This window comes from Streptomyces sp. NPDC097617 (genome assembly GCF_044761485.1).
Classification (GTDB): Bacteria; Actinomycetota; Actinomycetes; order Streptomycetales; family Streptomycetaceae; genus Streptomyces.
The window spans coordinates 59,129-116,188 of the sequence record NZ_JBIWCL010000026.1 but is presented as its reverse complement, the minus strand read 5'-3'; the positions used below and the strand labels follow the sequence as shown (position 1 = coordinate 116,188).

The following is a 57,060-nucleotide window of genomic DNA, read 5'->3' as shown; positions in this document are numbered from 1 at the left end:
GTCGACCATCCCCGCCACCGTGGTCTCCGACTGACCCACTCCGACGGTCTCGACGAGGACCACGTCGTAGCCCGCCGCCTCCATCACGATCATCGACTCGCGGGTGGCCTTGGCGACCCCGCCCAGCGTGCCCGCCGAGGGGGACGGGCGCACGAACGCCGCCGGGTCCACCGACAGCCGCTCCATCCGGGTCTTGTCACCCAGGATGGAGCCGCCCGTGCGCGTCGACGACGGGTCCACCGCGAGCACCGCCACCCGGTGGCCGAGCCCCGTCAGCATCGTGCCGAAGGCGTCGATGAAGGTGGACTTGCCCACCCCCGGCACCCCGCTGATACCGATCCGGCGGGCCCGGCCCGCGTGCGGCAGCAGCTCCGTCAACAGGCCCTGTGCCAGCACCCGGTGAGCGGGCAGGGTGGACTCGACCAGGGTGATCGCGCGCGCGATGAGCGCGCGCTTCCCGTCGAGGACCCCTTTCGCGTAGGCCTCGATGTCGATCCTCGCCATCGCGGCCGGCCTACAGCTCGTGGCCCAGGTCCGCGGCCAGCCGCGTCACCAGGTCGTGGGCCGCGTCCGGAATCACCGTGCCGGGCGGGAAGACCGCCGTCGCGCCCATCTCCAGCAGCGTCGGGACATCGGCGGGCGGGATCACCCCACCCACGACGATCATGATGTCCTCGCGGCCCTCCTCCGCCAGCTGCTCGCGCAGCGCCGGTACGAGGGTCAGGTGGCCGGCGGCCAGCGAGGACACGCCCACCACGTGGACGTCCGCCTCGACGGCCTGGCGGGCCACCTCCGCCGGGGTCTGGAACAGCGGGCCGACGTCCACGTCGAAGCCCAGGTCGGCGAAGGCGGTCGCGATCACCTTCTGGCCGCGGTCGTGCCCGTCCTGGCCCATCTTGGCGACCAGGATGCGCGGACGACGGCCCTCCGCCTCCTCGAACCGGTCGACGAGCGCACGGGTGCGCTCCACGGACGGGGACTCGCCTGCTTCGTTGCGGTACACGCCCGCGATCGTACGGATCTGGCTCGAGTGCCGTCCGTACACCTTCTCCAGTGCGTCCGAGATCTCACCGACGGTGGCCTTGGCGCGCGCCGCGTCCACCGCCAGGGCCAGCAGGTTGCCGTCGCCGCGCTCGGCGGCGTTCGTCAGCGCCCGCAGGGTGTCCTGGGTGACCGCCTCGTCGCGCTCCTCGCGCAGCCGCCGCAGCTTGGCGATCTGCTGCGAGCGCACCGAGGAGTTGTCGACCTTGAGGACGTCGATCGCCTCGTCGTTCTCCACGCGGTACTTGTTGACGCCGATCACCGGCTGCCGGCCCGAGTCGATCCGCGCCTGCGTACGGGCCGCGGCCTCCTCCACGCGCAGCTTCGGGATGCCCGCGTCGATGGCCTGCGCCATGCCGCCGGCCGCCTCGACCTCCTCGATGTGCTGCCAGGCGCGGCGCGCCAGGTCGTACGTCAGCTTCTCGACGTACGCGCTGCCACCCCACGGGTCGATCGACCGGCAGGTGCCCGACTCCTGCTGGAGCAGCAGCTGGGTGTTGCGGGCGATGCGCGCCGAGAAGTCCGTCGGCAGCGCGAGGGCCTCGTCGAGGGCGTTGGTGTGCAGCGACTGGGTGTGCCCCTGGGTCGCCGCCATCGCCTCGATACAGGTGCGCGTCACGTTGTTGAAGACGTCCTGCGCGGTCAGCGACCAGCCGGAGGTCTGCGAATGCGTGCGCAGCGAAAGCGACTTGGCGTTCTTCGGGTCGAACTGCTTGACCAGGCGCGCCCACAGCAGGCGGGCCGCGCGCAGCTTCGCGACCTCCATGAAGAAGTTCATGCCGATCGCCCAGAAGAACGACAGGCGCGGCGCGAACGCGTCCACGTCCAGCCCGACGGCCTGCCCGGCCCGCAGGTACTCCACGCCGTCGGCGAGGGTGTACGCCAGCTCCAGGTCGGCCGTGGCCCCGGCCTCCTGGATGTGGTAGCCGGAGATGGAGATCGAGTTGTACCGCGGCATCTTCTGCGAGGTGAACGCGAAGATGTCCGAGATGATCCGCATCGAGGGCTTGGGCGGGTAGATGTAGGTGTTGCGGACCATGAACTCCTTGAGGATGTCGTTCTGGATGGTCCCGGCGAGCTTGTCGGGGGAGACGCCCTGCTCCTCCGCCGCCACGATGTAGAGGGCGAGGACGGGCAGCACCGCGCCGTTCATCGTCATCGACACCGACATCTTGTCCAGCGGGATCCCGTCGAACAGCTGCCGCATGTCGTAGATCGAGTCGATCGCCACGCCCGCCATGCCGACGTCGCCGGTCACGCGCGGGTGGTCGCTGTCGTAGCCGCGGTGCGTCGGCAGGTCGAAGGCCACCGACAGGCCCTTCTGGCCGGACGCCAGATTGCGCCGGTAGAAGGCGTTCGACTCCTCGGCCGTGGAGAAGCCGGCGTACTGCCGGATCGTCCAGGGCTGGTTGACGTACATCGTCGGGTACGGGCCGCGCAGGTACGGTGCCACGCCCGGGTAGGTCCGCAGGAAGTCCAGGCCCTCCAGGTCCCGCCCGGTGTACAGCGGCTTGACGCCGATGCCCTCGGGGGTCTCCCACAGCAGGTCGGCGGCCGCGGTGCCGGTGGACTCCTTCACCGCGGAACGCCACTGCTCCTCGGACACCCCCCGGGCGGCGGTGGGGTCGAGCGCCAGCTCGGAGAAATCGGGGATGCTCAAGACGGCACTCCCATCCGGTCGAGTACGGAGGACAGCACGGCGACGGCGTCACAGCCGGCGAAGACGTACTCGTCCACGGAAGCATCGGCGGTGCCCGGCCGGCCGGCGAGGAAGACGGTCGTGGCGCCCGCCGCGCGCAGCGCCTCGGACACCGCCGCGGCCTGCTCCTCGTACAGCACGTCGCTGGAGCAGAGAACGGCCGTGCCGTCCGCGCCGCTCGCGGCGTAGGCGGCGGCGGCCGTCGCCGGATCCACGGACACCGGAACGTGCACCGGTTCGATGCCGCCCGCCTGGAACAGGTTCGAGGCGAAGGTGGCGCGCGCGGTGTGCGCGGCCGCCGGGCCCAGTGCGGCGAGGAAGATCCGCGGCCGGGCCCCGGTCGCCGCCAGGTGCGCGTCGCTGCGGGCGCGCAGCGCCTCGTACGCCTCGTCGCGCCGTACGCGGGGCAGTCCGCCGGTGGGTCCGGCGGGCGCGGGCTCGCGGACGACCGGCTTCTCCGAGAGCAGCGGGAACTCGCTGACGCCCGTGATGGGCTCGCGGCGCTTCGCCAGCTTTTTGGAGCGCTCGGCCCAGGTGGCGGCGAGCCGCTCGGCGACCAGACCGGAGCGCAGGGCGGCGGCCTGGCCGCCGGCCTTCTCCAGGGTCTGGAAGAAATCCCAGGCGGCGTGGGCGAGTTCGTCGGTGAGGCGCTCGACGTAGTACGAGCCGCCGGCCGGGTCGATCACCCGGGCCAGGTGCGACTCCTCCAGCAGGATGGTGGAGGTGTTGCGGGAGATCCGGCGCGCGAAGGCGTCCGCCAGGCCCAGCTCGCTGTCGAAGGGGAGCACGGTCACCGAGTCCGCGCCGCCCACCCCCGCGGCCATGCAGGCCACGGTGGTGCGCAGCATGTTCACCCAGGGGTCGCGGCGGGTCATCATCACCGGCGAGGTCACCGCGTGCTGGAGCTGGGCACCCGCCTCCGGGGCCCCCGAGGCCTCGGCGATACGGGCCCACAGCCGGCGCGCGGCGCGCAGCTTGGCGATGGTGAGGAACTGGTCCGCGGTGGCGGCGTAGCGGAACTCCAGCTGTCCGAGCGCCGCCTCGACGCTCAGCCCGGCCGCCGTGAGCGCGCGCAGGTAGGCGACACCGGTCGCCAGGGACAGACCCAGCTCCTCGGCGGAGCTGCCCCCGGCCTCGTGGTACGGCAGCGCGTCCACGGTCAGGGCGCGCACCCCCGGCCAGCCGGCGGCGGCCTCCCGGGCCAGCAGGGCGGCGCCGGCCACGTCCAGGGCCTCACCCGTACGGGCCTCGTGGCCCAGCGGGTCGGCGCCCAGCGAGGCCCGAGCGGCCTCGGGGGCCACCGCGCGCTCGGTGAACAGGGCCAGCAACGCGCGGGCGGCCTCGGCGTATTGGGCTCCGGCGTCCAGGGCGACGGGGGCGAGGTCCAGGTAGACCCCTTCCAGCGCCCGGGCGAGGCCCTCGACCGGGAGAGCGTCCCGGCCCACCGTGAGCCAGAGGGAGGTGACCCCGTTCTCCAGATCGGCGAGGGCCGCCTCGTTCAGCCGTACCGGATCGGTGCCCGCGAGGCGCTGGCGCACGTCCCAGCCGTTCGCGGTGGTGCCCTCCGGCCTGCCCCCGCGGACGAACGGGGCGAAGCCGGGGAAACCGGTGTCGGGAGCCGTCCCGTCGGGCGGCGCGGTGTAGAGCGGGCGCGTGGTGAGCCCGTCCTCGATAGGGGTGGACAACGCATCTTCTGCGGCCTCGCCGGAGACTTCCTTGCCCGACTTGCGCAGTACGCCTTCTACAAGGCGCTGCCACTGCTCATGCGTCGCGTCAGGGAACTCGGCGGCCAGGGAGAGCCCGTCGTCAGGCAGGACCGTCATGGCTCGAATGTAGGGGAGGGCGCTCAGGTGGCACCATACCGGTGGGTGTGATCTCGCCCTCTCGGGCCAAGCCGAAGGGATCCTGGAAGACCTGGCTGAGCAGCACGGTTGCCGCCGCCTCCGGGAGTACGGCAGGACCCGCGTGCGGCACCACGATCTGCTCGGGATCGTCGCATCACGTGCGGGAGCTCCGTCGCGGCTTCCCGGATCTCCCGCAGATATCCCTCGTCCAGGACGCTCGCCGGCTCGGTCACGACCATGACCGCCGGATTGAAGACACCCAACAGAAGAGCCGCCGCCCGCCCCACCGCGCGGGCACGCTCGCGCAGCAGCCGGTCGGCGCGCGGGTCGCCGGTGGCGGCCGCGTCCACCAGCAGGTTGACGGACGGGTCCGCCACGATGCCCCGGCGCACGGCCCCGGCGCCGAGCGCGGTGTCGGACGCGGTGTCGGACGCGGTCGCCTCCCGGCAGCCGGTACGTACGCCCTGGTGCACGGTTGCCTCGATCCCGAAGGCGGCGCCGGCGCCGAGGAGGGGGTGCCCGGAGTCGTACGCGGCGAGGAACCGGCGGATCCCGGCGAACGCGTGGCGTCCGCATTGCGGGGCCATGAAATCCGGCCACGGTTTTCGGCCGCCGGGGTGGGGTGGCGCGGAGGCCGGCGTACGGGGGAAAGAGCAGGTCGTAGGGGGTGTACGGGGTGGACGCGGAGGCCGGCGCGATACGTTTTCGGTGGCCGCGGGCGGGGGTTGACCCCGGTCGGGGCCGCTGACACGCTCCGGGACATGTCCGCGAACGAAGTCCTCGCCCCGCGGCTCCACACCCCCGGCCGCTGTACCGAGCCGGGCGAGTGTCCGGGCCGCTGTCCGGCCCCCGGCCACCCCTGACCCGGCCCGACCGCTTCACTCCCGCCCCGGGGCACCGCAGGGGTGCTGCCCCGGCGGCCCCCTCCCGGAGGGCGCCCCACGAAGCGCCCTCCGGGGGACCCGCCGCTGGGAGATCCGCCCGGTTCACCCCCGCCGGCCCCGTCCCGGGACACCTCCGGGACAGCGCCCCACCGGGGCCCTCCCGGGGCTGACGATCCACGGGTGCCCTGCAGGACGACGCCCCACCGGGCGGTCCCGTTCCGGCGGGCTCCCGGAGGTTTCCTTCGGTTCCTTCTTCGGGTTCTCCGCCGTGACCGTCGTCCTGGGGGTGAGCTGCGGGGTGGCTCGCGCGGAGTGTTCCTGACCGGCGTTCGACGGTGCTCCGTGTGAGACCCCGTGCCACCCAGCACTACGGCGTGGACGACTCCGACGACCACGAGCGCACCCTGCGCCGCGTCACCGTCGACGGCGACGTCCCGGTCGGCCCCGACGGCGAGCCCTCCCGCCTGATCAGCCCGGCGGCCGTCCCGGACCCGGCCTTCGGCATCGCGTCCGGCGCCTCCGCCTCCGCCTGACCCACCCGCTCCCCGTACGACTCCCAAGGAGCCCCCGTGCCCCACCTCCTCGCCATCACCGGCAGCCCCTCCGCCCACTCCCGTACCGCCGTCGTGGCCGACCACGTGCTGCGCCGCCTGTCCCACTCCGGCTTCGAGACCGCGCACCTGTCCGTGCGCGAGCTCCCCGCCGCCGACCTCCTCGCCGCCCGCCGCGGTGAGCCCGAGATCCGCCGGGCGCTCGAGGCCGTCGCCGAGGCCGACGGCCTGGTCATCGCGACCCCGGTCTACAAGGCCTCGTACACCGGGCTGCTCAAGGCCTTCCTCGACCTGCTCCCGCAGGACGGACTCGACGGCAAGACCGTTCTGCCGCTGGCCACCGGCGGCAGCCTGGCCCACGTCCTGACCATCGACTACGCCCTGCGCCCCGTGCTCGCCGCCCTCGGCGCCCGGCACGTCACCGCCGGCCGGTTCGTCCTGGACTCCTCCGTGGAGCGCGGATCCGGCCCCGACCGGCTGCGGCCCGAGGCCGAACTGGACCTCTACCAGGCCGTCGACGAGTTCGCCGCGGCCCTGCGCTCCGCGCCGACGCCCGTGCCCGCGCCGACGCCCGTGTCCGTGCCCGGTCCCACCTCCGCGCCCGCCGCCGCCCTCACCGCCACCCCGTAACGCCGCTGCCACCACGCGACCCGTACCGACAAGGAAGAACCGCCATGCCCGCAGCCTTCACCTCGACCACCACCTCCCGACGCCAGTTCCTCGCCCTGCTCGGCATCTCGGCGGCCGCGGTGAGCTGCGGCACGGCCACCGCCAACGGCGGCGGTTCCGGCGGGCAGGTCAAGACCCTGAAGTACCAGGGCTCGGTCGGCGCCGTCACGCTCCCGGAACTCGCCGCCGACCTCGGCCACCTGGGCGACCTCGAGCTGGAGTGGGTGGGCAACACCATCAGCGGTCCGCAGGACATCCAGTCCGCCGCCACCGGCCAGACCCACTTCGGCGGTGCCTTCAACGGCGCGATCGTCAAGCTCGCCTCCAGCAAGGCCCCCATCAAGGCCGTCATCTCCTACTACGGCGTCGACGAGCAGTCGTACAGCGGCTACTACGTCCTGGAGGACAGCCCGCTCCGCTCCGCCCGGGACCTGCTCGGCAAGAAGGTCGGCATGAACACCCTGGGCGCGCACGCGCAGGCCGTCCTCGACATCTACCTGAGCCGCAACGGCCTCGCCAAGGCGGACTCGTCCAAGGTCGAGTCGCTCGTGGTGCCGCCCGTCAACACCGACCAGGTGCTGCGCCAGAAGCAGATCGACGTGGGCGTGCTGGGCGGGGTCCTGCGCGACAAGGCCGTGGCCGCCGGCGGGATCAGACCGCTGTTCAGCGACTTCGACCTGCTCGGCAAGTTCAGCGCCGGCTCCTACATCATGACCGACCGGTTCATCAAGGAGAACCCGGACACCGTACGGACCTTCGTGACCGGCGTGGCCAAGGCCATCGAGTGGGCCCGCACCACCCCGCGCGAGGAGGTCATCGCGCGGCAGACCGGGATCGTCAAGAAGCGCGGCCGCAACGAGGACACCGCGACCCTCCAGTACTGGCGCTCGTACGGAGTCGCCGAACAGGGCGGCCGGATCGAGGACAAGGAGTTCCAGCTCTGGCTGGACTGGCTCGGCGAGCGCGGCGACATCAAGCAGGGGCAGCTCAAGGCCGCCGACCTCTACACGAACGAGTTCAACGGCTTCGGGAAGGGCTGACCCGCATGGCGAAGATCGTGTTCGAGGAAGTGACCAAGACCTTCCCGACCAAGGACAAGAAGAACAAGGAGCAGTGCACCGCGCTCGACGGCATCGACCTGGAGATCGAGGCGGGGGAGTTCGTGGTGGTCGTCGGCCCCAGCGGCTGCGGCAAGTCCACCCTGCTGGACCTGCTCGGCGGGCTGTCCCGGCCGACGTCCGGGCGGATCCTGCTCGACGGGAAACCGATCACCGGTCCCGGCCTGGACCGGGGCATCGTCTTCCAGCAGTACGCCCTGCTGCCCTGGCGGACCGCGCTCGGCAACGTCGAGTTCGGCCTGGAGGCGACCGGCGTTCCGCGCCGCGCACGCAAGTCCAGGGCCCGGGAGTTCCTGGAGCTCGTCGGCCTCACCGGCTTCGAGGACCGGCATCCGCACGAACTCTCCGGCGGGATGCGCCAGCGCGTCGCCATCGCCGTCCCGCTCGGCCTGCTCATCGGCTGGTACCGGCCGGTCGCCGTGCTGCTCGGCCCGCTGCTGGAGGTGTTCCGCAACACCGCCGCGCTGGCCCTGCTGCCGGTCTTCGTGCTGCTGCTCGGCATCGGCGAGACCTCGAAGGTCTCGATCGTCGTCTACGCCTGCGTGTGGCCGGTCCTGCTGAACACCATCAGCGCGGTGGGCAACGCCGACCCCACCCTCGTCGGACTGGCCCGCTCGATGGACCTGTCCACGCCGAGGCTCTTCCAGAAGGTGATCCTGCCGTCCTCCGTGCCGGCCGTCTTCACCGGCATCCGGCTGGCCGGCGCGGTCTCCATCCTCGTCCTGGTGGCCGCCGAGATGATCGGCGCCAAGGCGGGCCTCGGCTACCTGATCAACGCCTCGCAGTACAACTTCGCGATCCCGCAGATGTACGCGGGCATCGTCACCATCTCCGCCATCGGCGTGGCCTTCAACCAGCTGCTGGTCACGGTCGAACGCCGCCTGAGCACCTGGCGCGTCCCCGCCTGACCTGCGCCCCGAGCCCGAACCCTTCCCGCACCGCCACCGAACACAAGGAACAGCCATGACCGCGAAGCGGACCCTCCACCTCAACGCCTTCCTGATGAACGCCGGTCACCACGACGCGGCCTGGCGCCACCCCGACAGCCGGCCCGACCTGATCACCGACCTGCGGTACTTCCAGGACCTGGCACGCACCGCCGAGCGCGGCCGGCTCGACTCCATCTTCTTCGCCGACGGGGTCGCCCTCTGGGGCAAGGCCCGCCACAACGCCCTCGGCGGTTTCGAGCCGCTGACCCTGCTCTCCGCCATCGCCGCCGTCACCGAGCACATCGGGCTCATCGCGACCGTCTCCACCACCTTCAACGAGCCCTACAACCTGGCCCGCAAGTTCGCCTCGCTCGACCACATCAGCGGCGGCCGCGCCGGCTGGAACATCGTCACCTCCGGCACCGTAGACGAGGCCCGCAACTTCAACCGGGACGAGCACCTGGAGCACCACGTCCGCTACGAGCGCGCCCGCGAGTTCCTCGACGTCGCCACCAAGCTCTGGGACAGCTGGGAGGACGTCGCGATCGTCCTCGACAGGGAGCGCGGCATCTACGCCGACACCGACAAGCTGCACCCCGCCGCCCACCGCGGCGAGCACTTCGGCGTCGCCGGACCGCTCAACGTCCCGCGCTCACCCCAGGGCTACCCGCTGCTCGTGCAGGCCGGTTCCTCCGAGGACGGCAAGGAGTTCGCCGCCCAGTACGCCGAGGCGGTTTTCACCGCCCAGCAGACCCTCGCCGACGGCCAGACCTTCTACAAGGACCTCAAGGCCCGGCTCGCCAAGTACGGCCGCGCCGAGAGCGACCTCCTCGTCCTGCCCGGAATCGCGCCCGTCATCGGCTCCACCGAGGCCGAGGCGAAGGCCCTGGAGCAGCAGCTGACCGACCTCCAGGTGCCGGAGTACGGGCTCGCCCAGCTCTCCGGGATGCTGAACGTGGACCTCACCGGCCTGCCCCTGGACGGCCCGCTCCCGGACCTGCCCGAGGAGCGCGACATCAACGGCAACAAGAGCCGCTTCACCCTCGTCGCCGAGCTCGCCCGCCGTGACGGCCTCACCCTGCGCGAGCTGATCGCCCGCCTCGGCGCCGGCCGCGGCCACCGCGTCTTCGCCGGTACCCCCGAGCAGATCGCCGACCAGCTCGAGGAGTGGTTCACCCAGGGAGCCGCCGACGGGTTCAACATCATGGCGCCGGTCCTGCCCACGGGCCTGACCGCCTTCGTCGACCACGTCGTGCCGATCCTCCAGCGCCGCGGGCTCTTGCGCACCGAGTACACCGGCGCCACCCTCCGTGAGAACTACGGCCTCGCCCGGCCGGTCAACCGGCACACCCGGGAGAGCGCATGACCGGATACGCCGCCGACGTCCCCGTGGTCGTCGGCGGACCGGCCGTCCCGTCACCGGTGCCGGGACGGGCTTGCGCCCCACGGGGAGAGGGGCCGCCGCACGCGAACACCGCGAGGCGGATCAGACGGTCAGGACGATCTTGCCGCGGGTGCGGCCCGCGGCGCTCAGCTCCCAGGCCCTGGCGGCCTCGGCGAGCGGCAGCGCGTGCTCCACGTTGACCGTGAGCCTTCCCGTCTCGGCCAGTTCCGCCAGGAAGGTGAGGTCGGCGGTGTCGGGGCGCACCCACAGCTGGTGGGCGCCCTTGGCGGCCGCCTCGTAGTCGGCGATGGAGACCACCCGGTGGCGCTCCTTGACCAGGGACTGGAGCGTCTCGATGACGCCGTCCCCGTAGAAGTCGAGCCCCGCGTCGACGCCCTCGGGCGCCAGCTCGCGGATCCGGTCCGCCAGGCCCTCCCCGTACAGCACGGGCTCGGCGCCGAGGGAGCGCAGGTAGTCGTGGTTGTGCGCGCCCGCCGTGCCGATGACCCGCAGGCCGAGAGCGACCGCGATCTGCACACCGAAGGATCCGGTGCCGCCGGCCGCGGAGTGGATGACGACGCTCTCCCCGGCCTTGAGGCCCGCGCGGGTGAGTGACTGGTAGGCGGTGAGGCCGGCCAGCGGGATACCCGCCGCCTGCTCGAAGCTCAGCCCTCGGGGTTTGCGGGCGAGGGTGCGGACGGGGGCGGACACCAGCTCGGCGTACGTGCCGAGTTCGACCCACTCCTTGCGGACATAGCCGTAGACCTCGTCGCCGACGGCGTAGTCGAAGGTGTCCTCGCCCACCGCTTCGACGACTCCGGCCACGTCCCAGCCGGGTATGACCGGGTGGCGGACCTCGAGGATCGGGTCGAGATATCCGGCGGCGAGCTTCCAGTCCACCGGGTTGACCCCGGCGGCCTTGACGCGGACGAGGACCTCGCCCGGGCCGACCTTCGGCTTCGGTACGTCAACGAGCGTGAGGGTGGCGGGAGTTCCATATGTGCTGTATGTGATGGCCTTCATGATCGTCCCCAACGCGGGGCCGCGGCCGGGTATTCCGGGCCGGTTCAGGCCGGCAGCGTGTTGCGGTGCGAGTTCCGGCGGGCCGTACTGAAGAGCGCCTGGATCTGCGTACCCGCCTGCTCGACGTCGTCGAGGGGGGAGGGGAAGGGCAGCCGTACGTCGCGGTGGCCGCGCCGCTCCTCCAGTCGCAGGGTGATCCCGTACCGGTCCATGGCGACCGGCAGCGCGCGGAGCACGGTGGAGGTGGGCAGCGGCTGGACCAGGCGCAGCAGCAGGGTGACGAGGTCGTGGTGGTCGTCGAGCAGGTGCGTGAGCATGCCCGCCTCGTACGGGGCCAGCGGGTCGGGGCAGGCCGAGTCCAGCTCCTCGAGGCCGACGTGCCAGCGGCCTTCGGAGGTCTCCAGGATCGCCCGGTCGAATTCCATGCAGGTGGAGTTGACGCCGGAGTCGTCCGCGAGGTCGGTGTAGGGGGTGAGCAGGCGGCCCAGCACGGTGACCCGGGCGCGCACCCGGTCCCGTACGGGCGTGGGGGCGACGTCGGTGAACTCCAGCCGGATCGCCGGGCGGTGCTCGGACTCGCCGCCGGGCTCGGCCGGGTGCAGGTGCAGCCGCCCCATCGGGTCGCTGCCGTCGAGGTGGCGGACCTCGGAGCGCAGCCCGTCGGTGACCACGTTCATGGAGTGGGCGGCGGTCAGGATCGACCGGATCCGCTCGGCATCGGTGGGCCGGGCGGCCGGGGTGGCGGGGGCACCGAACAGGCGCATGCGGATCTCTCCATCGTCCGGGTGACTTAGGTATGCCTAACCTAACTCATTTGGCTCTCCAGGAGTACCCGGCACGCTCGTGTCGTTGTTGGGCTGAACGGGTGAAACGCGAGAGGATGGGGGGATGCACATGAAGCGCACGGCCGAGGCGGCCCGGTGAGCAGGTACGACGTCACCGACGAACAGTGGGAGGGGCTCGCGCAGGTGGTCCCCCTGCGCAGTCGCAACGAATGGCCCTCCCGGGTGGACCACCGCACGATCCCGACGGCGCCCGGGGCGTCGGCGGCGGAGCAGCGGCGCTTCGTGGTGATCAGAGTCCAGATCTTCGCGGACGCGCGGGAGGTGGCGGAGTACCTGATCGCGCAGATCCCGGTGCTGCTCGACCTCACCGGCGCGGACAGCGAAGTGGCCAAGCGGATCCTCGACTTCAGCAGCGGTGTGGTCTTCGGCCTGGGCAGCGGGATGCACCGGGTCGACCGGAACGTCTTCCTGCTCGCGCCGGTGGGGACCGAGGTCGAGGGGATCGCGGCCGCGGCCGTCCCCCGATCGTAGGAAGGTCCGTGCGAGGGAACGGTTCGCCGGGGCCGCGGGGGGTCCGGCGGGCCGTACCGTCCCGCGCATGGACGCCACTTCGGACGCGACGGCGGGGCGCACCGCCGCCGCCGTCGCGTTAGCCGACACCCGCACCGATTCCCCCGAGGCCGGACCGGCCGGCGGTCAGCCCGCCGCGGTGCCCCCGACCCCGCCCGCCACTTCCGCGCCGCCCGCCCCTCATGCCCCGCCCGCCCCTCACGGCGTACCGCCCGCCCCCGCGGCCGCAGCGGCCGGCTTACGGCCCGCTCCCGCCGTGGCCCTGGTTCCGCCCGCGGCCCTGGTTCCGCCCGCGGCTCCGGTTCCGCCCGGCCCCGCGGTCCCGGCCGGGACCGTCGGTGATCCGGTCGTGCCGGCGCAGGCCCGCCCCGGCGGCTCCGGCCCTGCTGACGAGCCCGCGCGGCAGCACCCGCGGCCCGTGGTCACCGAGCTGAGGCTCTCCGCCTTCGGGCCGCACCGCTCGGCCGTCTTCCCGCTCGGCCCGCTCACCCTCTTCGCCGGGCCGAGCGGCAGCGGCAAGTCCCATGCCCTGGAGGCCTACGAGGCCCTGGCCGGGCTGGGTTCCGGAGCCGCGCTGGAGGAGGCCTTCGCGGACCCGTGTGCCCGGATCCCCGACCGGGCCGTGCCCGACGCGCAGCGGCGCCGCGGATTCCGCCTCGGGGTCACCGTCGACGGTCCCGCCGGCCCGGTCCGGCTCGACCTCGCCGTCCAGGCCGAGCCCACCCTGCGGATCGTCGGCGAACGGCTCTCGCAGGACGGGCAGATCCTGCTCGCCACCGCCCTGCGCGACCCCGGCCGGCGCTCGGTCCAGGCCGCCTGGCTGACCGGCGGTGCCAGCGGCTTCACCCGGGCCCCGCTGCCCGACGACCGGCTCGGCACGGCGCTGCTCCCGCTCCGCGTCGCCGGATCCACCGCGGGCCAGCGCCAGGTTCTGGCCGCCGCCGAACAGGTGGTCGTGGCCCTGCGCTCGGCGTTCCCCTGCGACCCCCGCCCGGACCGCATGCGCGCGGCCGTCCCGCCCGGTGAGGGCCGGCTGCTGGGCGACTGCGCGAACCTGGCCGACGTGCTGCGCCGGACCCGCAGCGAATGCGGAACCCGGCACGCGCTGCTGGCGCAGGCCGCCCGTACCGGCTGCGCGGGCCTCGTCGTGGGGCTGGACGTACGGGCTCCCGCGGGCGGCGGCCCCGTCGCGGCCGTACTGGACCGCGGCCCCGACCGGCCCGCCACGGAACTGGCCCGGCTGGGCGCGGGCGAACTCCGCTTCCTCGCGCTGGCGCTGGTCCTGCTCACCGGGCCGGGGGTGCTGGCCATGGACCCGGCCGCCGAACTGCTCTCCGCGCGGCAGGCCCTGACGGTGCTGGCCGACGACTTCGACCGGGGCCTGGACCGGCGGCAGAGCGCCGAACTGCTGCGGCTGGCCCTGCTGTCCTGCGGCCGCGGTCACATCAGGCTGGTGGCGGCGGTGGGGGAGGGGACCGCGGCCGCCGCCCGGGACCTGCCGGGCGTCGCGGTGGTAGACCTGGGGGCATGAACGAGACGCAGGAGCCGCCCGAGCCGCACCAGCCGCCCGAGCCGCACCAGTCGCACGAGCCGGCGCGGGCGTTGACGTCCTCGGACCGGCGGCCCGACGAGCGGCTGGACCGACTGCAGCGCCGGCTTGCGCAGTTCGCGGCGGCGCGCGGCTGGGAGCCGTACCACACCCCCAAGAACCTGGCGGTGGCGCTGAGCGTGGAGGCGGCCGAACTGGTCGAGATCTTCCAGTGGCTGACCCCCGAGCAGTCGGCGAAGGTCATGGAGAAACCGGAATCCGCCCATCGCGTGGCCGACGAGGTGGCCGACGTACTCGCGTATCTGCTGCAGTTCTGTGAGGTCCTCGGGGTGGATGTGCTGGATGCGCTCGCCGCGAAGATCGAGAGGAACGAACTCCGCTTCCCTGTGCAGGGCCCATCGACACCGAATCGTCACTCTTCGGAGTGATGGACTCATCCACAATCACGTTTGTGTCCACATTTTCCGAATACCCCTGGCTTTACTGGCCCGTTGCCCTCACTCTGGGTAGTGGTGAGGATGGCGGGATGTCGTGCGGACGGGGGACGGCATATGGATGCGGTACGGCTCATCGCGGCCGGCCGGCACGCGCTGGCACAGAGTGGGGCTGCGTGGGACATCGTGGGCGAGGCCTGGCAGGCCCAGGCGCTCGCCCAGGGCGTAGGGAGCTATCTGGCGGTCACCGGGCCGCCGGAGCTGAGATCGGAGGCACGGGGACTGGGGGAAGCGGGAAGCAGAGGCTGCGGGGTGCTCGACCGGGCCGCCCTGCGCGGAGAGGGCAGCGCGCCCGAGTATCCGCCGCGGGCGGCGCAGCTGAGCGAGGTGTCGGACGTCCGGCAGGCACTGCTCGGACTCCAGGCACTGCTGGGTGAAGTGGGGATAGCCCTGGTCGGGGTGGCCTGCGGGACGGACGACGAGGGCCTGTACTGGCAGTGCATAGAGTCGATCGACGCGGCCGACGAGTCGAGCGACCGGGTGCGGGCGATCCTGCGCCGCATGACGGTCCGCGAGCGGGGATCGGCCTCGGGCGTGGCCTGAGGCGCGGCACGGGTGGGTCCCGTCGTGCGCGGCGGGACCCGCACGGTCAGGACGACCGGAAGGGCGGGCGCTCGCCCTCGGGGGCGCGGTCCGTGGAGGCCTGGAGTTCGGCGTCGAGCTGTGACAGGTCGGCGTTCAGCGCCGCCATCAGTTCTTCCATCTGCTGGAGCAGACCCTTCGGCGCGCCGCCGCCCTGGGCGGGTACCGCGGGCTCCTGACCTGCCGGGTCGTGTGCTGCCTGTGCTGCCTGTGCTGCCTGTCCGGTCGGTCCGTTGTGTCGGTGGATATCCGGCACGGCCTCGTGGGACATGGCGGCCTCCTCGGCCCTGGCCCTTCCGGCGCGGAAGGGGGCGGTGGACGCACCGGCGGGACGCCGCCGGCACGCGGGCCGGGCGGTCCGGCTCCGTCCGAGCCAACGATCACCGTCCGGGCCGGTCACTGGCGCGCCCGGGCGTGGACCGTCCGGTTGACGAAGATTCACCCTGCCGGGGCGGGAAGTGCAGGATGGGGGGTATGGATCTTCGCATTTTCACCGAGCCCCAGCAGGGTGCGAGCTACGACACCCTCCTGAGCGTCGCCAAGGCCACCGAGGATCTCAGCTTCGACGCGTTCTTCAGAACCGGTAGGGTATCTACCCATAAAGCTAATCTCCCTGGGGGTCAGGGGTCACGACATGGTCCGCGCCGTCTCGTACGAGCGTCAGAGCCACAAGAGCGAGACCGACAGTCAGGCGTCCCCGCGTATGCAGTGGGACAAGAGCGCTGCGTTCGTCGCATCACAGGACAACTGGACGTACATCGACACCGATTACTCAGACGTAGGTCTCTCGGGCTACGACCCTAACGTCTATCGCCCCGGCTTCGAGCGGCTTATGGAGGACGCAAGGGCAGGGAAGTTCGACGTCGTCGTGATCTACATGCTCTCGCGCCTGACCCGCCAGGGCGCCGCTGAAGCACTGAAGATCCAGCAGGAATTGGCGAAGTGCGGCGTCGCGCTCGTGTCGACGCAAGAGCCCTTCATCAACACCAGCGACGACAACCCGTTCGGTGTCGCGTTCTTCGCCCTGATCGCCGGCCTGGCGCATCAGGAGAGCAAGAACAAGTCCAAGTTCATCAAGGACGCGTTCGCCATTCTCCGTGCCAAGGGGAGCCACTCCTCCGGTCCCGTGCCTCACGGATTCGTGGCGAATGAGATCAACGTCGACGGGATCACTATTCGCCAGCTGAGCCCTGGCGTGCGGGCCGCGCAATCCGATACCCCGGACACACCGACAGCGGCCGACGCGGTAGACGTCATGATCGAATGGGTGGAGTCGGGAGCGACGGCCAATTCGATTGCAACGAGGCTGAGCACGGAGGGGCATCCCACGCCGCTCGACAGTCTCGGCGAGCAGGCCGGGAAAGCCCGCAAGGAAGCTGCAAAGAAGCGGCGCGGCAACGGCGCCGGGGATAAGGCGGAGAGTGTGTGGTCCGCCACCGTCGTGCTCCGCACCCTCCGCGATCCGCGCCTTGCAGGATTCGCCATCGGCCCCGTGGATCAGAAGACAAAGCGCCGAACGATCCTGCGCGACGACGAGGGACAGCCCGTGCAGGCCCATACCGGCTTCATCACTCCCAAGCGCTGGTACGACCTTCAGCAGATCCTCGACGGCCGGAAGCGGGAACGGCGCAACGACCGCACGGGCGAGATGACGTTCCTCGGATCGTGGGGAGTCCTACGGTGTGGCATGTGCGAATCCGGACTCACTATCTCGCGATCCGGCATCGCCACCTACGTCTGCAATCTTCGGCGAGCCGTGGGAAATCAGCCCAAGCACACGGTGCGCGTCCAGATGGCGCACGCGGATCAGATCGTGGCGGAGCGCGTGTGGGCTCGGCTCGGGGCAATGGACCCGAGCGACCCGGATGACGTCGAATGGCTCTCAGTGGCCGCTGAGCGGTTCGCGGTGCAAGGAAGCGACCCGGAGGCTGCCGCGGAACTGGCGGAGCAAGAGGCGCAGCTTCAGCACGTGCAGCAGAGCATCACGGAACTGTCGGAGGACCGGGAGTCCTACGTCGGCCCTACGGCCCGTAAGGCGTTCGGGGAGACGATGACCAAGTATGCGGCGCACGAGGAGCGATGCATGGTCCGAATCGACGAGCTGCGCGCGTCCGCCACCACGTCGGCACGCCTGCCTGTGGACGAGTGGACGGAGTCCGGGGACGGCAACCCCTTCGCTCCTGACGGCATCTGGAGCCGGTGGGACGTGGCGGACAAGAGGGCGTTTCTGTCCCTGCTCGTCGACCGGGTGACGGTCGCGCCGGCAGAGTCGAAGCACGGAAGCGCGTTCGTGCGGTCCGGCGAGCGGATCGAGGCCGCCGCCATCGGCCGGGACGTGGACGGGCTCAGGGCCAACGGCCTGGCCGGCTCCCCGGCCGAGGTCGTGGAGAAGATCGGTGCCTACGGCGCCGCCGGTTCCTCCCGCATCTACCTCCAACTCCTCGACCTCGACGACCTGGACCACCTGGAGCTGATCTCCGCCCAGGTGCTCTCCCAGCTCCGCTAGGAAGGGGGAAAGCCGTGCCCCGCGCGTCCGGCCCGCTCGCCGAAGCCCTGGCCCAACGGGTCGTGCTCCTGGACGGCGGGCTCAGCAACCAGCTCGCCGACCAGGGCTGCGACCTGTCCGGCGGCCTCTGGTCGGGCCGGGTGCTCGCCGAGCGCCCGGACCAGGTGGAGGCCGCCCACACGGCGTACGCGCGGGCCGGCGCCGAGGTACTGATCACCGCGAGCTACCAGGTCGGCTACGAGGCCTTCGCCGCCCGCGGCCACGACCGCGCCGGGACCACCGCCCTGCTGCACCGCAGCGTGCGCCTGGCCGCCCGGGCCGCCGAGGCCGCCGACCACGAGGTGTGGGTGGCCGCCTCCGTCGGCCCGTACGGTGCGGTGCTCGCGGACGGCTCCGAGTACCGCGGCCGCTACGGCCTGAGCGTGCGCGAACTCGCCGCCTTCCACCGGCCCCGCATCGAGGCCCTGCTCGCCGCCGGCCCCGACGTCCTGGCCGTGGAGACGATCCCGGACACCGACGAGGCCGAGGCGCTGCTCACCGTCCTCGCGGAGACCGGCGCGCCCGCCTGGCTCTCCTACACGGTGGCCGCCGGACGTACCCGCGCCGGCGGGCACCTCCCGGAGGCCTTCGCCCTCGCCGCCGCGTCCCCGCAGGTCATCGCGGTCGGCGTCAACTGCTGCGACCCCGCCGAAGTCCTGCCCGCGCTCAAAGCGGCGGCCGCCGTCACCGCCAAACCGCTGCTGGCCTACCCCAACGACGGCTCGGTCTGGGACGCCCCCACCGGCACCTGGCACACCCCCGAAGCCCCCGTCCCCTGGCCCCTGCACGCCTGGCACACCGCCGGCGCCCGCCTCGTCGGCGGCTGCTGCCGCATCGGACCGGACCGCATCACCGCTCTCGCGGCGCTCCTGCCGGGCCGGCCGGAGTGACCCCGGGGGGCCGAAAAACCAGAGGCAGGCAGGGCGGATGACCAGCGACAATCGGTCGTGTGTTCCTGACGATCTCCACCTCCGGCTCCCCTGAACGACCCGCTACCGATCTGGGCTACCTGCTGCACAAGCATCCCGGGAAGACGCAGGCGTTCTCCACCTCCCACGGCACCGCCCACGTGTTCTACCCCGAGGCCTCGGCCGAACGGTGCACGGCGGCCATGCTGCTCGAGGTCGACCCCGTCGCGCTCGTGCGGCGCGGCCGGGGCAAGGGCCGCGGCGGGGCGCCGGACGCCGCGCTCGCCCAGTACGTGAACGACCGTCCGTACGCCGCTTCCTCGCTGCTCGCCGTCGCGCTCAGCGGGGTGTTCCGCACCGCCCTCAAGGGGCAGTGCGCCCTCCGCCCGGAGTTGCCGGAGCAGACCCGGCCGCTGCGCGTCGAGATCCCCGTGCTGCCCGCCCGCGGCGGCGCCGGGCTGGTGCACCGGCTGTTCGAGCCGCTCGGCTGGAACCTCGTACAGGCCGAGCCCGTACCGCTCGACGAGCAGTTCCCCGAGTGGGGGGACTCCCGCTACGTACGGCTCGTCCTGGAGGGCGAGCTGCGCCTGGCCGACGCCCTGCGCCAGCTGTACGTACTGCTGCCGGTGCTCGACGACGCCAAGCACTACTGGATCTCCCCGGACGAGGTCGACAAGCTGCTGCGCGCCGGGGACGGCTGGCTCGCCGCCCACCCCGAGAACGGGCTGATCACCTCCCGCTACCTGGCCCGTCACAAGCGGCTGACCCAGGACGCCATCGAGCGCCTGGAACTGGTCCGCCTCGCCGAGGCCGATGGCGCCGAGGTCGAGGAGCTCGACAACGCCGTGGACGAGAACCGCGACACGGAGGAGCGGCCCGTGCCGCTCGCCGTGCAGCGGCGCGAGGCGATCCTCGCCGCCCTGCGCGGAGCCGGCGCCCAGCGGGTGCTGGACCTCGGCTGCGGCCAGGGACAGCTGCTCCAGGCGCTGCTGAAGGACCCGGCACACAGCGAGATCGTCGGCATGGACGTGTCCGTGCGGGCCCTGCAGATCGCGTCCCGGCGACTGCGGCTGGAGCGGATGGGCGAGCGGCAGAGCTCGCGCGTCACCCTGCTGCAGGGCTCGCTCGCGTACACCGACAAGCGGCTGGCCGGCTACGACGCGGCCGTGCTCAGCGAGGTCATCGAGCACCTGGACCCGGAGCGGCTGCCCGCGCTGGAGTACGCGGTGTTCGGCTCGGCCCGCCCGCGCACCGTCCTCGTCACCACCCCGAACGTCGAGTACAACGTGCGCTGGGAGACCCTGCCCGCCGGGCACGTCCGCCACGGCGACCACCGCTTCGAGTGGACCCGCGAGGAGTTCCGCGCGTGGGCCGGCGAGGTCGCGCGGCGCCACGGCTACGGGGTGCGGTACGTGCCCATCGGCGACGACGACCCCGAGGTGGGGCCGCCGACCCAGATGGCCGTCTTCACCCAGAACGACGCCACCGACATCACCGACATCACCGACATCACCGACATCACCGAAACCACCGATGCCGCCGCCGGCACCGACACCCCGAAGGAGGGCGAGGCAGCATGACCGGCACCGAGACCCCCCGTACGCGCACCCTTCCCGTCACCGACCTGTCCCTCGTCGTCCTGATCGGGGCCACCGGATCGGGCAAGTCCACCTTCGCCCGCAAGCACTTCAAGCCCACCGAGGTCATCTCCTCCGACTACTGCCGGGGCCTGGTCTCGGACGACGAGAACGACCAGAGCGCCAGCCGGGACGCCTTCGACGTCCTGCACTACATCGCGGGCAAGCGCCTCGCCGCCGGCCGCCTCACCGTCGTCGACGCCACCAGCGTCCAGGCCGACGCCCGCCGCGGGCTGGTCCAGCTCGCCCGCGAGCACGATGTCCTGCCGATCGCCATCGTCCTGGACATGCCCGAGCAGGTCTGCGCCGAGCGCAACGCGGGCCGTCCCGACCGGGCCGGCCTGCCCCGCGCGGTGATCCAGCGGCACCGCCGCGACCTGCGCCGCTCGCTGCGCGGCCTGGAGCGCGAGGGCTTCCGCAAGGTCCACGTGCTGCGTTCCGTCGAGGAGGCCGAGACCGCCGAGGTGGTCCTGGAGAAGCGGTTCAACGACCTCACCCACCTCACCGGTCCCTTCGACATCGTCGGTGACATCCATGGCTGCTCCTCCGAGCTGGAGACCCTGCTCGCCGAGCTCGGCTACGAGGACGGGGCCCACCCCGCGGGCCGCACCGCCGTCTTCGTCGGCGACCTCGTCGACCGGGGCCCCGACAGCCCCGGCGTCCTGCGCCGCGTCATGGGCATGGTCAAGTCCGGCAACGCCCTGTGCGTGCCGGGGAACCACGAGAACAAGCTCGGCCGTTATCTGAAGGGCTCCAAGGTCCAGCGGACCCACGGCCTCGCCGAGACCATCGAGCAGCTGGAGGGGGAGCCGCAGGAGTTCGTCCAGGAGGTACAGGAGTTCATCCGCGGCCTCGTCAGCCACTACGTCCTCGACGGCGGCAGGCTGGTGGTCTGCCACGCCGGTCTGCCCGAGAAGTACCACGGCCGCACCTCCGGCCGGGTCCGCTCGCACGCCCTGTACGGGGAGACCACCGGCGAGACCGACGAGTTCGGCCTGCCCGTGCGCTACCCGTGGGCCGAGGACTACCGCGGCAAGGCCGTCGTGGTCTACGGCCACACCCCGGTCCCCGACACGACCTGGATCAACAACACCATCTGCCTCGACACCGGCGCGGTCTTCGGCGGCCGGATGACCGCCCTGCGCTGGCCCGAGCGCGAACTGGTCGACGTACCGGCCGAGAAGGTCTGGTACGAGCCGGTCAAGCCGCTCGTCGCCGAGGCGCCCGGGGGACACGACGGCCGCCCCCTCGACCTGGCGGACGTGCACGGCCGCCGGGTCGTGGAGACCCGGCACCTGGGCAACGTCAACGTGCGCGAGGAGAACGCCGCGGCGGCCCTGGAAGTCATGAGCCGCTTCGCCGTGGACCCCCGCCTCGTGCCGTACCTGCCGCCGACCATGGCGCCCACGGCCACCTCCCGCGAGGAGGGCTACCTGGAGCACCCGGCCGAGGCCTTCGCCCAGTACCGCACGGACGGCATCGCCCAAGTGGTGTGCGAGGAGAAGCACATGGGCTCCCGCGCCACCGTCCTGGTCTGCAAGGACGCCGACGCGGCCCGGACGCGCTTCGGAGTCGACGGCCCGACGGGCTCCGTCTACACCCGTACCGGGCGGCCGTTCTTCAAGGAGCCCGAGGTCACGGAGGAGGTCGTCGCCCGGCTGCGTACGGCGATCACCGACGCCGGCCTGTGGGAGGAGCTGGGCACCGACTGGCTGCTGCTCGACGGGGAGCTCCTGCCCTGGTCGCTGAAGTCCATCGGCCTGCTGCGCAACCAGTACGCCGCCGTGGGCGCGGCCTCCGCGGCCGTCTTCCCGGGTGCTGTCGCCGCCCTGGAGGCGGCCGGCGCCCGGGGCGTCGACACCGGCGAACTGCTGGAGCGCCAGCGCGGACGGGCCACCGACGCGGCCGCCTTCACCGAGGCCTACCGCCGCTACTGCTGGACCACCGACGGGCTGGACGGCGTACGCTTCGCGCCGTTCCAGCTGCTGGCGGCGGCCGGGCGGTCGCTGGCCGCGGTGCCCCACGACGAGCAGCTGTTCTGGGTGGACCGCCTGGTCGCCGCCGACGAGGCCGCAGGCACCGGACTGCTGCGCCGCACCGGCCGGATCCTGGTGGACACCGCGGACGAGGACTCCGTGCGCGCCGGCACCGACTGGTGGCTGGAGCTGACGGCCGCCGGCGGTGAGGGGATGGTCGTCAAGCCGCTCCAGGCGTACGCCCGGGACGGCAGGGGCCGGCTGGTCCAGCCCGGGGTGAAGGTCCGCGGGCGCGAGTACCTGCGGATCATCTACGGTCCGGAGTACACGCGCCCGGACCACCTGGAGCGGCTGCGCGACCGGTTCCTCGGGCACAAGCGCTCGCTCGCCCTGCGCGAGTACGCGCTCGGGCTGGAGGCGCTGGACCGGCTGGCGGCCGAGGAGCCGCTGTGGCGGGTCCACGAGGCGGTCTTCGCGGTGCTCGCGCTGGAGTCGGAGCCGGTCGACCCGCGGCTGTGAGCCGGCGCCGTCGCGGGAGCGTCCCGCGTCAGCACGGCCCGTAAAGGAGTGGCCCCCGTACAGCCGCTAATTAGGTCGTATGGGGGAACTTTCACGGAGAACTCCGGGAAAACCACCGGCGGGATCGTTCATCCAGGGCAGCGGAATGTCCGCGACCCTGGAAGGACGGAACGTCACTTATGAAGATGACCGCGCGCGGAAGCATTGCGGCACTCATGACCTGTATGGCCGCGGCCGGCGCGGCCACCCCGGCCGTGGCCCAGTCGGTGCCGGTCGGTGTCCCGCTCGACGCCGTGAAGACCACGCTGGGCGTGGACACCCCGCGCGTGGGCACCGGTGTGCCGGTGCCGGTCGTGGGAGCGCCCGAGTCGCCCCGCTTCCACAAGGGCAACATGCTCCCGACCCCACTGCTCCCGTCGGTCCCGGTCGGCACCGAGCTCGGCAGCACCCTCGTCACCTCCCCGGTGCCGAACCTGCTGGGCAAGCCGGAAACGGACGGAGAGGGTTCCGTGGAGGCACCGGCCACCGACCTGCTCGCCCGGACCCCCGGCCTCGTGGCCGGCGGTCTGCTGACGATGCCGGACGCCTCCAACTCCGGTGTGCCGAACCTGGCCGCGCCCGAACTGGGCCTGACCACCCCGGAACTCACCGGCGCGCCCTCGGCGCTTCTCGGCCTCGCCGCCCCCCGCTGAGCGGACGCCGGGTCAAAAAGCCGTTCGGTCTGGGAATGTGTACGTCATGGGATTCCATGTCGACTCCGAGACCGGGCGGCTTCGCCGCGTCATCCTCCACCGGCCCGACCTGGAGCTGAAGCGGCTCACACCGAGCAACAAGGACGCGCTCCTCTTCGACGACGTGCTGTGGGTGCGCCGGGCCCGCCAGGAACACGACGGATTCGCGGACGTGCTGCGGGACCGGGGCGTGGAGGTGCACCTCTTCGGGGACCTCCTGTGCGAGGCCCTCGACATCCCGGAGGCGAGACACCTCGTACTGGACCGGGTCTTCGACGAGAAGGAGTACGGGCCCCTCGCCACCGATCACCTGCGGTCGGTCTTCGACGGGCTGTCCTCGGCGGACCTGGCGGAGGCGCTGGTCGGCGGGATGACCAAGCGGGAGTTCCTGGAGCGGCACGCCGAGCCGGTGTCCGTGCGCTTCCACGCGCTGGACCTGGACGGCTTCCTGCTGGGCCCGCTGCCCAACCACCTCTTCACCCGCGACACCTCCGCCTGGATCTACGACGGGGTGTCCATCAACGCGATGCGCTGGCCCGCCCGGCAGCGCGAGACGGTCCACTTCGAGGCGATCTACAAGCACCACCCGCTCTTCACCACCTCCGGTGCCTTCCACTACTGGTCGCAGGGGCAGGCGGACTACCCGTCGACCATCGAGGGCGGGGACGTCCTGGTCATCGGCAACGGGGCGGTGCTGATCGGGATGAGCGAGCGGACCACCCCGCAGGCGGTGGAGATGCTGGCGCGGGGCCTGTTCGCGGCCGGTTCGGCGAAGACCATCGTGGCGCTCGACATGCCGAAGTCCCGGGCCTTCATGCACCTGGACACGGTGATGACGATGGTCGACGGAGATACGTTTACTCAGTACGCGGGGCTCGGCATGCTCCCCTCCTACACGATCGAGCCGGGCGGCGGCCCGCACGAGCTGAAGGTGACCGACCACCCGGAGGACCACATGCACCGGGCCATCGCGGGGGCGCTCGGGCTGGACTCGATCCGGGTGCTGACCGCGACCCAGGATGTGCACTCGGCGGAGCGCGAGCAGTGGGACGACGGGTGCAACGTGCTGGCCGTGGAGCCGGGGGTGGTGGTCGCGTACGAGCGGAACGTGACGACCAACACGCACCTGCGCAAGATGGGTATCGAGGTGATCGAGATCCCGGGCAGCGAGCTGGGGCGGGGCCGGGGCGGGCCGCGCTGCATGAGCTGTCCCGTCGAGCGGGACGCCGTCTGACGCCGGCCGGGTCCGGGGGAGGGTCCCGGACCCGGGCACGGATCCCGGTCTGTATATCAATACAGAGGATCGTATAGACTTCCAGCATCCCCTGTCACCGTGACGCTGGAGCGACCCCATGGCCACCGACCTCGCAGGCCGCAGTTTTCTCAAGGAGCTGGACTTCACGGCCGCCGAGTTCCGCGCTCTGGTCGAGCTCGCCGCCGACCTGAAGGCGGCCAAGAAGGCCGGGGTCGAGCAGCGTCTGCTCCAGGGCAGGAACATCGCGCTGATCTTCGAGAAGACCTCGACGCGGACCCGCTGCGCCTTCGAGGTCGCCGCCGCGGACCAGGGTGCGCACACCACCTACCTCGACCCGGCCGGCTCGCAGATGGGCCACAAGGAGTCGGTCAAGGACACCGCGCGGGTGCTGGGCCGGATGTTCGACGGGATCGAATACCGGGGCGACAGCCAGCAGGCCGTCGAGGAGCTCGCCGCCCACTCGGGGGTCCCCGTCTTCAACGGGCTCACCGACGACTGGCACCCGACCCAGATGCTGGCCGACCTGCTCACCATGACCGAGCACACCGCCAAGCCGCTGGACCGGGTCGCCTTCGCCTACCTCGGCGACGCCCGTTTCAACATGGGCAACTCCTACCTCGTGACCGGTGCGCTGCTGGGCATGGACGTACGGATCGTCGCGCCCCGCTCCTACTGGCCCGCCGAGCCGGTGGTGGCCGAGGCGCGCAGGCTCGCGGCGGAGAGCGGCGCGCGGATCACCCTGACCGAGGAGGTCGCCGAGGGGGTCGCCGGGGCGGACTTCGTCGTGACCGACATCTGGGTGTCCATGGGGGAGCCCAAGGAGGCCTGGGACGAGCGGATCGCGGCCCTGTCCCCGTACGCGGTGACCATGGACGTGCTGCGCGCCACCGGCAACCCGGACGTGAAGTTCATGCATTGCCTGCCGGCCTTCCACGACCTCGGCACCAAGGTGGCCCGGGAGATCCACGAGCGGCACGGGCTCGCATCGCTGGAGGTCACGGACGAGGTGTTCGAGTCGGAGCACTCCGTCGTCTTCGACGAGGCCGAGAACCGGCTGCACACGATCAAGGCCGTACTCGTCGCCACGCTCGGCCGGCCCATCCGGGGTGACGCATAGTCCACGACCAGCTCGATCGGGGCGCCGGAGCGGGTGTGCTCCACGGCGTTGGCGACCAGTTCCGCCGTCAGGAGCTCCGCCGTGTCCCGGTCGGCGGGCGCGTCGGTGTCGGCCGGCGCGGTGCGGACGAGGGCGCGGGCGAGGGGTACGGCGGCCACCGTGTGGGGCAGGGCGATCCGCCAGGCGGAGGCGTCGGGCAAGGAAGGGCCATCCGTTCCGGGGCCGAGGGCGTGGTGGGCTGCGGTGAACTCCCGCTTTCAACGATGCGAACCCGAATTCTCATTCCGTGCGGCACCCGGGTGGACGGCCGGACGAATATGTCGCGCTTCTGTGACGGCAGTCACGATCTGGTGATACCTTCGGTGGTGTGAGCCCCTTCACCGGTTCCACACCAGCGACCGAACGGTGGCACCACCTCCGGGTCACCCGGCAGGACGGCGTCGCCACCGTCACCTTCGACCGCCCCCAGAAGCTGAACGCGCTCACCTTCGGCGCCTACGCCGACCTGCGCGATCTGCTCGGCGAACTGTCCCGTGAGCGCTCCGTGCGCGCCCTCGTGCTCGGCGGCGAGGGGCGCGGCTTCTGCTCCGGCGGGGACGTCGACGAGATCATCGGCGCCACCCTCGCCATGGACACCGCCCAGCTCCTCGACTTCAACCGGATGACCGGCCAGGTGGTCCGGGCCATCCGCGAATGCCCGTTCCCGGTGATCGCCGCCGTGCACGGGGTGGCCGCCGGCGCAGGCGCCGTCCTCGCGCTCGCCGCGGACTTCCGGATCGCCGACCCCACCGCCCGCTTCGCCTTCCTCTTCACCCGCGTCGGCCTCTCCGGCGGGGACATGGGCGCCGCCTACCTGCTGCCCCGGGTCGTCGGCCTCGGCCACGCCACCCGGCTGCTGATGCTCGGAGAGCCCGTGCACGCCGCCGAGGCCGAGCGGATCGGCCTGCTCAGCGAGCTCACCGAGGAGGGCAAGGCCCACGTACGGGCCGCCGAACTCGCCGCGCGTCTGGCCGCGGGCCCCGCCCTCGCCCACGCGCAGACCAAGGCACTGCTCACCGCCGAGCTCGACATGCCGCTCGCCGCGTCCGTGGAACTGGACGCCAATACCCAGGCCCTGCTGATGCACGGCCAGGACTACGCGGAGTTCCACGCGGCCTTCACCGGGAAGCGGCCGCCGGAGTGGAAGGGCAGGTAGCCACATGACTCCGGGTGCCATGCGGGTCGCCGTCGTCGGCGGGGGACCGGGAGGGCTGTACACCGCCGCGCTGCTGGCCCGCCAGGGCCACCGGGTCGAGGTCTGGGAGCGCAACGCCCCGGACGACACCTTCGGCTTCGGCGTGGTCCTCTCCGACGAGACCCTCGGCGGCATCGAGCGGGCCGACACCGTCGTCCACACGGCCCTGAGCCAGGAGTTCGTGCGCTGGGACGACGTGGACATCGTCCACCGGGGCCGGCTGCTGACCTCCGGCGGCCACGGCTTCGCGGCCATCGGGCGACGCCGGCTGCTGGAGATCCTGCACGAGCGCTGCGCCGGGCTCGGCGTCCGGCTCTGCTTCCGCTCCCCGGCCCCGGCCGCCGCCGCGCTCGCCGCCTCGTACGACCTGGTCGTCGCGGCCGACGGGGTGCACAGCGCCATCCGGGAGGCGGCCGCCGCGCACTACGGCCCGACGCTCACCGCCGGACGCTGTCGCTACATCTGGCTCGCCGCCGACTTCGCCTTCGACGCCTTCCGCTTCGAGATCGCGGAGACCGAGCACGGGGTCATGCAGCTGCACGCCTACCCCTACGCCGCCGATGCCTCCACGGTGATTGTGGAGATGCGCGACGAGGTGTGGCGGGCGGCCGGCTTCGACCTGTGCGACGAGGAGGAGTCGGCGGCCCGCTGCGCCAAGATCTTCAGCGAGGCCCTGCGCGGCCGCCCGCTGCACGGCAACCGCTCCACCTGGACGCAGTTCCGCACCGTCGTCAACGAGCGCTGGTCGCACGGGAACGTGGCGCTGCTCGGCGACGCGGCGCACACCGCCCACTTCTCCATCGGGTCCGGTACCAAACTGGCCGTGGAGGACGCGCTCGCGCTCGCCGAAGCCGTGGCCGCCGCGCCCGGCGACGTACCGGCCGCCCTCGCCGCGTACGAGGCCGCGCGCCGGCCGACGGTCGCCAGTACGCAGCGGGCGGCGGCCGCGAGCCGGCACTGGTTCGAGGAGATCACCGGATACGTCGACCAGCCCGCCCGGCAGTTCGCCTTCAACCTGCTCACCCGCAGCCGCCGGGTCACGCACGACAACCTGAGGCTGCGCGACGAGCGGTTCACCCGGGCCGTGGAACGGGACTTCGGCTGCCCCCAGGACGGGCCGGAGGGGGCGCGGACCCCTCCGATGTTCACCCCCTTCACCCTGCGGGGGCTCACCCTGCGCAACCGGGTCGTCGTCTCGCCGATGGACATGTACTCGGCCGAGGGCGGCGTGCCGGGGGACTTCCACCTCGTGCACCTGGGCGGACGGGCCCTCGGCGGGGCCGGCCTGGTGATGACCGAGATGGTCTGCGTGTCCGCCGAGGGCCGGATCACCCCCGGCTGCACCGGCCTCTACACCCAGGAGCAGGCGGCCGCCTGGAAGCGGATCGCCGACTTCGTCCACACCTCCGCGCCCGGCACCGCCCTCGGCGTCCAGCTCGGGCACGCCGGCCGCAAGGGCTCGACGCGGGTGATGTGGGAGGGCATGGACGACCCCCTGCCCGAGGGGAACTGGCCGCTGGTGGCCGCCTCGGCACTGCCCTACCGGCCGGGCGTCTCGGCGCTGCCGCGCGCCCTCGCGCGCGAGGACCTGACCGCGCTGGCTTCCGAGTTCGCGGCCGCCGCCGTCCGTGCCGCCGACTGCGGATTCGACCTGCTCGAACTGCACTGCGCCCACGGCTACCTGCTCTCCGGCTTCCTGTCCCCGCTGACCAACCACCGCACGGACGCGTACGGCGGCTCCCTGGAGAACCGGCTGCGCTTCCCGCTGGAGGTCTTCGACGCGGTCCGCGCGGTGTGGCCCGAGGACCGCCCGATGACGGTCCGCCTCTCGGCCACCGACTGGGCCCCCGGCGGCACTTCGCCCGAGGAGGCGGTGCTGATCGCGGCCGCCTTCGCGGCCCGCGGCGCGGACGCCATCGACGTCTCGACGGGCCAGGTGGTCGCGGACGAGGCCCCCGAGTACGGGCGCTCGTACCAGACCCCGTACGCCGACCGGATCCGCAACGCGCTCGGCGTCCCCGTCATCGCCGTGGGAGCCATCTCCTCCTGGGACGACGTGAACTCCCTGCTGCTGGCCGGCCGCGCCGACCTCTGCGCGCTGGGCCGCCCGCACCTCTACGACCCCCACTGGACCCTGCACGTGGCCGCCGAGCAGTCCTACGCGGGCCCGGGGGCCGCGTGGCCGGCCCCCTACCGCGCGGGCAGCCGCACCCCGCCCACGGGGCGCGGCTAGCCCGTCTCCTCCGGATCTTGCCGGGCCAGGACGGGCCGGGGTCGGGCCGGTTCGCCGCTCCGGAGCTGTCCGCGTTGGGCACGGAGGCGACCAGCGCGACCAGGTCGGCGCCGTACAGCTGCCGCTGGGCGGCGGCCGCCGAGCCGAGGACCGTGTTGGCGGGGTTGCTGACCATGCCCAGCAGGGTGTTGGCCGGGTCGTTCGGGGTCGCGGCCCGCAGGCCCTGCCTGGACGGGTGGTGCGGATGACGCGGGTGGTGCGGCTTCTTCGCGGGGACGCTGACCGTGTCGACACCGCGCCCGCTGGGCGGCAGCGCGAGGGAGCCGATCCCCTGGACCTCGTACCAGCCCGGGCGTTTGGCCAGCGGCTCGTACGCGTACGGGCGGAAGCCGATCGTGATGACGCCGGAGAGGGTGACCGGCCCTTCGGTGCAGGCGCCGAAGGGCCGGTCACGGAGATGGTGTGATCCGGGTTCTTCGGGTCGTGGCCGCCCCCACCCGTCCCGGCGGAGGCGGCGAGAAGGAAACGTCGGCGCATGAGGGACGTGGGCCTCTGTGTGGGGGTTTGCGCCTGGTATTCCGCGGCGGGCCCCACGCCACGCCGGTACGTCCCGCCCGCACGTCCGACCGGCCGGAGGTCCACCCGAACAACGGGCCCGCCCGGTGGGTCAGGCGTTGGGGACCTGGGTGTTCTGGCAGACGGTCAGGAGCCAGCGGCCGTCGTCCTGTTTGGTCATCACGTACGTCGGGACGCCCTCGTCCCCGGGACCGTCGGCCGAGTGGTAGACCTGACTGACCTTGACCGCGGCCACGTCCGGGCGCAGGAACTGGAGGTGGGTGACGGTGTAGCTGACCCGGCCGTCCCAGCTCGCACCGGGCAGCACCTCGCGGGTGAACCCGGAGATGGCGTCGAGGCCGATGAGGACCTTCCCGCCGCCGGTGGTCCACAGGGCGTCGGGGTGGAACAGGGAGAGGAAGGCGTCGGGGTCCCTGGCCTGCTGGGAGGCCTCGACGGCGGCCACCACCCGGTGGATGGCCTCGATGTCAGCGGTCCGGGCTGCGTTCTCTGTCGTCATGTGGACCATGGTTCAACCTCAAGGGTCCTTGAGGTCAAGACCCCGCTCGCATACCGGTACGGGCCCTGCCGCGGGCGGTCCGTCATGCCGGGACGACCTCGGCGCGGTCCTCGACCGGGGTGTAGCCCAGGCGCAGGTAGATGCCGTTGCTGGTGGGGTTGGCCAGGTCCGTGAAGAGGAGGACCTCGGTGGCTCCGGCAGCGTACGCCGCTTCGCTCGCCGCGTGCGTGATCCCGGCGGCGTAGCCGCGCCCGCGGTGCTCGGGCGGGGTGTAGACCGGGCCGACGCGGGCGGCCGAGCCGATCGGGCGGGAGCGGGACGCCAGCGAGACGGGGGCCCCGGCGTGCTCCCAGAGCAGGATCCCGCCGTAGGAGAGCCGGTCGCGCAGGAAGGTCTCGGAAGCCTTGCCCGGCACACCCGCCTCCGCGTTGAAGGCCGTGAGCCACTCCAGCAGCAGCGGCAGGTCCTCCTCGGCGGCGGGCCGGGCCTGCCCGGCCGGGGCGGGGTCCGGGGCGGCCAGGCCGGCCAGCCGGTACAGGCGCAGCTCCTCGGCGATCCGGGTGGGCCGCCCCCAGGCGCCGGCCAGCGCCTCCGCGTCCGGACGGCGGGCGTTGAACCCGTGCGCCCCGGCGAGCAGCGGCTCGGTGGCGAGCGCCGCCCCCAGCGCCCGGACCGCCTCCTCGGGCAGCACGGAGAGGAGTATCGGGAACGGCGGTGTGCACAGCAGGCCGCCGGCGACGGCGCCGTCGGGTCCGCTCCACCAACCGAAGAAGGGCGTGTCGTCGCCGTAGGCGCCGGTACCGCGCCGCACGAGGGCGTCGGTGACGGACAGCACCATGGTGTTGGAGACGGGCCGCGCCGCCACGGCCGGGTGCGCGGCGCTCACGAAGGCCGCCAGGTCAGTGGTGAAGGTCCAGGTCATGGCCCATCCTGGCGCGGAGCCCGGCTCTCCCGCACCCGGTTTTCGCGGACGGACGCCGGCCACGGTCCGCGGACTCGGTTACGGTTCCACGAACGCCGCCCCGAGGCCCCGCAGCCGCTCGTGCAGCTCGGCGAAGACGTCCGCCGCCCGGTCGCCCGGCCAGCCCGCCGGAAGCAGTTCGCGCGGCAGGCCGGGGTCGGCGTACGGCAGTCGGCGCCAGGTGTCCAGTGCGAGCAGGTAGCCGCGGTAGGCCTCCTGCGGGCTCGGTTCCGCCGGGTCCGACCGGAGACCGCGCAGGACCGGTTCGTGCAGGTCGAGGAACTCCTCGTGCTGCTTGGCCAGGGCCGCCAGGTCCCACCAGCGGGCCACCGCCTCGGGGGTCGGGGCGAAACCGAGGTGGGCGCCGCGGAACAGTTCCACGTACGGGGTCAGGTGCAGCCGCTCCAGCGTGTGCGCGGTCTCCTCGTACAGCCGGGCCGGGGCGATCCACACGCCCGGCGCCACCGCGCCGAAGCCGAGCCGGGCCAGCCGCGAGCGCAGCAGGTGCCGCTTGTGCCGCTCCTGCTCCGGGACGGAGAACACCGCCACCAGCCATTCGTCCGACAGCTGCGGACTGCCGTAGATCCGCCGGTCGCCGTCGTCCAGCAGCTGCCGCGCCTCCTCGGAGAGTCCGTACGCCGCGGAGCCGTCCGCCGCGCGCCCGGGCAGCAGGAAGCCGCGCCGCTTCAGCCGGGACACCGACGAGCGGACCGACGGGGCGTCCACGCCGGCCGCGCCCAGCAGGCGGATCAGCGCGGACACCGGGACCGGGCCCTCGAAGGCCCGCCCGTAGGCTCCGTAGAACGTGACGATCAGGGATCGCGGAGTGTGCTGCTCGACCACGGGTTCACTCTAGATCCTGGCGGGAGGGTCGGGCCGGGCGCCGGGGTCGCGCAGCCGGAAGCGCTGCAGTTTGCCCGTGGCGGTGCGGGGGAGCGCGGGAAGGAAGACGAAGGAGCGCGGGCACTTGTGCGGGGCGAGCTCCGCCCGCATGAAGGTGCGCAGGACCTCCTCGGTCAGCACGGCGCCGTCGCGTGCCACGGTGTACGCCACCACGATCTGCCCGCGCCGCTCGTCCGGGAGGCCGACCACGGCCGCCTCCACCACGTCCGGGTGGCGCAGCAGGGCTTCCTCCACCTCGGGGCCCGCGATGTTGTATCCCGCCGAGACGATCATGTCGTCGGCCCGGGCGACGTAGCGGAAGTAGCCCTCCGGATCGCGTACGTAGGTGTCGCCCGTCAGGTTCCACCCACCCTGTACGTACTCCCCCTGCCGGGGATCGGCCAGGTAGCGGCAGCCCACCGGGCCGCGCACGGCCAGCAGCCCCGGCTCGTTGTCCGGGACCGGCAGGCCGGCCCGGTCCACCACCCGCGCCTCCCAGCCCGGTACCACCCGGCCCGTCGTGCCGGGACGGATGTCCTCGTCGGCGGCGGAGATGAAGATGTGCAGCAGCTCGGTGGCCCCGATGCCGTTGATGATGCGCAGCCCGGTGCGCTCGTACCAGGCCTGCCAGGTGGCGGCGGGCAGGTTCTCCCCGGCCGAGACGCAGCGGCGCAGTGCCGACAGGTCGTACATCCCCACGTCGTACGGGCCCAGGGCGTCCAGCATCGTCCGGTACGCGGTGGGCGCGGTGAACAGCACCGTCACCCGGTGCTCGGCGAGCGCGGGCAGCAGCCGGCGCGGCACCGCCTCCTCCAGCAGCAGCGCCGAGGCCCCGGCCCGGAGCGGGAAGACGACCAGCCCGCCCAGGCCGAAGGTGAACCCGAGGGGCGGGCTGCCCGCGAAGACGTCGTCCGGGCGGGGCCGCAGCACGCCGCGGGAGAAGGTGTCGGCGACGGCCAGCAGGTCGCGGTGGAAGTGCATGCAGCCCTTGGGCCGGCCGGTGGTCCCGGAGGTGAAGGCGATAAGGGCGACGTCGTCCGCGGAGGTCGGGGCGGCCGGGAACGGATCTCGATGTCTCTCGGCCAGCCGGAGCAGATCCCCCGGGGACCCGCCCCCGTACACGGTGATCCGCAGTCCCGGCACCTCCGCCTTGACCAGGTCGTCCAGCACGTCCGCATGGCACAGGGCGTGCCCCACCCGGGCCATCGCGCACACCGTGGCCAGCTCCTGGGCGCGTTGCTGGGGCAGTACGGTGACCGCCACCGCGCCCGCCTTCATCACCGCGAGCCAGCAGGCCGCGAGCCAGGGGCCGGTGGGTCCGCGCAGGAGCACCCGGTTGCCGGGGACCACGCCGAGGTCGGCGGTCAGCGTGTGGGCGAGGCGGTCCACGCGCTCGCGCAGCCCGCCGTACGTCCACACCTCGCCCGTCGCGCTGCGGAAGGCGGGGCGGTCGGCGCCCGCGGGCCCGAACCGGGCGATCGTGGCGTCCAGCAGCTCGGCCCCGCAGTTCAGGCGGTCCGGATAGGCCAGTTCGGGCAGATCGAAGACCAGCTCCGGCCAGGTGTCCGCGGGTGGCAGATGGTCGCGGGCGAAGGTGTCGGTGTGAGCGGAAGGCTTGAGGTCCAAGGCGGGTCGCCCCCCTTGCAGCGGTCCGGGGTGGGGTGGAGCCGGCCGTGCGGCAGTTCCTCCGGCCACAGCCGGAGGTCCTTCCAGGAGCGTATCGTGATGGTGACGGCAGTCAACAGGACGCGATAGATGCGGGGATATTCGGATGACCGGATTCGCGCTCGGGGTGGACCAGGAGGAGTGGTGCGGGCAGCTGCGCCAACTGGCGGCGGAGCGGCTGCGGCCACTGGCCGAGAAGGGGGAACCGGGGCGGGTCAACCGGCCGCTGCTGGCGGCGCTGGGGGAGCTGGGCCTGCTGGAGCGGGTGTTCGCCTCGGGCGCGCTGGAACTGTGCCTGCTGCGGGAATCCCTCGCCTACGGTTGCACGGAGGCGGAGACGGCGCTCGCCCTGCAGGGGCTGGGCGCGTACCCGGTGCTGCGGGCGGGCAGTGCGGCGCAGCGCGACCGCTGGCTGCCGCAGGTGCGGGCCGGCCGGGCGGTGGCGGCCTTCGCGCTGAGCGAGCCGGGGGCCGGCTCGGACGCGGCGGCGCTCGCGCTGGCGGCGGAACCGGACGCGGGCGGGAGCGGGAGTGGGAGCACGGGCGGGGGAGGCTGGCGGCTCAGCGGTGAGAAGTGCTGGATCTCCAACGCCCCCGAGGCGGATTTCTACACGGTGTTCGCCCGAACGGGCGAGGGTCCGGGCGCGAAAGGGGTCTCGGCCTTCCTGGTCCCGGCCGACCGCCCGGGGCTGTCCGGCACGCCCCTGGACATGCTCTCCCCGCACCCCATCGGCTCCCTCGCCTTCGACGGGGTGCCGGTCGGTCCGCAGGACCTGCTCGGCGAGCCGGGACGGGGTTTCCGGGTCGCGATGGACACGCTCAACCTCTTCCGTCCGAGCGTCGGTGCCTTCGCGGTGGGCATGGCCCGGGCCGCGCTGGACGCGACGCTCACCTACACGGCGGACCGGACCGCGTTCGGCGGAACGTTGAGCGACCTCCAGGCGGTGGCGCACCGGGTGGCCGAGATGGCCACCCGCACGGAGGCGGCCCGGCTGCTGGTGTTCGCGGCGGCCGGAGCCTACGACCGCGGGGCGGGGGACGTCCCGCGCCGGGCGGCGATGGCGAAGCTGCTGGCCACGGAGACGGCCCAGTACGTGGTGGACCACGCGGTCCAACTGCACGGCGCGGTCGCCCTTCAGCGAGGCCACCTGCTCGAACACCTCTACCGGGAGGTACGGGCGCCACGGATCTACGAGGGAGCCAGCGAGGTGCAGCGCACCATCATCGCGAAGGAGCTCTACGGGGCGGTGGCGGCGCGATGAGCCTGGACCGGATCAACCCCGAGGAGCTGTCGCCCGCGACGGGCTTCTCGCACGCGGTCGCGGCGACCGGCACCCGACTGGTGTTCCTGGCGGGCCAGACGGCGCTGGACGGCGCGGGCAAGGTGGTCGGGGAGAGCCTGCCGGAGCAGTTCGAGATCGCCCTCGCCAACCTCCTGACGGCCCTCGCCGCGGCCGGCGGCACCCCGGCGGACCTGGCCCGGGTGACGGTGTACGCGGTGGACGTGGCGGCGTACCGGACCCACGCGGCCGAACTGGGCCGTATCTGGCGGCGATCGGCGGGCCGCGACTACCCGGCGATGGCCGTCATCGGCGTGGTCCGCCTCTGGGACGACCGGGCCCAGATCGAACTGGACGGCGTCGCGGTCCTCCCGTAGCGCCCGCAGCACCACCCCACGGCCGGGACGCGGTCGGCGGCGCCCCGGCCCCGGTCGGCGGGGGGTGCGGCGAACGGCGCTGCGGGCGGGCATCGTTGCCGGTCGGCCCCGCGGCCGCCGCGGCCCGGGGATGATCTCCGTGTATCGCGGGCGTATCGAAAACCGCATACGCCACCGCAACGGCCCTCCGTCTCCCATGGGGGCATGAACCACCATGCGTACCCGACCCCAACGCCCCGCCGCGCGCTCAGGATCGTGCTCCTCGGCCTGGCGGTCCTCGGCGTGGCGAGCGCCCTGTTCGCCCTGCGGCGGCCGCTCATGATGTCTGCTCCGATGTGCCTGGCCGGGCGGTGGCACGGCTGCTTCGACACGTTCAACGGTGTGGTGCTCACGACGCTGGTCACGATGCCGTTGGCCGTGCTGGTGGCGTGGGGCCTGGCCCGCCGTCGGCGTGCCGCCGGAGTCACGTCGGCATGGCGGATGTCGCTGGCCGAGGTGGGCATGGTGCACGGGACGGTGCCGTTCGTGTGGATGACCATGATGCCGGGCGGCGGGGCCGGCATCGTCCCCGCCCGGGTGAGCCTGGTACCGCTGCGGGACCTGGTCACGATGGGGTCGCTCGGGATCGTCGGCAACCTGCTGGTCTTCGCGGCGCTGGGGTTCTTCGCCCCGATGCGGTTCGCGGCCCTCGCGTCCTTGCCGCGGGTCCTGGCGCTCGGGGCCGGCTGCTCGATCCTGGTCGAGACCGCCCAGTACGTCCTGCAGCTGGACCGGGTGTCGTCGGTGGACGACGTACTGGTCAACGCCGCGGGCGCCTTGCTGGCTGCGCCGGCGTCGCGCCGCTGGTGGCGCGGCACGGCGCAGGCGCCGTCGGACCGGCCCCGCACCACGCCGGAACCGGATCCGGCATCGGCATCGGCGGGCTGAGCCGTGTGCCCGGTGTGTCCCTCTCCCCGCCTACGTCGGCGACAGGCCGTGCTGCTCAGGCTGCGGACATGCGCGTACTGATCGTGGAGGACGAGCCCTACCTGGCCCCGCGCAAACGGCTCGGCGAACCCTGGATCATCGCCACGGTGCCCGGCGTCGGCTACCGGATCGACACCGGTACCGGCGCCGCCGACCCCACCGGCCGCGGCCCGGCGCATGCGTAGACGCGCGGGGCTCAGCGTCCGCCTGAAACTCACCCTCAGCTACGCCGGGTTCCTCGCCGTCGCAGGCGCTCTCCTGCTGGCCGTGGTGTGGGCGTTCCTATTGCGCTACGTCCCCGACAACCCCAAGGGCCTGCTCGGGATCTCGCCCGACCGCTACCTGCTGGTGCGCACCCTCGCCCCCGCCGCGGCCGTGGCGATGGCCTTCCTGCTCGTCTTCGGCCTCGTCGGGGGATGGATCCTCGCCGGCCGGATGCTCGCACCGGCTCACTGTCCCAACGGATCCACATACCAAGCCGCCAGGACGAATTCCGGGAGCTCTCCGACGCCTTCGACTCGATGCTGCAACAACTGGAGTCCCACGTCGCCGAGCAGCAGAGGTTCGCCGCGAACGCCTCCCACGAACTGCGCACCCCGCTGGCCATCTCGCGGACGCTCCTCGACGTCGCCCGCACGGACCCCACGCGGGACCCGGACGAACTCATCGAGCGGCTGTACGCGGTCAACACGCGGGCGATCGACCTCACCGAGGCCCTCCTGCTGCTCAGCCGCGGCGACCGCGGGAACTTCCGCCGCGAGAACGTCGACCTCTCCCTCGTCGCCGAGGAAGCCGCCGAAACGCTGCTTCCCCTCGCCGAACAGCGCCGGATCACGCTCGAGGTCACCGGCGGGGCGGCCCGGACCAGTGGCTCGCCGGAGCTCCTGCTGCGGATGGTGACGAACCTCGTCCAGAACGCCGTCGTCCACAACCTCCTCCCCTCCGGAGGCGCGGTGACGGTCCACACCGAGGCGCACGGCGCCGTGAGCGTGCTGCGGGTCGAGAACACGGGCCGACGGCTCCCACCGGAACTGGTGGCGATCCTCACCGAGCCCTTCCGGCGCGGAACGGACCGCGTACGCACCGACGAGCACGCCGGTGTCGGCCTCGGCCTGGCCATCGTGGACAGCATCGTCCGCGCCCACGACGGCACCCTCGACCTCGCCGCCCGCCCCGCGGGCGGCCTCCTCGTCACGGTCCGGCTCCCCGGCCCGCCGTAGGCACCACCGGCCGCCGACGCCGTCGGACCAGCCGCCTGTCGGCTCGGCGGGCCCGCCGCACGCGCGTTTGCGCTGTTCAGCGTGTGGTGGTGGCGCCGTTGCGGAGTGCCGCGGCGAACGCGCGGGCGGCGCTCAGGTCGTCCTCGACCGGACGCAGCCTGTTGACGCCGCCGATCAGCTTGAACGGCGCCCACGTGTCGAACGCACGGCAGGTGAAGGTGCCTTCGACGTCGAAGCCCCTGGCCTGGAGGAGGCGTACCGGCGGACGGGTGAACGGCGCGAGCGCCAACTCCGGCAGGCCGCTCGTGGCGAAGACGAAAGCCCGCCCCGAGGACGTCGGCAGAGCGCGGACGAAGGCGAGCAGGTCCGGGTGCATCCGCTGGGAGAAGACGCCTTCCGCAGCGGAGACCGAACAGCGCCGCCGGATGTGACAACCCGGGCTGTGAAGGGGCTCGGTGCGACGGCTCGCGGCAGCGCCGCGCCGCCGGGCGGCGGCGCGGCGCCCGGGTTCGGTCAGCTCTCCAGCAGTCGGCCCATCCACTCCTCGATGCCGGCGACCGTGCGCGGCAGGGCGCCCGACATCAGGCGGGCGCCGTCCGCGGTGATGACCAGGTCGTCCTCGATGCGGACGCCGATGCCCCGCAGTTCCGCCGGGAGGGTCTCGTCGTCGGGCTGGAGGTACAGGCCCGGTTCCACCGTCAGGACCTGGCCCTCCTCCAGGACGCCGTCCAGATAGGTCTGCGCCCGCGCCTTGGCGCAGTCGTGCACGTCCAGGCCCAGCATGTGGCCGCTGCTGCACAGCGTGTACCGCCGGTGCAGGTCGCCCTGCGCGTCCTTCAGGACGCCCCACTCGGCCAGGCCCTCCGCGATCACCCGCATTCCGGCCCGGTGGAAGTCCCCGAAGCTCGCCCCCGGGCGGAGCGCCGCGATCCCCGCCTCCTGGGCGGCCAGGACCAGCTCGTACACCTGTCGCTGGACGGGGGAGAAGCGGCCCGACAGCGGCAGGGTGCGGGTGATGTCCGCCGTGTAGAGGGTGTCCGTCTCCACGCCCGCGTCCAGGAGCAGCAGTTCCGTCCCGTTCAGCCGGCCGTCGTTGCGGATCCAGTGCAGGGTGCAGGCGTGTGCGCCGGACGCGGCGATCGTCTCGTACCCGGTGCCGTTGCCCTCCGCCCGGGCGCGCAGGCCGAAGACCCCCTCGATCCACCGCTCCCCGCGCGGATGCGCCAGCGCGCGCGGCAGGGCCCGTACGACGTCCTCGAAGCCCGCCGTCGTGTGGTCGACGGCCAGCTGGAGCTGCTCGACCTCCCACGCGTCCTTCACCAGGCGCAGCTCCGAGAGCGCGGAGGCGAGTTCGGCGTCGGTGGCCGCGTTGCGGCCGGCCGGTGAGCCGAGTCCGTCCAGGTGGGCGCAGCGGATGCCGGTGAGGCGTTCGGCCTCGGCCAGGTCCGGCCGGCGGCCCACCCAGAACTCCCCGTACCGGCGGTCCCGGTAGAACTCCCCGTCCCCGTCCGCCCGCGGCGAGCGCGGACGCAGGTACAGCACGGCCTCGTGGGCGTGCGGGCCCGACGGCTCCATGACCAGGACGTGGCCCGCCTGGTCCTCGCCGGTGAGGCCGGTCAGCCATGCGTACGCGCTGTGCGGGCGGAACCGGTGGTCGCAGTCGTTGGAGCGGACCGCGAGCTCGCCGGCCGGGACGATCAGCCGCTCGCCCGGGAAGCGGGCCGAGAGCCGCGTCCGGCGGGCCGGGGTGACGGCGTGGCCGGGCACGCGGGCGGAACCGGGCAGCGGGCTCGGGGCCCAGTTGCCCGCCATGTACCGGGACAACTCCGTGGACACCGGCCGGTCGTGACTGCCCGTGTTGAGCCGGGCGGAAGTGGCGGCGGAGGCGTCGGCGGGGGCGTCGGTCATGAGGACTCCCTCAAGAAAGATGCGAACTGGTGGGCGCACAGGGGTTGTCAGTGCAATTTCACATTACTATGTTACAGCTCACACCGCGGCGCATTAACCCCCGTCAAACGCCGTGTGACACAGGGCAGTTCACGCACCACCCCCCACCTCACCTCTCTCCCCATCAGGAGTTCTCGGTGCTCAAGCACAGAGCTGTGCGCTCTTCCCTTCTTGCCTCCGCCGTTGTCGTGACCCTCCTCGCCACCGCGGGACAGGCCGTCACGCAGGCCGCCGAGTCCGCGGCCCCGGCCACCTTCACCGGCGCACAGGCCGCCCCGGCCGCCCCCGCCCCCGGCCCCACGGGGAACCCCTTCGACGAGGTCGACCGCCTGGCCAACCCGAAGGACAGCACCCCGGCGCCCGCCCCGGCCCCGGGCGGGCAGAACATCACCGGGCAGGTCCCCGGCGCGGCGACGGCCGCCGCACCCGCCGACGACCTGCAGAAGCGCGGCAAGGCGCCCAAGGCGGCCCCCACCGCGAAGAGCGTCGCCGCGGGGGTCCCCTGCACCCTCGACGGGATCACCGGCCTCACCCCCGAACAGTTCGCCGACTTCCTCGCGGACCAGGCCGTCCTCGCCGACGGCTGTCTGCGCGGCCTCATCTGGACCTGGGACGCCCGGCTGACCCCGGTCATGTCGGACGCGCACGTCCAGGCCGTCTCCCGGCGAATATCCAGCCTGGCCGCCGCCCACGACGGCCGTGACTCCTCCCACCTGGAGGAGATGTTCACGTACCTGCACGCGGTCGCCTACCACGACTACTCGCGCACCGAGATCGACGTCACCGACGCCCCCACCGTCGACGCCATGCGCCGGGCCATCGCCGACTTCGCCGGCGCCGCCCGCACCTTCGACGCGACGCCCAGCAACGCCCGTACCCTGCGCGAGGCCCTCTACGCCGGCAGCGCGCCCGGCCTGCGCCAGCACCAGCTCGGCCTCATCAAGAAGGTCCTGGCCACCATGGACCCCGCCCACCCGGCCACCCACCTCGACGCCGGCTGGGCGGGCGCCGCGCTGGCCGCCCTGTCCGTCTCCTACCTGGGCGTCTACCCGGGCAACCAGGACACGGCCTTCCACGCCGCCGTGGCCGCCGACCCCGCCTACCGCGACACCTTCAAGGCCTTCTCCACCTACACGCACCTCAAGGGCACCGGCAACGCCTGGGTCGTGCGCGACGCGCTGAGCGAGTACGCCCGCTTCGGCCAGGTCGAGGGCCTGCGGGACCGGGTCGTCGCCGACCTCGGCGCGATGCTCGGCCCCGTCCGGGCCGCCTTCGGCGACGGCAGCGAGCCGTGGGCCAAGGTCGTCTCCTGGCTCAACGTCTACGAGGCCTGCAAGCAGTACGGGGTGTGCAAGGAGGACATCGAGAAGCAGCTCTTCCCCTACACCTACTCCTACGACAACGGGGCCATCAAGGTCCGCACCGCCCTGGACCGGGCCACCGTCGACCAGTTGTACTACGCGAGCAAGCAGGTCAAGGCCCAGTACCACCGCGTGCTCGGCACGGACCAGCCCCTCGCGGGCGACCCCAACACCACGCTGAACATCGTGCTCTACGCCTCCCGCGCCGACTACGTGAACTACCACCCGATCCTGACCGGCTACGACACCAACAACGGTGGCATCTACATCGAGAACGGCGCCACCTTCTACACCTACCAGCGCCGCGTCCCGCAGGACTCCTCCCTCACCCTCGAGGAGCTCTTCCGCCACGAGTACACGCACTACCTCAACGGCCGCTTCGCGGTGCCCGGCTTTTTCGGCGAGGGCGAGTGGTACGAGGGCGACCGGACGACCGCCATGGACGAGGGCACGGCCGAGTTCTTCGACGGCGCCACCCGCGACAACGGCATCGCCGTCCGCAAGTCCCTGGTCAAGAGCGTCATCAGCGACACGGCCGGCGGCGGCCCGCGCATGAGCGTCGAGCAGCTGCTGAACGCCACCTACGACGGCGACGGCTTCCGCTTCTACAGCTACGCGGGCACCTTCTTCGAGTTCCTGTGGACCGAGAAGCCCACGCTGCTGCGCGAGATGTACACGCACCTGCGCGCCAACGACGTGGTGGCCTACGACGCCTGGCGCCACCGGATGGGCGCGGACACCTACCTCCAGCGCGACTACGACCGCTTCCTGGACGCGCAGATCGCCAAGGTCGACCAGCTGTTCGTGCCGAACACCTCTTTCACCCCGAACGGGCAGCTGCGCGACGCGGCGCTGGCCTCGGTGAAGTCGTCCTTCGCCACGGCCACGCAGAACACCCCGGACTGCGTGGAGAACGGCGACGCCGCCAAGCGCCGCTTCACCTGCACCGGCCGGATCACCGCGAACCTGAAGAACTGGCGCAACAACGACCAGGTCTTCAAGGACATGTCGGAGACGGTCGACTACTTCATCCTCGACCGGGCGGGCGCGGCCTCCAACAACCTCGCCGACATGAACTGCTCCTTCGGCCCGGTGGAGATCTGGACCAACAAGGTGGCGGGCACCTCCGGTTACAGCTGTGAGGGTCCGCTCCGCAGCTGACCGGCCCCGCCTCCGGCCCCGTCTCCGGCCCCGGCCCGGCGCCGGACCGGTCCCGCATCCGAGGGGGGTGCGGGACCGGTCCGGATGTCTGGGCAGGCTTTAAAGAATGTGACATATTACTGCCGTGCTCAAGAGACACTCCCTGGACGTCGTGATCATCGGCGCCGGCGTCGTCGGGGCGGCCTGCGCGTACTACGCGGCCCGCGCCGGACTCTCCGTGGCCGTGGTGGACCGGGGCCCCGTCGCGGGCGGCACCACCGGCGCCGGCGAAGGCAACCTGCTCGTCTCCGACAAGGAGGCCGGACCCGAACTCGACCTCGCCCTGCTGTCCACCCGCCTGTGGACCGAACTCGCCGCGGTCCTCCCGCGGGAGATCGAGTACGAGCCCAAGGGCGGGCTCGTCGTCGCTCCCGACGAGGCCACCGTCAAGGCCCTGCGGGCCTTCGCGGAGGGCCAGCGCGCGGCCGGGGTCGACACGGTCGAGGTGGCGGCGGACGCCCTCCACGATCTGGAGCCGCACCTGGCCCCGGGCCTGGCGGGCGGCTTCCACTACCCGCAGGACGCCCAGGTCCAGCCCGCGCAGGCGGCCGCCCGACTGCTGGCCGCGTCGGGTGCCCGGGTGCACCTCGGCGAGGAGGCGACCGAGATCCTGCTGGACCGGGGAGCCGTACGCGGCGTGCGCACGCCGCACCGCGAACTCCTGGCCCCGGCCGTGGTGAACGCGGCCGGCACCTGGGGCGGCCGCATCGCCGCCCTGGCCGGGGTCACCCTGCCCGTCCTCCCGCGCCGCGGCTTCGTCCTGGTCACCGAGCCCCTGCCGAGGGTGGTCCGGCACAAGGTCTACGCCGCCGACTACATCGCGGACGTCGCGAGCGGCTCGGCCGCCCTGCAGTCCTCGGCGGTCGTCGAGGGCACCCCGTCCGGCCCGGTCCTGATCGGCGCCACCCGCGAACGGGTCGGCTTCGACCGCACCCTCTCCACGGAGGCCCTGCGCCGGCTGGCCGCCCAGGCGGCGGCGCTGTTCCCGGTCCTCGCCGACATCCGGGTGATGCGCACCTACCACGGCTTCCGCCCCTACCTGCCCGACCACCTCCCGGCGATCGGCCCGGACCCGCGGCGCCCCGGGCTGCTGCACGCCTGCGGCCACGAGGGAGCCGGCATCGGCCTGGCCCCCGCCACCGCCCTGCTGGTCGCAGCCGCCCTGACGGGGGACGAACCCCCGCTCCCCGTCCACCCGTTCCGCCCGGACCGCTTCGCCGCGGACCCGGAATCGGCCGCCTGCGACACCCCCGAGGAGCAGCACTGATGCGCAGCCCCCGCTCGCTGGTCGGCGGCAGCCCGGCAGCCGCGCACGAGATCACCTTCGACGGGCGGGACCTGCCCGCCCTGCCCGGCCAGAGCATCGCCGCCGTGCTCTGGGGCGCCGGCATCCTCGCCTGGCGGACCACCCGCGAGGGCGGCGCCCCGCGCGGCGCGTTCTGTGGGATCGGCAGCTGCTACGACTGCCTCGTCACCGTCAACGGCCTCCCGAACCAGCGGGCCTGCCTGGTCCCCGCCCGGCCCGGGGACGCCGTCACCACCCAGGAGGGAACCGGCCGTGCCGACCTCGCCGTCTGAACCCGCCGGCCCCGTGGCCGACCTCGCTGTCGTCGGGGCCGGCCCGGCCGGACTGGCCGCCGCCGTGACCGCCGCCCGCCTCGGGCTGCGGGTCGCCCTGCTCGACGCGGGCGACCGCCCCGGCGGTCAGTTCTACCGCCACCCCGCCCCCGGCCTGGGCGCGGCCCGCCCCGAGGCCCTGCACCACGACTGGGCCGAGTTCGCGACCCTCGAAGCCGCCCTGCGCGCCCACGCGTCGGCCGGCCGGATCACCTACCTCCCGCTCCACCACGTGTGGACGGTCGTACCGGGACGGGCGGCCCTGACCCACCGCGGGTCCGCCACACCCACCGCGCAGTGGATCCTGCACGCGGTGGCCGGTCACGCCCCCGAGGAGCGGGCCGCGGCCGTCACGGCCCGGGCGGTGCTCATCGCCACCGGGTCCTACGAGCGGCAACTGCCCTTCCCCGGCTGGACCCTGCCCGGGGTGGTCGGGGCCGGCGGGGCGCAGGCCATGCTCAAGGGCGGGCTGGTGCTGCCGGGCAAGCGGGTGGTCGTCGCCGGCAGCGGGCCGCTGCTGCTCGCCGTGGCCGGCTCGCTGGCCGCCGCCGGAGCCACCGTGCCCGCCGTGGTGGAGGCCGCCGCCTACACCGCGTACGCGGGACAGGTCCCCGCCCTGCTGCGCAACCCGGGCAAGCTCGTCGAGGCCGCCGGCCACGGCGGGGCGCTGGCCCGCCACCACGTCCGGCTGCTCACCCGGCACGCCGTCGTCGAGGCGCACGGCACCGACCGGGTCGAGGCCGTCACCGTGGCCCGGCTCGACCGGGACTGGCGGCCGCTGCCCGCCGCCGCCCGCCGGATCCCCTGCGACGCCCTCGCCGTCGGCCACGGGCTGGTGCCCCAGCTCGAACTCGCCACCGGCCTCGGCTGCGCCACCCGGCGGTGCCCCGACGACAGCGTCGCCCTCGTGCTGGACGCCGAGCAGCGCACCTCCGTCACCGGCATCTGGTCGGCGGGCGAGACCGGCGGCATCGGCGGAGCCCAACTGGCCATGGTCGAGGGCGAGCTGGCCGCGCACTCCGTCGCGGGGGAGCTGCCGGGGGCCCGGCCGGTCCGCCGCCGCGCACGGCTGCGCGCCTTCGCCGACGCGATGGCCGCCGCCCACCGCCCCGGCGAGGGCTGGACCGGCTGGCTGCCGGACGACGCCGTCGTCTGCCGCTGCGAGGAGGTGCCGGCCGGGCGGATCCGCGAGGCCGCGGGCGAGCTCGGCGCGCGCGACGCCCGCACCGTCAAACTCCTCACCCGGGCCGGAATGGGCTGGTGCCAGGGCCGGATGTGCGGCCCGGCCGTCGCCGCCCTGGCGGGGGAGGAGCCCGCGCCCGACCGGCGGCCGCTGTCCTGCCCGGTTCCGCTGCGCCATCTCGCCGAACTTCCGCCCGCCGAGCACTGATCGGGGCGCCGGGGCCCTTGTGGCCGCGCTGCACCCACTAGTAAAATGTCACACACCACACGAGGGAGCTCTCACATGACCCATGCGCACACCCCCGCGCCCCGCACCCGCCCCTGGCACGGAATCATGGTCGCCACCGCGCTCCCGCTGCGCGAGGACCTCACCGTCGACCACGACGCATACGCCGAACACGTGGCCTGGCTGATCGCCAACGGCTGCGACGGCGTGGTCCCCAACGGCTCCCTCGGGGAGTATCAGACCCTCACCGAGCAGGAGCGGGCGCGCGTCGTGCGTACCGCCGTCGAGGCGGCCGGCGACGGCGCCCGCGTGATGCCCGGCGTCGCCGCCTACGGCAGCGCCGAGGCCCGCCGCTGGGCCGACCAGGCCGCCGAGGCCGGCGCCGGCTCCGTCCTCCTGCTGCCCCCCAACGCCTTCCGCGCCGACGAGGACGCCGTACGCGCCCACTACGCCGAGGTCGCCCGCGCCGGGCTGCCCGTCGTCGCGTACAACAACCCCATCGACACCAAGGTGGACCTGACCCCGGCCCTGCTCGCCCGGCTGTACGCCGACGGCTCGATCGTCGCCGTCAAGGAGTTCAGCGGGGACGTGCGCCGCGCCTACGAGATCGCCGAGCTCGCCCCCGGCCTCGACCTGCTCATCGGCGCCGACGACGTCCTCCTCGAACTCGCCCTCGCGGGCGCCGTCGGCTGGATCGCCGGCTACCCCAACGCGCTCCCGAACTCCTGCGCCCGGCTCTACCGGGCCGCCGTCGCCGGGGACCTGGAGACCGCGCTGCCGCTCTACAAGTCCCTGCACTCGCTGCTGCGCTGGGACTCCAAGACCGAGTTCGTCCAGGCCATCAAGCTCTCCATGGACCTGGCCGGACGCCCCGGCGGCGCCACCCGCCCGCCCCGCTTCCCGCTCACGGGCGAGACCGAGGCCGCCGTCCGCGCCGCCACCGAGAAGGCCCTCGCCGAGGGCCTCAACTAGTAACCGGGGGGAATCCGGAATGCGTACGCGCCACGTCTACCACGCGGTGGACTCGCACACCGAAGGCATGCCGACCCGGGTCATCACCGGGGGAGTCGGGGTGGTCCCCGGCGCCACCATGGCCGAGAAGCGGCTCCACTTCATCGAGCACATGGACCACGTCCGGACCCTGCTCATGTACGAGCCGCGCGGGCACTCCGCGATGAGCGGCGCGATCCTGCAGCCCCCGACCCGCCCGGACGCCGACTACGGCGTCCTCTACATCGAGGTGTCGGGCCTGCTCCCCATGTGCGGGCACGGCACCATCGGGGTCGCCACCGTCCTCGTCGAGACCGGCATGGTGCCGGTCGTCGAGCCGGTCACCACCGTCCGGCTCGACACCCCGGCCGGGCTGGTGAGCGTCGACGTCCGGGTCGAGGACGGGGCGGCCACCGCCGTCACCCTCACCAACGTCCCCTCCTTCAGCGTCGGCCTCGACCTCAAGACCGAGGTACCCGGCTTCGGCGCGATCACCTACGACCTGGCCTACGGCGGCAACTTCTACGCCTTCGTCGAACTGGACGCCCTGGGCCTGCCCTTCGACCGCGCACGGGGGGACGACCTGATCGCCGCCGGGCTCGCGGTGATGGACGCGATCAACGCCGGCCCGGACCGGCCCGTCCACCCCGAGAACCCCTCCATCGCCGGCGTCAAGCACGTCTACCTCGCCGCCCCCGGCTCCGACGCCCACCGCTCCCGGCATGCCATGGCCATCCACCCCGGCTGGTTCGACCGCTCGCCCTGCGGTACGGGGACCAGCGCGCGGATGGCGCAACTGCACGCCCGCGGCCTGCTGGCGCTCGACACGGACTTCGTCAACGAGTCCTTCATCGGTACCGAGTTCACCGGCCGGCTCGTCGGCGAGACCACGGTCGGCGGCCTGGCGGCCGTGGTCCCCACGGTCACCGGGCGGGCCTGGATCACCGGCACCGCCCAGTACTTCCTCGACCCGACCGACCCCTTCCCCGGAGGGTTCCTGCTGTGATCACCGTCCGCACGGTGGACTACCACACCGCCGGCGAGCCCTTCCGGATCGTCGACCGCGCCCAGGCGGGCATGCCACCGGTCCCCGGGGACACCGTCGCCGAGCGCTGCGCCACCGCCATCGGCCCGGGAGGGTCGGGGACCGCGCCGCGCCGGGGCGCGCTGGACGACGTACGGCGCCTGCTCGTGCAGGAGCCGCGCGGACACGCCGGGATGTACGGGGGGTTCGTGGTCCCGGCCGATGACGACGGGGCCCACTTCGGCGTCCTGTTCTGGCACAAGGACGGCTACTCCACCGCCTGCGGCCACGGCGCCATGGCCCTCGGGGTCTGGGCCGTGGACACCGGCCGGGTCGCCGCCCCGGACGACGGGGACACCCCCGTGCGCATCGACGTACCGTCCGGGCGGGTCACCGCCACCGTCCACCGCGCCGCGGGCCGTACCACCGGGGTCACCTTCCGCAACGTCCCGGCGCTGGTGGGAGCCCGCAAGGTGCCCGTCGCCACCTCGTTCGGGCTCGCCGAGGTGGACATCGCGCACGCCGGGGCCTGCTACGCCGCCGTCCGCGCGCGCGACCTCGGCCTGGACGTCTCCCGGGCGGCGCTGCCCGCCCTGGTGCGGGCCGGGCAGGAGATCCGGGCGGCGCTGGCCACCCACCCCGCCACCTGGCACCCGGGCGGCCCGCTGCTGTCCGGGGTCTACGGGGTGATCCTCCACGAGGAGCTGCCCGACACCCCGTTCGGGCCGCACCAGCGCAACGTCACCGTCTTCGCCGACGGGCAGATCGACCGCTCGCCCTGCGGCTCCGGCACCTCGGCGCGGCTCGCGCTGCTCGCCGAGGACGGGCGGCTCGGCCCCGGCGAGGACCTGCTGCACGAGTCGGTCACCGGCACCGTGTTCACCGGGCGGATGCTGGAGGGCGGGGTCACCGAGGTCACCGGCACCGCCCACCGCACCGGCGAACACGCCTTCGTGGTGGACCCGCACGACGCGCTCGGTACCGGATTCCTCCTGTGACGGGCATCCCCCAGCTCGACGCCGGGCGGACGGCCGCGCTGATCGGTCCGGCCGCGGCCGCCGACGCCGTGGCCGCAGCCCTGCTCGGCGGCCTCGACCCGGAGAGCTGCCCGCCGCGTTCCGCGATCGGGGTGCCGGGCGGCGGCGAACTGCTGCTGATGCCGGCCGCGTCCGGTGCGTACGCCGGGGTGAAGATCGCCGGGGTGGCGCCCGGGAACCCGGACCGCGGACTGCCCAGGATCACCGGCTCGTACCTGCTGCTGGACGGGCCCACCCTGCGCCCGCTGGCCCTGCTCGACGGCGCGGCGCTCACCACCCTGCGCACCCCGGCCGTCTCCGCCCTCGCCCTGCGGTACCTGGCCCCGGCCGGGCGCCCGTTGCGGCTGGTGCTCTTCGGCTCCGGGCCGCAGGCGTACGGACATCTGGAAGCGGCTCTGGCCGTAAGGGAGTTGGCCGAGGTGGTGGTGGTCGCCCGGCATCCCGGGCGCGCGCAGGAGCTGGCCGCGTACGCCCGTACCCTGGGTCCGGCCGCCCGGACCGGCACCCCGAAGGAGGTGGCCGACGCCGATCTGGTGATCTGCTGCACCACCGCCCGGGAGCCCCTCTTCGACGGGCGGCTCGTCGGGCCGGGCGCCACCGTCGTCGCCGTCGGCTCGCACGAGCCCACGGCCCGGGAGACGGACACCGCCCTCGTGCGACGGGCGGCGGTGTACGTGGAGTCCCGGGCGGCGGCCCTGCGCGAGGCCGGGGACCTTCTCGTTCCGGAGGCCGAAGGGGCCGTCGGGCCCGGTCATATCACCGGCACCCTGGCCGACCTGGTGGGCGGTCGGATGCCCGCGGGCGGGCCGCGGAGTTGTCCACAGCTCTTCAAGAGTGTGGGCATGGCCTGGGAAGATCTCGCTGTGGCGGTCGCGCTGTACGAGGCCGCCGGAGTGTGAGCAGCGCAACGTGACATTGTACGCTGTTCCTCTCCTCGTCGGTGGTGTACGGGGGTCTCGGAGGAAATGCAATGGGTGACCTGAAGCAGCACAGTCTCATCAAGGCCCAGGAACGCCTCCGCGACCAGGTCGGCCACGCACTGCGAGCCGCGCTGATAGCGGGTGAGCTGCGCCCCGGGAGCGTCTACTCCGCACCGGGCCTCGCGGCCGAACTCGGCGTCTCGGCCACACCCGTGCGCGAGGCCATGCTCGACCTGGCCCGCGAGGGACTCGTCGAACCCGTCCGCAACAAGGGCTTCCGGATCACCGAGGTCAGCGAGCGCGACCTGGACCAGTTCACCGAGCTGCGCACGATGATCGAAGTGCCGACCATCGGCCGGATCACGAAGATGGCCACGGCCGAGCAGCTGCAGGCGCTGCGCCCCATCGCCGAGGAGATCGTCAGCAGCGCGCGCGAGCACAACCTCATCGGCTACCTGGAGGCCGACCGCCGCTTCCACCTGTCCCTGCTGGCCCTCGCGGGCAACGACCGGCTGGTGGAGACCGTCGGCGACCTGCGCAAGCGGTCCCGGCTGTACGGCCTGACGGGCCTGGACGAGGCCGGCAAGCTGGTCTCGTCGGCGGAGGAGCACATCGAGCTGCTCGACCTGATGCTGAGCGGCGATGCCGAGGCGGCGATGGAGTGCATGCTCCGCCACCTCGGCCACGTCCGCTCCCTCTGGGCCCAGGGCCGCGACGAACCGGTCGGCCGCGTTCCCGGCGGCCTGGGCTCGGGCGTCCAGTAGACCGGGCGGGGTTCCGGGGCGATCAGCAGGGGGCGCGGCCCCCGTCGCCGGCCGACTGCGGCCGGTCCGCGGAGATGATCGCCGCCTCCGGACGGGGTACCGGGGTGCCGTCGGGCAGGAGCAGGACCGGCGGGTCCACCACCGTGCCCACGTCGGCCGCCGCGGCGCCCGTGTTCGCCGCGGTGACCCGGCCCCTGGGCGGCGGGGACAGCACCGCCGTCTCGCGGACGTAGGCCACGAAGCTCTCGAAGTCGCGCTGGTGCCGGTACGGTTCTCCGAACTCGGAGAGGGACGGGTAGCCGTCGTACGCGAGGAGCGTGTACGAGGGGGCAGCGAGCCGGTAACCGCGCCCGGGATCCAGCGGGTTGCCGTCGATGAACACCTCCTCGGGGTGCACCCGGTCCCCGACCGGGCCCTGCGCGTCGAAGCTGTAGCGCACGTTCCGGGAGACGGCCAGGGGCGCGAAGCGCAGCTCGCCGCTCTCCGTCGTCGTCCACTGCTCCTCCAGGGCGTCGTGGATCCGCTGCCCGCTCACCCACGCGCTGACGACCGGATCGCCGAACCCGAGTGCGCGCCAGGCACCGCCGAAGGTGACGGCGCCGCCCGACGCCGGATCGAGGACCAGGTCCCCGGCGATGACGGCCTGGCCGACCCGGGGCGCCGCGGCGACCACGGCGAGCTCGGCCGGGACGTTGGGGTGGATGTTGCCGTCGTTCTCGGGATCGGAGGGCCTGCTGCCCGCCCACAGCGCCCAGTCGGCGGCCAGGTTGCCCATGGTGCTCTCGCCCGCCGTGTTCCGGGCCCGCAGGAACGAGCCGGTCTGACGTCCGATCCGGGTACGGTCGCGCTCGGCCGCCTGCCCCGCCCAGTAGGTGACGACCTCCTGGAGCCCGGGATGGGGCGCGACGTCCCGGGTGTTGGGGTGGTTGGTGGAGACGGTCAGTTCCCGGACCACCCTGCCGGTGACCGGGTCCAGCCGCAGATTGATCTCGTTGATGACCTGGCCGTAGCAGCCGGCCTCGACGAACGGGCGGGGGACGCCGTCCGGGTCGGGGACCATCATGTTGAACCGGGTGTGCCAGTGCCCGGTGACGATCGCGTCGATGTCCGGGGAGACCCGCAGCGCGAGGTCGAGGGCGGGCCCCGAGGGGTCGGAGCCGCTGTTGAAGTCGGCTCCCGCCACCGCCCCGTCATGCAGGCTGAGCACGATCGCACCCACGCCCTGGCTCTTGAGCAGGGCCGCGTAGCGATCGGCCGTGGCGACCTCGTCCAGGGTGACCAGGCCCGGCTGGTAGGAGCCGGCGAACCGCTCGCTGCCCAGGGCGGTGAGGTGGATGAACCCGATCGGCAGCTCCCGGCCGTCGGCGGTGCGCACGTGCTCGACGTGGTAGGCGGGCAGGACCGTCAGGCCGTCCCGGGCCCAGGTGAGGTTGGCGCTGTAGTAGCGGAAGTCGGCTCCGTGGAAGCGCAGGCCGGAGGAGTCGGGGAAGGAGGTGTCACGGCCCTCGACGGGGAACGGGACGCCCTGCTCCATATGGCGCCGGAGCATGGCGGGGGACTTGTCGAACTCGTGGTTGCCGGCCGTCGCGAAGTCGAGCCCCAGGCGGTTGAGGGCCTCGATCGTCGGCTCGTCCGCGAAGGCCGCGGCGTCGAACTCCCAGCCGGAGAAGGCGTCCCCGGGGGTGAAGAAGAAGGAGTGGGGGTGTCCGTCGCGGAGCCGTTCGAGGTGGGCGGCCATCGGGGCGACGCCGCCCACGGTGTAGCTGCGGCCGCCGTTGCCGACGATGACGGAGTTGCTGCCGGGTGCGCCCTGCAGGAAGCCGTGCAGGTCGGTGATGTTGAGGAGCTGGACGTCGACGTACTCGGCGGCGGTGGCGGCGTCCCGGCCGGCGGCCGTGGCCCGTGCGGGAACCCCGAGCGCGTAGCTCGCGGCCGCCCCCATCGCGGTGAGGAAGTCCCGCCGCCCCGGTTCCCGTCGCTCGGGTTCCCACGGCCGCGGTTCGCGCCGCCCGGGTTCGCGCCGCTGTGAACTCCTGCTCCGCTGCGTGGCCTTGGCCTGCCTGATCACACCAGGCATGGTCCCGTCCGCCGGGCCGGGTGTCGCGCCGACGCGCCGCCCGGCCGTTTTGGACACGGCTGGATAACGGCGCCACCAACCCCTTGTCAGTGCAATTTCACATTACTATGTTACCGGTCACATCCTAGAGCGCGGCCCTTTCCTGGAGTGACCATGACCAAGCGCACCCAACTCGTCCTCGCCACCGCCCTGGTGGCAGCTCTCGCGCTCGGCGCCTCGGGCTGCTCCGACACCCAGAAGGGCTCGGCCGGCGCCGGCGGTGCCAATCCCGCCGCCGCCAACGACGGCAAGATCCTCGGCGGCACCCCGGTCAAGGGCGGCACCCTCACCGTCCTGTCCAACCAGGACTTCGCCCACCTCGACCCCGCCCGCAACTGGGTCATGCCGACCATGGACTTCGGTACCCGGCTCCTCTACCGCACGCTCGTCACCTTCAAGGCCGAGCCCGGCAAGGCCGGCAGCGAACTGGTCCCCGACCTCGCCACCGACCTCGGCACCCCCTCCAACGGCGGCCGCACCTGGACCTTCACCCTCAAGGAGGGCGTGAAGTACGAGGACGGCAGCCCGGTCAGGGCCCAGGACGTCAAGTACAACGTCGAGCGCTCCTTCAGCCCCGACCTCACCGGCGGCCCCGACTACGCCGCCCAGTACCTGGCCGGGACCGAGGGATACAAGGGCCCGCTCCAGGGACAGCACCTGGACTCCGTCAAGACGCCCGACGACCGCACGATCGTCTTCGAACTGAAGCGTCCGGTGGCCGAGTTCTCCGCGACCGCCACCCTGCCGACCTTCGCCCCCGTGCCCCAGTCCCAGGAGAAGGGCACCCAGTACGACGCCCGCCCCTTCTCCTCCGGCCCGTACAAGATCGAGTCGTACGACCGGGACAAGAAGCTGGTCCTGGTCCGCAACGAGCACTGGGACCCGGGCACCGACACCGTCCGCAAGGCCTACCCCGACAGGTTCGTGGTCGTCATGGGCCTCAAGGGCGGCCAGATCGACGACCGGATCATCGCCGGCGAGGGCGTCGACGCCTCCACCGTCCAGTACGCCGACATGCGCCCCGAGAGCGCCCCCAAGGTGCTGCCCAAGCCGGAGGTCAAGGCCCGGCTGCTCGCCGAGTCCCAGGGCTGCACGGAGATGCTCCACCTGAACAACTCCCGTGCCCCCTTCAACGACCCGAAGGTTCGCGAGGCCATGCAGTACGCCGTCGACAAGGAAGCCGTCGTCACCGCGGGCGGCGGTCCGGCCCTCAACGAGGTGGCCACCGCCTACCTCCCCCCGGCCCTCTCCGGCGGCAAGCAGGCCGACGTCCTGAAGATCGCCCCGGCCGGCGACCCGGACCGGGCCAAGGAACTCCTCAAGGCCGCCGGCAAGGAGAGCCTGAAGGTGTCCCTCTCCGTCTCCACCGGCGACAAGGGCAAGGCCGAGGCCATCCAGCAGGGCCTGTCCCGCGCCGGCATCGAGGTCGTCATCGACACCGTCGACCCGGGCGCCTACTACGACGTCATCGGCGACCTCTCCACCACCCCGGACATGACCCTCACCGGCTGGTGCCCCGACTACCCCTCCGGCTCCACCTGGATCCCGTTCGTCTTCGACGGACGCACCATCAAGGAGAAGGGCAACCAGGGCAACTACAGCCAGTTCCGCGACGAGGCGACCATCAAGCGCATCGACGAGATCAACGCCATGGCCGACGCCAAGGAGGCCAACCAGGCCTGGATCGACCTCGACGCCGCCCTGATCGCCAAGTCCCCGAACGTCCCGCTGCTCCTGGAGCGCAAGCCGCTCCTGGTCGGCACCAACATCGCCGGTGCCTTCGGCCACCCCGTGTGGACCGGCACCATCGACTACGGGACCGTCGGCCTCAAGGACCCCGCGAAGAGCCAGGGCTGAGGAAGCCGGAGGCCCGCGACACCATGACCACCACCGCCCCGGTCCCCGGCCCCGCCCCGGCCCCCGAAGCCGCCGCGGCCCGGACCACGGCAGCGCCCGGCAGCAGTCCCTGGCAGCTCGCCCGGCAGGAACTCCGCAGCCGCCCCGCCGTCCGAGTCAGCCTCTGCGTCGTCCTCCTCTTCGTCCTGATGGCCGTCACCGCCCCCTGGCTGGGGGCCCTCGGCGGCTGGTCGCCGAACGAGTTCGACAAGACCGCCGTCGACCCCTACCTCGGGGGCCAGCCGCTCGGCGCCCTCGGCGGGATCAGCCCCGAGCACTGGCTCGGAGTCGAACCCGTCACCGGCCGCGACCTGTTCGCCCGCGTCATCCACGGCGCGCAGGTCTCCCTCCTGATCGCCTTCGCCGCCACCGCCATCGTGGTGGTCGCCGGCACCGCCGCCGGGATCGCCGCCGGCTACTTCGGCGGCCGCACCGACACGATCCTGTCCCGGCTCATGGACCTGACCATGTCCTTCCCCTCGTTGATCTTCATGATCGCGATGCTGTCCGTGGCCAAGGACGTGAACCGGATCGCCTTGATGACCTCCGTCATCGGGGTCTTCGGCTGGCCCGGCGTCGCCCGCGTGGTCCGCGGCCAGACCCTCTCCCTCAAACACCGCGAGTACGTCGACGCCGCCCGCGTGGGCGGCTCCGGCCCCTGGCGGATCCTGACCCGCGACGTCCTGCCGGGCGTCTCGGGCCCCGTCATCGCCTACACCACCCTGCTGATCCCCGGAATGATCAGCACCGAGGCCGCCCTCAGCTACCTCGGCGTCGGCGTCCGCCCGCCCACCCCGTCCTGGGGCCAGATGATCGCCGAGTCCGTGGCCTACTACGAGACCGACCCCATGTACTTCGTCATCCCCAGCATCTTCCTCTTCCTCGCCGTGCTCGCCTTCACCCTGCTCGGCGACGCCCTGCGCGACATCCTCGACCCGAGGGGCGGCCGCAGTTGATCCTCTACCTCGCCCGCCGGCTGCTCGCCCTCGCCGGCGTGCTCCTCGCCATCGCCGCCGTCACCTTCCTCATCTTCTACGTGCTGCCCGCCGACCCGGCCGCGGCCGCCTGCGGCAAGACCTGCAGCGCCGAACGCCTGGCCGACGTACGGACCTACCTGGGCCTCGACCAGCCCCTGTGGCGCCAGTTCGGCGACTTCCTGACCGGCATCTTCACCGGCCGCACCCTCGGCACCGGCCAGTACGCCGTCCAGTGCGACTTCCCCTGCCTGGGCTACAGCTACGAGAACTCGCTGCCCGTGTGGGACCTGCTGATGGACCGGCTCCCGGTCTCCGCCTCGCTCGCCTTCGGCGCCGCCGCGCTGTGGCTGGTCCTCGGCCTCGGCGCCGGGGTCACCGCCGCCCTGCACAAGGACACCGCCACCGACAAGACCCTGATGGTCGGCGCCGTCGCCGCCGCCTCGCTGCCCGTCTACTTCACCTCCGTGATGCTCATCCACGGGGTCATCCGCATCGCCGGCCTGCTGCCCTACCCCACCTACCGGGCGTTCACCGACAACCCGCTCGCCTGGGCCTCGAACCTGGCGCTGCCCTGGATCGCGCTCGCCCTGCTCTATGCCGCCATGTACGCCCGCCAGAGCCGCGGCTCGATGATCGAGGCGATGGCCGAGCCGTACATCCGCACCGCCCGCGCCAAGGGCATGCCCGAGCGCACGGTCGTCGTCAAACACGGGCTGCGCTCCGGGATGACCCCGATCCTCACCATCTTCGGCATGGACCTCGGCGGACTGCTCGCCGGAGCCGTCATCACCGAGTCCATCTTCGGACTCCCGGGCATCGGGCGGCTGTTCTACGGCGCCCTGGTCAACTCCGACCAGCCCGTGGTCCTCGGGGTCACCCTCCTCGCCGCCTTCTTCATCGTCGTCGCCAACCTCCTCGTCGACCTCCTGTACGCCGTCATCGACCCGAGAGTGAGGTACTGATGGCCGCCGCCGCGCTCCTCGAAGTACGCGATCTGCGCGTCACGTTCACCACCGGGCGGGGGACCGTACGCGCCGTGGACTCGATCGGCTTCACCGTCGAGGCCGGCCGCACCCTCGGCATCGTCGGCGAGTCCGGTTCCGGCAAGTCCGTCACCTCGCTCGCCGTCATGGGCCTGCACCGCGGCCCGGTCGAGGTCAGTGGCTCCGTGGCGCTGGCCGGACGGGAGCTGACCGGGCTCCCGGAACGGGAACTGTCCAAGGTCCGCGGCCGCCGGATGGCCATGATCTTCCAGGACCCGCTGTCCAGCCTGCACCCCTACTACACGGTCGGCGAGCAGATCGCCGAGCACTTCCGGGTGCACTTCAAGGCCGGCCGGTCCGCCGCCCGCAAACGCGCCGTCGACATGCTCGGCGAGGTCGGCATACCGGAACCGGCCCGCCGTGCGGGGGAGTACCCGCACCAGTTCTCCGGCGGCATGCGCCAGCGCGCGATGATCGCCATGGCCCTGGCCTGCGAGCCCGACCTGCTGATCGCCGACGAGCCGACCACCGCCCTGGACGTCACCGTGCAGGCGCAGATCCTGGAACTGATCGCCCGGCTCCAGCAGGAGCGCGGCCTCGGCGTCGTGATGATCACCCACGACCTGGGTGTCGTCGCCCGCGTCGCCCACGAAGTGCTCGTCATGTACGGCGGCCGGGCCGCCGAACAGGCCCCGGCCGAGGACCTGTTCGCCGACCCCGCCCACCCCTACACGCGCGGCCTGCTCGACTCGCTGCCCCGCCTGGACACCGCAGACGACGTCCCCCTGCCCTTCATCCCCGGCTCCCCGCCCTCCCTGCTCGCTCCCGCCCCCGGCTGCGCCTTCGCCCCGCGCTGTCCCGTGGCCGCCGCCGGCCCGGCCGAACGGATGGCGCGCTGCTCGGGCGAGAGGCCCGAATTCGGCCCGTACGGTGCTTCGGCTCGGCGGGCCGCGTGCCATTTCGCGGGCTCCGCCGCGCTCCCACCGGGCGGCTCCGCGCCCCGGTTCCCTTCGACCGCCCCGGAGGTGTCCCGATGACCGTCGGAGCCGGGTCTTCCACGAACGCCGCAGCCGTGTCCGCAGTGGTGGCCGCCGCCGGGCCGGACACGGCCGTACCGC

General features: G+C 72.8%; 47 protein-coding genes and 6 pseudogenes (1 of these 53 running past the window's edge). 38 read left to right on the top strand and 15 right to left on the bottom strand.

Annotated elements, in window-relative coordinates:
* The 4 genes in view from meaB to ACIQZO_RS32455 are tightly spaced (at most 23 nt apart) and all read right to left on the bottom strand, a layout consistent with a single transcriptional unit that may run on beyond the window.
* Positions 1-504: the 5' portion of a methylmalonyl Co-A mutase-associated GTPase MeaB gene (gene meaB, locus ACIQZO_RS32470; protein ID WP_403633125.1), read on the bottom strand. It extends 477 nt beyond the left edge of the window; 504 of the gene's 981 nt are visible here — the first part of the coding sequence; its start codon is at positions 502-504; its stop codon lies beyond the left edge, outside the window.
* A gap of 10 nt (positions 505-514) precedes the next feature.
* Positions 515-2,701, bottom strand: coding sequence for a methylmalonyl-CoA mutase (gene scpA / locus ACIQZO_RS32465; RefSeq protein ID WP_403633122.1), 2,187 nt, complete (start codon positions 2,699-2,701; stop codon positions 515-517).
* Entirely contained in the window at positions 2,698-4,563 is a 1,866-nt protein-coding gene (locus tag ACIQZO_RS32460) for a methylmalonyl-CoA mutase family protein (RefSeq protein ID WP_403633119.1), read from the bottom strand. Before ACIQZO_RS32460 ends, scpA begins: the two co-directional genes overlap by 4 nt.
* A 23-nt stretch (positions 4,564-4,586) precedes the next feature.
* Positions 4,587-5,171 (bottom strand): hypothetical protein, encoded by a 585-nt coding sequence (locus ACIQZO_RS32455; RefSeq protein ID WP_403633116.1) that lies wholly within the window; start codon positions 5,169-5,171, stop codon positions 4,587-4,589.
* A 650-nt stretch (positions 5,172-5,821) separates the two neighbouring features.
* Between ACIQZO_RS32455 and ACIQZO_RS32450 the strand changes: the two are divergent.
* The 5 genes and pseudogenes from ACIQZO_RS32450 to ACIQZO_RS32430 form a co-directional block, all read left to right on the top strand.
* Positions 5,822-6,001, top strand: a pseudogene (locus tag ACIQZO_RS32450) (TauD/TfdA family dioxygenase); the annotation flags it as partial.
* A gap of 36 nt (positions 6,002-6,037) precedes the next feature.
* A complete protein-coding gene (gene ssuE, locus ACIQZO_RS32445; RefSeq protein WP_403633113.1) occupies positions 6,038-6,649 on the top strand; it encodes an NADPH-dependent FMN reductase in 612 nt (203 codons plus the stop codon).
* Positions 6,650-6,693: 44 nt separating this feature from the next.
* Complete coding sequence (locus ACIQZO_RS32440; RefSeq protein WP_403633110.1) at positions 6,694-7,728, top strand: ABC transporter substrate-binding protein; 1,035 nt, start codon at positions 6,694-6,696, stop codon at positions 7,726-7,728.
* A gap of 5 nt (positions 7,729-7,733) precedes the next feature.
* Complete coding sequence (locus ACIQZO_RS32435) at positions 7,734-8,714, top strand: ATP-binding cassette domain-containing protein (protein WP_403633107.1); 981 nt, start codon at positions 7,734-7,736, stop codon at positions 8,712-8,714.
* Positions 8,715-8,769: 55 nt separating this feature from the next.
* Entirely contained in the window at positions 8,770-10,101 is a 1,332-nt protein-coding gene (locus ACIQZO_RS32430) for an LLM class flavin-dependent oxidoreductase (protein ID WP_403633104.1), read from the top strand.
* A 120-nt stretch (positions 10,102-10,221) separates the two neighbouring features.
* Here ACIQZO_RS32430 and ACIQZO_RS32425 read toward each other — a convergent pair whose 3' ends face one another.
* Both ACIQZO_RS32425 and ACIQZO_RS32420 read right to left on the bottom strand, forming a co-directional pair.
* Positions 10,222-11,142, bottom strand: coding sequence for an NADP-dependent oxidoreductase (locus tag ACIQZO_RS32425; RefSeq protein ID WP_403633102.1), 921 nt, complete (start codon positions 11,140-11,142; stop codon positions 10,222-10,224).
* 44 nt (positions 11,143-11,186) lie between these two features.
* Positions 11,187-11,906, bottom strand: coding sequence for a DUF2470 domain-containing protein (locus tag ACIQZO_RS32420; RefSeq protein ID WP_403633099.1), 720 nt, complete (start codon positions 11,904-11,906; stop codon positions 11,187-11,189).
* Positions 11,907-12,062: 156 nt separating this feature from the next.
* Here ACIQZO_RS32420 and ACIQZO_RS32415 point away from each other — a divergent pair, with 156 nt between their 5' ends.
* From ACIQZO_RS32415 to ACIQZO_RS32400, 4 genes are all read left to right on the top strand, one after another.
* Positions 12,063-12,458: a cell division protein SepF gene (locus ACIQZO_RS32415; RefSeq protein ID WP_030012729.1), complete on the top strand. Its 396-nt coding sequence runs from the start codon at positions 12,063-12,065 to the stop codon at positions 12,456-12,458.
* Between the two features lie 67 nt (positions 12,459-12,525).
* Complete coding sequence (locus ACIQZO_RS32410) at positions 12,526-14,028, top strand: AAA family ATPase (protein ID WP_403633096.1); 1,503 nt, start codon at positions 12,526-12,528, stop codon at positions 14,026-14,028.
* Positions 14,029-14,132: 104 nt separating this feature from the next.
* Positions 14,133-14,474 (top strand): nucleotide pyrophosphohydrolase, encoded by a 342-nt coding sequence (locus ACIQZO_RS32405; protein WP_403633183.1) that lies wholly within the window; start codon positions 14,133-14,135, stop codon positions 14,472-14,474.
* A 123-nt stretch (positions 14,475-14,597) separates the two neighbouring features.
* Entirely contained in the window at positions 14,598-15,083 is a 486-nt protein-coding gene (locus ACIQZO_RS32400; RefSeq protein WP_403633093.1) for a DUF6099 family protein, read from the top strand.
* A gap of 46 nt (positions 15,084-15,129) precedes the next feature.
* Here the strand turns inward: ACIQZO_RS32400 and ACIQZO_RS32395 are convergent, their stop codons facing one another.
* Positions 15,130-15,369: a hypothetical protein gene (locus ACIQZO_RS32395; RefSeq protein WP_403633180.1), complete on the bottom strand. Its 240-nt coding sequence runs from the start codon at positions 15,367-15,369 to the stop codon at positions 15,130-15,132.
* A gap of 218 nt (positions 15,370-15,587) precedes the next feature.
* On the opposite strand from ACIQZO_RS32395, the pseudogene ACIQZO_RS32390 reads away from it, so the two are divergent.
* The 9 genes and pseudogenes from ACIQZO_RS32390 to argF form a co-directional block, all read left to right on the top strand.
* Positions 15,588-15,704, top strand: a pseudogene (locus tag ACIQZO_RS32390) (LLM class F420-dependent oxidoreductase); the annotation flags it as partial.
* Between the two features lie 52 nt (positions 15,705-15,756).
* Positions 15,757-16,725 (top strand): annotated as a pseudogene (locus tag ACIQZO_RS32385) (recombinase family protein); the annotation flags it as partial.
* A gap of 711 nt (positions 16,726-17,436) precedes the next feature.
* Positions 17,437-17,628: pseudogene (locus tag ACIQZO_RS32380) on the top strand (LLM class F420-dependent oxidoreductase); the annotation flags it as partial.
* Positions 17,629-17,642: 14 nt separating this feature from the next.
* A complete protein-coding gene (mmuM, locus tag ACIQZO_RS32375; RefSeq protein ID WP_403633090.1) occupies positions 17,643-18,557 on the top strand; it encodes a homocysteine S-methyltransferase in 915 nt (304 codons plus the stop codon).
* A 59-nt stretch (positions 18,558-18,616) separates the two neighbouring features.
* Positions 18,617-20,155, top strand: coding sequence for a 3' terminal RNA ribose 2'-O-methyltransferase Hen1 (locus ACIQZO_RS32370; RefSeq protein ID WP_403633088.1), 1,539 nt, complete (start codon positions 18,617-18,619; stop codon positions 20,153-20,155).
* Complete coding sequence (locus ACIQZO_RS32365) at positions 20,152-22,707, top strand: polynucleotide kinase-phosphatase (RefSeq protein ID WP_403633086.1); 2,556 nt, start codon at positions 20,152-20,154, stop codon at positions 22,705-22,707. Before ACIQZO_RS32370 ends, ACIQZO_RS32365 begins: the two co-directional genes overlap by 4 nt.
* Positions 22,708-22,892: 185 nt before the next feature.
* Positions 22,893-23,399 (top strand): hypothetical protein, encoded by a 507-nt coding sequence (locus tag ACIQZO_RS32360; protein WP_403633083.1) that lies wholly within the window; start codon positions 22,893-22,895, stop codon positions 23,397-23,399.
* Positions 23,400-23,445: 46 nt separating this feature from the next.
* Positions 23,446-24,672, top strand: a complete 1,227-nt coding sequence (locus ACIQZO_RS32355) for an arginine deiminase (RefSeq protein WP_081522186.1) — start codon at positions 23,446-23,448, stop codon at positions 24,670-24,672.
* 118 nt (positions 24,673-24,790) lie between these two features.
* On the top strand, positions 24,791-25,810 hold the full coding sequence (argF, locus tag ACIQZO_RS32350) for an ornithine carbamoyltransferase (protein ID WP_403633080.1): 1,020 nt from the start codon (positions 24,791-24,793) through the stop codon (positions 25,808-25,810).
* On the opposite strand, the pseudogene ACIQZO_RS32345 reads toward argF, so the two are convergent.
* A pseudogene (locus tag ACIQZO_RS32345) lies at positions 25,810-26,010 on the bottom strand (ATP-binding protein); the annotation flags it as partial. The gene argF and the pseudogene ACIQZO_RS32345 overlap by 1 nt on opposite strands.
* 167 nt (positions 26,011-26,177) lie before the next feature.
* Between ACIQZO_RS32345 and ACIQZO_RS32340 the strand changes: the two are divergent.
* Together ACIQZO_RS32340 and ACIQZO_RS32335 are read left to right on the top strand one after the other, a co-directional pair.
* Complete coding sequence (locus tag ACIQZO_RS32340; protein ID WP_403633077.1) at positions 26,178-27,005, top strand: enoyl-CoA hydratase family protein; 828 nt, start codon at positions 26,178-26,180, stop codon at positions 27,003-27,005.
* A 4-nt stretch (positions 27,006-27,009) separates the two neighbouring features.
* On the top strand, positions 27,010-29,277 hold the full coding sequence (locus ACIQZO_RS32335) for a bifunctional salicylyl-CoA 5-hydroxylase/oxidoreductase (RefSeq protein ID WP_403633074.1): 2,268 nt from the start codon (positions 27,010-27,012) through the stop codon (positions 29,275-29,277).
* Between the two features lie 667 nt (positions 29,278-29,944).
* On the opposite strand, the gene ACIQZO_RS32330 is transcribed toward ACIQZO_RS32335, so the two are convergent.
* The 4 genes from ACIQZO_RS32330 to ACIQZO_RS32315 form a co-directional block, all read right to left on the bottom strand.
* Positions 29,945-30,361 carry an SgcJ/EcaC family oxidoreductase gene (locus tag ACIQZO_RS32330; RefSeq protein WP_403633072.1) on the bottom strand — a complete coding sequence of 139 codons (417 nt, stop codon included), beginning with the start codon at positions 30,359-30,361 and terminating at the stop codon, positions 29,945-29,947.
* A gap of 73 nt (positions 30,362-30,434) precedes the next feature.
* Positions 30,435-31,274, bottom strand: coding sequence for a GNAT family N-acetyltransferase (locus tag ACIQZO_RS32325; RefSeq protein WP_403633069.1), 840 nt, complete (start codon positions 31,272-31,274; stop codon positions 30,435-30,437).
* Between the two features lie 78 nt (positions 31,275-31,352).
* Positions 31,353-32,156 (bottom strand): PaaX family transcriptional regulator C-terminal domain-containing protein, encoded by an 804-nt coding sequence (locus tag ACIQZO_RS32320; protein ID WP_403633066.1) that lies wholly within the window; start codon positions 32,154-32,156, stop codon positions 31,353-31,355.
* A gap of 9 nt (positions 32,157-32,165) precedes the next feature.
* Positions 32,166-33,821, bottom strand: coding sequence for an AMP-binding protein (locus ACIQZO_RS32315; RefSeq protein WP_403633064.1), 1,656 nt, complete (start codon positions 33,819-33,821; stop codon positions 32,166-32,168).
* 145 nt (positions 33,822-33,966) lie between these two features.
* On the opposite strand from ACIQZO_RS32315, the gene ACIQZO_RS32310 reads away from it, so the two are divergent.
* From ACIQZO_RS32310 to ACIQZO_RS32290, 5 genes and pseudogenes are all read left to right on the top strand, one after another.
* Positions 33,967-35,121: an acyl-CoA dehydrogenase family protein gene (locus tag ACIQZO_RS32310; protein WP_403633061.1), complete on the top strand. Its 1,155-nt coding sequence runs from the start codon at positions 33,967-33,969 to the stop codon at positions 35,119-35,121.
* Complete coding sequence (locus tag ACIQZO_RS32305; protein ID WP_403633058.1) at positions 35,118-35,516, top strand: RidA family protein; 399 nt, start codon at positions 35,118-35,120, stop codon at positions 35,514-35,516. Before ACIQZO_RS32310 ends, ACIQZO_RS32305 begins: the two co-directional genes overlap by 4 nt.
* A gap of 204 nt (positions 35,517-35,720) precedes the next feature.
* Positions 35,721-36,443: a VanZ family protein gene (locus ACIQZO_RS32300; protein ID WP_403633056.1), complete on the top strand. Its 723-nt coding sequence runs from the start codon at positions 35,721-35,723 to the stop codon at positions 36,441-36,443.
* A 68-nt stretch (positions 36,444-36,511) separates the two neighbouring features.
* Complete coding sequence (locus ACIQZO_RS32295) at positions 36,512-36,667, top strand: hypothetical protein (protein ID WP_403633185.1); 156 nt, start codon at positions 36,512-36,514, stop codon at positions 36,665-36,667.
* Positions 36,660-37,702, top strand: a pseudogene (locus ACIQZO_RS32290) (sensor histidine kinase). The gene ACIQZO_RS32295 and the pseudogene ACIQZO_RS32290 overlap by 8 nt, the downstream one beginning before the upstream one ends.
* Before the next feature lie 76 nt (positions 37,703-37,778).
* Here ACIQZO_RS32290 and ACIQZO_RS32285 read toward each other — a convergent pair.
* Positions 37,779-38,078 (bottom strand): flavodoxin, encoded by a 300-nt coding sequence (locus ACIQZO_RS32285; RefSeq protein WP_403633053.1) that lies wholly within the window; start codon positions 38,076-38,078, stop codon positions 37,779-37,781.
* Positions 38,079-38,215: 137 nt separating this feature from the next.
* Positions 38,216-39,610 carry an aminopeptidase P family protein gene (locus ACIQZO_RS32280; protein WP_403633050.1) on the bottom strand — a complete coding sequence of 465 codons (1,395 nt, stop codon included), beginning with the start codon at positions 39,608-39,610 and terminating at the stop codon, positions 38,216-38,218.
* A 176-nt stretch (positions 39,611-39,786) separates the two neighbouring features.
* Here ACIQZO_RS32280 and ACIQZO_RS32275 point away from each other — a divergent pair, with 176 nt between their 5' ends.
* From ACIQZO_RS32275 to ACIQZO_RS32235, 9 genes are all read left to right on the top strand, one after another.
* On the top strand, positions 39,787-42,171 hold the full coding sequence (locus ACIQZO_RS32275; protein WP_403633048.1) for a collagenase: 2,385 nt from the start codon (positions 39,787-39,789) through the stop codon (positions 42,169-42,171).
* Between the two features lie 124 nt (positions 42,172-42,295).
* Positions 42,296-43,477 carry an NAD(P)/FAD-dependent oxidoreductase gene (locus ACIQZO_RS32270; protein WP_403633046.1) on the top strand — a complete coding sequence of 394 codons (1,182 nt, stop codon included), beginning with the start codon at positions 42,296-42,298 and terminating at the stop codon, positions 43,475-43,477.
* Entirely contained in the window at positions 43,477-43,788 is a 312-nt protein-coding gene (locus ACIQZO_RS32265) for a (2Fe-2S)-binding protein (RefSeq protein ID WP_403633044.1), read from the top strand. The genes ACIQZO_RS32270 and ACIQZO_RS32265 overlap by 1 nt, the downstream gene beginning before the upstream one ends.
* The gene (locus ACIQZO_RS32260) at positions 43,769-45,217 is read left to right on the top strand and encodes an NAD(P)/FAD-dependent oxidoreductase (protein ID WP_403633041.1); all 1,449 of its coding nucleotides are present in this window, start codon (positions 43,769-43,771) and stop codon (positions 45,215-45,217) included. Before ACIQZO_RS32265 ends, ACIQZO_RS32260 begins: the two co-directional genes overlap by 20 nt.
* A 75-nt stretch (positions 45,218-45,292) precedes the next feature.
* Positions 45,293-46,207 (top strand): dihydrodipicolinate synthase family protein, encoded by a 915-nt coding sequence (locus tag ACIQZO_RS32255; protein ID WP_403633039.1) that lies wholly within the window; start codon positions 45,293-45,295, stop codon positions 46,205-46,207.
* Positions 46,208-46,226: 19 nt separating this feature from the next.
* On the top strand, positions 46,227-47,231 hold the full coding sequence (locus ACIQZO_RS32250; protein WP_403633036.1) for a proline racemase family protein: 1,005 nt from the start codon (positions 46,227-46,229) through the stop codon (positions 47,229-47,231).
* Positions 47,228-48,247, top strand: coding sequence for a proline racemase family protein (locus tag ACIQZO_RS32245; RefSeq protein ID WP_403633034.1), 1,020 nt, complete (start codon positions 47,228-47,230; stop codon positions 48,245-48,247). The genes ACIQZO_RS32250 and ACIQZO_RS32245 overlap by 4 nt, the downstream gene beginning before the upstream one ends.
* The gene (locus ACIQZO_RS32240) at positions 48,244-49,185 is read left to right on the top strand and encodes an ornithine cyclodeaminase family protein (protein WP_403633031.1); all 942 of its coding nucleotides are present in this window, start codon (positions 48,244-48,246) and stop codon (positions 49,183-49,185) included. The genes ACIQZO_RS32245 and ACIQZO_RS32240 overlap by 4 nt, the downstream gene beginning before the upstream one ends.
* 71 nt (positions 49,186-49,256) lie before the next feature.
* Positions 49,257-49,970, top strand: coding sequence for a GntR family transcriptional regulator (locus tag ACIQZO_RS32235; protein ID WP_403633028.1), 714 nt, complete (start codon positions 49,257-49,259; stop codon positions 49,968-49,970).
* 22 nt (positions 49,971-49,992) lie between these two features.
* Here the strand turns inward: ACIQZO_RS32235 and ACIQZO_RS32230 are convergent, their stop codons facing one another.
* Positions 49,993-51,912, bottom strand: a complete 1,920-nt coding sequence (locus tag ACIQZO_RS32230; RefSeq protein WP_403633177.1) for a bifunctional metallophosphatase/5'-nucleotidase — start codon at positions 51,910-51,912, stop codon at positions 49,993-49,995.
* Positions 51,913-52,200: 288 nt separating this feature from the next.
* Between ACIQZO_RS32230 and ACIQZO_RS32225 the strand changes: the two genes are divergently transcribed.
* From ACIQZO_RS32225 to ACIQZO_RS32210, 4 genes are read left to right on the top strand one after another with little or no spacing between them, the layout of a single operon-like run.
* A complete protein-coding gene (locus tag ACIQZO_RS32225; protein ID WP_403633025.1) occupies positions 52,201-53,943 on the top strand; it encodes an ABC transporter substrate-binding protein in 1,743 nt (580 codons plus the stop codon).
* Between the two features lie 23 nt (positions 53,944-53,966).
* Complete coding sequence (locus ACIQZO_RS32220) at positions 53,967-54,938, top strand: ABC transporter permease (RefSeq protein ID WP_403633022.1); 972 nt, start codon at positions 53,967-53,969, stop codon at positions 54,936-54,938.
* A complete protein-coding gene (locus ACIQZO_RS32215) occupies positions 54,935-55,921 on the top strand; it encodes an ABC transporter permease (protein ID WP_403633020.1) in 987 nt (328 codons plus the stop codon). The genes ACIQZO_RS32220 and ACIQZO_RS32215 overlap by 4 nt, the downstream gene beginning before the upstream one ends.
* The gene (locus tag ACIQZO_RS32210) at positions 55,921-56,979 is read left to right on the top strand and encodes an ABC transporter ATP-binding protein (RefSeq protein WP_403633017.1); all 1,059 of its coding nucleotides are present in this window, start codon (positions 55,921-55,923) and stop codon (positions 56,977-56,979) included. The genes ACIQZO_RS32215 and ACIQZO_RS32210 overlap by 1 nt, the downstream gene beginning before the upstream one ends.
* The last annotated feature ends 81 nt before the right edge of the window (positions 56,980-57,060 follow it).

What these genes read in the sequence shown, in the direction of transcription:
- ACIQZO_RS32355 (WP_081522186.1), top strand. Translation starts at nt 23,446, where the DNA reads ATGGGATTCCATGTCGACTCCGAGACCGGGCGGCTTCGCCGCGTCATC.
- ACIQZO_RS32225 (WP_403633025.1), top strand. Translation starts at nt 52,201, where the DNA reads ATGACCAAGCGCACCCAACTCGTCCTCGCCACCGCCCTGGTGGCAGCT.
- ACIQZO_RS32220 (WP_403633022.1), top strand. Translation starts at nt 53,967, where the DNA reads ATGACCACCACCGCCCCGGTCCCCGGCCCCGCCCCGGCCCCCGAAGCC.
- ACIQZO_RS32235 (WP_403633028.1), top strand. Translation starts at nt 49,257, where the DNA reads ATGGGTGACCTGAAGCAGCACAGTCTCATCAAGGCCCAGGAACGCCTC.
- ACIQZO_RS32460 (WP_403633119.1), bottom strand. Translation starts at nt 4,563, where the DNA reads ATGACGGTCCTGCCTGACGACGGGCTCTCCCTGGCCGCCGAGTTCCCT.
- argF (WP_403633080.1), top strand. Translation starts at nt 24,791, where the DNA reads ATGGCCACCGACCTCGCAGGCCGCAGTTTTCTCAAGGAGCTGGACTTC.
- ACIQZO_RS32305 (WP_403633058.1), top strand. Translation starts at nt 35,118, where the DNA reads ATGAGCCTGGACCGGATCAACCCCGAGGAGCTGTCGCCCGCGACGGGC.
- ACIQZO_RS32440 (WP_403633110.1), top strand. Translation starts at nt 6,694, where the DNA reads ATGCCCGCAGCCTTCACCTCGACCACCACCTCCCGACGCCAGTTCCTC.
- ACIQZO_RS32410 (WP_403633096.1), top strand. Translation starts at nt 12,526, where the DNA reads ATGGACGCCACTTCGGACGCGACGGCGGGGCGCACCGCCGCCGCCGTC.
- ACIQZO_RS32280 (WP_403633050.1), bottom strand. Translation starts at nt 39,610, where the DNA reads ATGACCGACGCCCCCGCCGACGCCTCCGCCGCCACTTCCGCCCGGCTC.
- ACIQZO_RS32250 (WP_403633036.1), top strand. Translation starts at nt 46,227, where the DNA reads ATGCGTACGCGCCACGTCTACCACGCGGTGGACTCGCACACCGAAGGC.
- ACIQZO_RS32420 (WP_403633099.1), bottom strand. Translation starts at nt 11,906, where the DNA reads ATGCGCCTGTTCGGTGCCCCCGCCACCCCGGCCGCCCGGCCCACCGAT.
- ACIQZO_RS32435 (WP_403633107.1), top strand. Translation starts at nt 7,734, where the DNA reads ATGGCGAAGATCGTGTTCGAGGAAGTGACCAAGACCTTCCCGACCAAG.
- ACIQZO_RS32365 (WP_403633086.1), top strand. Translation starts at nt 20,152, where the DNA reads ATGACCGGCACCGAGACCCCCCGTACGCGCACCCTTCCCGTCACCGAC.
- ACIQZO_RS32455 (WP_403633116.1), bottom strand. Translation starts at nt 5,171, where the DNA reads ATGGCCCCGCAATGCGGACGCCACGCGTTCGCCGGGATCCGCCGGTTC.
- ACIQZO_RS32425 (WP_403633102.1), bottom strand. Translation starts at nt 11,142, where the DNA reads ATGAAGGCCATCACATACAGCACATATGGAACTCCCGCCACCCTCACG.
- ACIQZO_RS32310 (WP_403633061.1), top strand. Translation starts at nt 33,967, where the DNA reads ATGACCGGATTCGCGCTCGGGGTGGACCAGGAGGAGTGGTGCGGGCAG.
- ACIQZO_RS32255 (WP_403633039.1), top strand. Translation starts at nt 45,293, where the DNA reads ATGACCCATGCGCACACCCCCGCGCCCCGCACCCGCCCCTGGCACGGA.
- ACIQZO_RS32325 (WP_403633069.1), bottom strand. Translation starts at nt 31,274, where the DNA reads ATGACCTGGACCTTCACCACTGACCTGGCGGCCTTCGTGAGCGCCGCG.
- ACIQZO_RS32265 (WP_403633044.1), top strand. Translation starts at nt 43,477, where the DNA reads ATGCGCAGCCCCCGCTCGCTGGTCGGCGGCAGCCCGGCAGCCGCGCAC.
- ACIQZO_RS32210 (WP_403633017.1), top strand. Translation starts at nt 55,921, where the DNA reads ATGGCCGCCGCCGCGCTCCTCGAAGTACGCGATCTGCGCGTCACGTTC.
- ACIQZO_RS32300 (WP_403633056.1), top strand. Translation starts at nt 35,721, where the DNA reads ATGAACCACCATGCGTACCCGACCCCAACGCCCCGCCGCGCGCTCAGG.
- ACIQZO_RS32230 (WP_403633177.1), bottom strand. Translation starts at nt 51,912, where the DNA reads ATGGGGGCGGCCGCGAGCTACGCGCTCGGGGTTCCCGCACGGGCCACG.
- ACIQZO_RS32400 (WP_403633093.1), top strand. Translation starts at nt 14,598, where the DNA reads ATGGATGCGGTACGGCTCATCGCGGCCGGCCGGCACGCGCTGGCACAG.
- ACIQZO_RS32360 (WP_403633083.1), top strand. Translation starts at nt 22,893, where the DNA reads ATGACCGCGCGCGGAAGCATTGCGGCACTCATGACCTGTATGGCCGCG.
- ACIQZO_RS32430 (WP_403633104.1), top strand. Translation starts at nt 8,770, where the DNA reads ATGACCGCGAAGCGGACCCTCCACCTCAACGCCTTCCTGATGAACGCC.
- ACIQZO_RS32295 (WP_403633185.1), top strand. Translation starts at nt 36,512, where the DNA reads ATGCGCGTACTGATCGTGGAGGACGAGCCCTACCTGGCCCCGCGCAAA.
- ACIQZO_RS32335 (WP_403633074.1), top strand. Translation starts at nt 27,010, where the DNA reads ATGACTCCGGGTGCCATGCGGGTCGCCGTCGTCGGCGGGGGACCGGGA.
- ACIQZO_RS32330 (WP_403633072.1), bottom strand. Translation starts at nt 30,361, where the DNA reads ATGGTCCACATGACGACAGAGAACGCAGCCCGGACCGCTGACATCGAG.
- ACIQZO_RS32285 (WP_403633053.1), bottom strand. Translation starts at nt 38,078, where the DNA reads ATGCACCCGGACCTGCTCGCCTTCGTCCGCGCTCTGCCGACGTCCTCG.